Origin of the sequence: Micromonospora sp. NPDC006766 (assembly GCF_040636055.1) — a bacterium.
GTDB lineage: Bacteria > Actinomycetota > Actinomycetes > Mycobacteriales > Micromonosporaceae > Micromonospora.
Map to the genome: position 1 here is coordinate 1 of NZ_JBEYIX010000054.1, position 40,621 is coordinate 40,621.

The following is a 40,621-nucleotide window of genomic DNA, read 5'->3' on the forward strand; positions in this document are numbered from 1 at the left end:
GGCGGCCAAACGCCGCCACGACCCGGGGGAAGCCTTCCGCAACCACCTGTACAACTCGTACGCGCGCTGATGCGCTGAATCAGCCGCCGTTGGTCGGCCGGTAGCTGCGCGGCCGGTGAACCGGCGCGACGGGGCTGGTCACCCCACTCACCGCCGCCAGGAACTTCGGACCCATCGCTGCCCGGGCCTGTACCGCCGGGTGCGTGGCGCCGAAGTTGTCGGGGTCCGACTGCCCGTCGGCGAACATGACGTACGTCAGTACCGGGGCACCGGCTGGGTCGAAGATGATTCCGGCCTCGTGCCGGGCGTCGTCGAACCAGCCCGCCTTGGTGGCGACCCGGGCCCGCTCGTCAGAGGACATCGTGCGTCGGATCCCGTCGGTGAAGGCGATCGGGGAACGCAACAGGTTGAGCAGGAAGGTCGTGGAGGACGGCGAGAGCAGGGTGCCGGCGACCAGCGCCCGCAACAGGTTGTGGGTCTCCCGCGCGGTGCTGGTGCCAAGGTAGAAACGGTTCGGGTTGGCGACCGGTTCGACCTGAGTGTTGGGGAAGCCCTTGCCGACCAGGATCTGGTTGATCTCGGCGGCGGGGCAGACCAGGCCACAGAGTCGGACGGCGGTGTCGTCGGAGATGGTCAGCAGCGCGGCGAGCGCGTGCCCCAGCGTCACCGAACTCGGGTAGGCGCCGTCGAGACCGAAGATGCCGTCACCGCCCGGCACCACGATCGCCGCGGTGACCTCCACCCGCTGGTCCAGGGTCAGCAGCCCCCGGTCGACCTTGTCCAGCACCGCGACGGCCACGGCGATCTTGTTGACGCTGTACGCCTCGACGACCCGGTCGGCCCGCTCCTGCACCGCCGCCTGCGGCGCGCCGCCGACGCCCGCGACGCTGACGTACGAGTACCAGTTCCCGCCGGCCCGGATCTTCTCCCGCTGATACGCGTCGGCCACCCGGCTCGATGGGGAGCCGCCCTTCTCGCCCGACCCGCCACTCGCGCCGGCCGGTGCCCCCATGGCCGGATTCGTCAGCCCGAGTACGGCACCGGCGGTGGCCACCGTGCCGAGACCCAGCGCGGTCCTACGATTCAACCTGCTTGTCATGTCGTAAATCCCCGTTCCAACGGCCGATACGTCATCCGGCACCGGCGGGCGGACAGCCCACACGTCACGCGCCGAACCCTGCCCGTGCCGTCCGCCACAATAGGTGAAAGTGGATCACTCTGCTGTCCCTATAAGACGATCTAGCTGAGCTGGCGCGGCTCAGAACAGCGTCAACGGGCCAACCGGCGCCGGCTCGGGCAGCGGCTCGACGTCGGGCAGCCGCGTCCGGACCTCGTCGTGGAACCGGCGGGCCAACTCGGGGGCGTCCGCGTTGTCCGGGGTGTGCACGAACACCGTCGGCGAGCGACCGTCGCGCAGCCAGCCGGTCACCACGTCGAGCCACGGTCGCCAACCCTCGACCGTGTGGGCGGGGTCGTCCCGGCCGAGATACCGGACGATCGGCCGGTCGGTCAGCGCGTCGGTGCGCAACGGGATGCGCGGCTTCCTGGTCCACGCCTCCCGCTCCGCGTCGCTGGTCGGCGGGTTCCGGAAGAAGGCGGTGGTGTCGAACGGGATCCACTCCGCGTCGACCCGGCCGAGGGTCTCCTCCAACGCCCGCACCGCCCTCGGGTCGGCGAAGAACGCGGGATGGCGGACCTCGACGGCGTACCGGTGGGCGGCCGGCAGCCCGCGCAGGAAACGGGCGAGCGTGGGCACGTCGGCGGGGCCGAACGAGCCCGGCAGCTGGATCCAGAGGGCGTGGGCCCGTGACCCGAGGGGCTCGATCGCGTTCAGGAAGGGCCGGATCTCCTCGTCTGCGTCGGTGAGCCGGCGATCGTGCGTGACGACTTTCGGCAGCTTGAGCACGAACCGGAAGGTGGGGTCGGTCTGCCGGGCCCACGACGCCACGGTCTCGCGCGTTGGAGTCGCGTAGAAGGTGGTGTTTCCCTCGACCGCGGTGCACCAGCCGGCGTAGGCGCGCAGCCGCTCGTGCGCCGGCAGCGGATGGGCCAGGAAACGGCCCTGCCAGGACCGGTGCGTCCACATCGCGCACCCCACGTGCAGGCGCATCCGGCCCTCCCGTCGCTCGACCCTTCGGCGTGGAAGCTACGCCGCGCCCCTGGGAACGGTATCCGACCGGGGGATCGGATCCCGGACGCGCTCGGCGCCGGGCCCGTGCCGGGCGGGAGGCCCGCCCGGCACGGCTTCGGTCACTGGTAGACGTGGACGTAGTCGACGAGCATCTGGGCCGGGAGCGGCGTCGACGCGTCCGGCGGCCCCGGCCAGTCGCCGCCGACCGCCAGGTTGAGGATCAGGTAGAACGGGTGGTCGTAGACCCACGGCCCACGGGTCGCCTCCACGGTCTCCTTGCTCGCGTAGAAGACCTCCGTGCTGTCGACGAAGAAGCGCATCCCCTTGCTGTCCCACTCCACCGCGTACACGTGGTACCCGGCGGACAGGTCGACGGTCCAGACCTGTTCCTTGCCGTAGCCGCCGCCACCGTTGTATGCCGGCGCGTGCAGGGTGGTGTAACTGCGGTAGGTGTCGCGGCCGAGGATCTCCATGATGTCGATCTCGCCGTTGTACGGCCACGGGCGGCCCTGCAGGAAGTCGGCGCCCATCATCCAGAACGCCGGCCAGAACCCGTTGCCCTTGGGCACCTTGATCCGGGCCTCCACCCGGCCGTACTGGAAGTGGAACTTGTTGCTGGTGTTCATCCGGTGCGAGGTGTACGCCCGCCCGCCGGCCGTCTCCCGGCGGGCCTCCATGACGAGTTGACCGCTGCCGTTCATGGTGGCGTTGCCGTTGTCGGTGTAGTACTGCAGCTCGCCGTTCTGGCCGGTGCCCGGATCGACGGTCCACTTCGCCGGGTCAGGCTTGCTGCCGGCCGAGCCGTTGAACTCGTCGGCGAAGACGAGCCGGGTGGCGGGGAAGGTCGGGTCCGGTGGCACGGGCGGCGGCGCGGTCGGTGCGCCACCCGTGCCGTACACCTGGAACTCCCACAGCGAGTAGCCGTAGGCGCTGTTGCGGGCGGTGCCGTACATCCGCACGTAACGGCCGGTGCCGGTGACGTTCAAGGTCTGCTTGAACCCCTTGCTGGTGGTGGTGCTGTAGATGGTGGTCCAGGTGTTGGCGTCGTTCGACGTCTGGATCTGGTAGGCGGTCGCGTACGCCGGATCCCACTGCAGGACCACCCGGTGGATGGTCGCGGTGGCACCGAGATCGACGTAGATCCAACCCGGGTCGACCCAGCCGGTGGTGGCGCTGGTCGCCCATCGGGAGGCCGGGTCGAGGTCGAACGCCCGCGACGGGTAGCACTGCCAGCAGGCGCCGTCGTCCTGGTACGACGAGGCGAACGCCGGCTTGCCGTACGACAGCAGCCCGTCTCCGCCCGGCGGCGGGCTCGACGGCGGCGAGGTCGTGGGCGGCGAGCCGGCGGAGACGCGTACCGCGACCTCCCACAGCGACACCCCGTACTGCGTGGCGCGGGCGGTGGTGTAGACGCGCACGTAGCGGCCCGAGCCGGAGACGGTGAGCAACTGGGTGCCGCCGGTCGAGGTGGTGGTGCTGTAGACGGCCGTCCAGGTGGAGCCGTTGTCGGAGAGTTGGATCTGGTACGCCGTGGCGTACGCGGCCTCCCAGTTCAGGTCGACCCGGCAGACCGCGCGGGACGAGCCGAGGTCGACTTGGAGCCACTGCGGGTCGGCGGCGGCGCTGGACCAGCGGGTGCCGGTGTTGCCGTCAACGGCGGCCGACGCGGGGAAGCCGGCGTTCTGGATCGACGAGGCGGTGGCCGGGCGGTTCAACGCCGCGTTGCCGGTGGTGTCGCAGCCGGTGGCGTTGCTCGTGCCGTAGACGCGGAACTCCCACAGCGACACGCCGTACTGGGTGGCGCGGGCGGTGGTGTAAACACGGACGTATCGGCCCGAGCCGGACACGGTGAGCGTCTGGGTGCCGCCGGTCGAGGTGGTGGTGTTGTAAATGGTCGTCCAGGTGGAGCCGTTGGCGGAGACCTCGATCTGGTACGCCGTCGCGTAGGCGGCCTCCCAGCTCAGGGTGACCTGGGTGATGCTGGCGGTGGCCCCCAGGTCGACTTGGAGCCACTGCGGATCGGCGGCGGCACTGGACCAGCGGGTGCCGAGATCGCCGTCGACGGCGGCCGACGGTGAAAAGGCGGCACTCTCGACCGACGACGCGGTGGCCGGCCTGCCCTGCGACAGCAGCGGGTCGGCCGCGCCGGCGGCCGTGGTGACGGCCGCGACGAAGCCGGCGACCACGACGGCCACCAGGGCGAGGACGACGGCGAACCGCCGTCGGACGGACGCGGAGGGTGGAGGCTCGAGGGCCGGAACGGGCAGAGTAGTCATGGCGGTCACCAGCCCACGGCGACGAGCAGCCACTGCGGGTTGCCGGCCGAGACGAACGAGGACTGGTCGGCGTAGTCGTCGTACGGGAAGCCGTACGCCCGGCCGCTGATGGCGCGGTCGTGCCAGAACTTCGCGTAGTAGTTGGCCGGGGCCTGCTGGTAGAACAGGCTCGGGTCCGACCACTGGGCCCGGGGCAGGTGCGCGACGTGCCGGTTCAGGGCGGAACAGCCGGCCGGATCGCCGGCAAGCGGGCCCGCGCAGCCGAAAATGTCCGAGGTGGTTGCCGGCAGCCCGACCGAGGAGGCGTAGCCGCTCAGGTAGTTGGCGTACTGGCCGCCGGCGCGGAACTGCGGCGTGTTGCCCGGCGACGGGATGCGGTAGGGCGTCTGGATGGTGGCCAGGTGCTTGAATTCGGCCGGCATCGCGTCCGAGAACCGCTGGAACGTCACCGACCGGTCCTCGGCGAAGGTCGCCTCGTTCTCGCCGACGGAGACGTCGTACCCGGTGCGGGAGTGCAGCCGCATCGCCAGCTTCAACCCGAATGCGTCGACCCGGGTGGTGTTGCCGTTGAACTGGTTCGCCCCGACGGTGAACTCGATGAAGTCGCTGTACTGGCTGTTCGGCGAGCCGAGGTAGAAGTACATGCGGCCGGCCGTGTTCACGGGCATGTCGAAATACGGCTGCTCCGCGACCGAGTGTGACTGCCCGTTGTAGCTCCAGTAGACCTGGCTGTCGGGGTATTTGCCGTTGGTTCGGTTGAGGACCTTCACCATGAGCACGTTCTGGGCGGGGGGAATCGAGTTGGTGTCGCCCCAGAATCCGCCGGTGGGCGGCGGGGTCGTCGGGGGCGTTGTCGAGCCCGACGACGTGGTCCGCACCACGAACTCCCACAGGGAGTAGCCGTACGCCGTGGCTCGGGTCGTGCCGTACATCCGCACGTAGCGGCCGGTGCCGGTGACGGTGAGCGTCTGGGTGCCGCCGGTCCCGGTCGTGGTGCTGTAGATGGTGGTCCACGGTCCGTCGGCGGTGGCGGCGAGCTGGATCTGGAAGGCCCGTGCGTAGGCCGCCTCCCACTGCAGCACGACCTGGCAGAGCGTCTGCGTGCTACCCAGGTCGACGCGGAGCCACTGCGGGTCGGCGGCGGCGCTGGACCAGCGGGTGCCGGCGTTGCCGTCGACCGCGGCCGACGCGGGGAAGCCGGCGTTCTCGACCGACGAGGCGGCCGCCGGCCGGTTGAGCGCGGCGTTGCCCGTGCAGCCGGCGGAGACGGTCCCGTAGACCTTGAACTCCCACAGGGAGTAGCCGTACGCGGTGGCGCGGGTGGTGCCGTACATCCGCACGTAGCGGCCGGTGCCGGTGACGGTGAGCGTCTGGGTGCCGCCGGTCCCGGTCGTGGTGGTGTAGACGGTCGTCCAGGCGGAGCCGTCGGCGGAGACCTGGATCTGGAAGGCCCGCGCGTACGCGGCCTCCCAGACCAGTTGCACCTGGTCGATGGTGGCGGACGAGCCTAGGTCGATCTGTAGCCATTGGGGATCGCTGAAGGCGCTGGACCAGCGGGTGTCCGGGTTGCCGTCCACGGCGGCGGAGGCGGGTGTGTCGGCGTTCTCGGTGGACGAGGCGGTCGCGGGCCTGCCCTGGGAGAGCAGGGCGGACGCGGCCCCGGCGGGGGTGGACGCGGTCGCCGCCGCGTAGCCGGCGAGGAGCGCCAGGATGGCGGCGGCGGTGGTGAGGAGGCGGGCCGGCCGTTGCCGGCGATGGATCGGTGGAGCGGCGTTCATGGATGTCTCCTGCGGGGTGGTGTCCGGCGGAGAGCGCTCTGAGAGGAAGGGTCACCCTGGTCGCCGCTTCTGTCAAGGCGACCCGTCGCCGCTGCGGGAAGATCAGAACCGGACTTTCCCCGCTCCCTTGACTGATCGAAATAGCTCGATGACGCTGGTGATGAGCGCTCTCCGTCCACCGCCGCCACCAGCCGTTCGGGAGCCCCTCCATGCCGACGATCCCTCGGCCGTCATCACCCCGCCAGCGGCCCCGCCGCACCATCTCGATCGCGGCCCTCCTCGTGTTGCTCGCCGCCTGTCTGGCCGTACCCGCCCAGCCCGCCAGCGCCGCCGGGTCGCTGCTCTCGCAGGGGCGACCGACCACGGCGTCCTCCGTCGAACAGGCCGCCACCCCGGCCGCCGCCGCGACCGACGGCGACCTCGGCACCCGCTGGTCGAGTCAGTTCAGCGACCCCCAGTGGCTACAGATCGACCTGGGCTCGTCCGCCACCATCGACCAGGTGCAACTGGTCTGGGAGGCCGCGTATGCGCGGGCCTTCCAGATCCAGATCTCAGACAACGCGTCCGGCTCCTGGCAGACGATCTACAGCACCACCACCGGGACCGGTGGCACCCAGACGCTGGCCGTCGCCGGCACCGGCCGCTACGTGCGGATGTACGGCACCGCCCGCGCCACCGGCTACGGCTACTCGCTCTGGGAGTTCAAGGTCTACGGCACCACCGGCAGTTCGGGCCCGCCCCCCGGTGGCCAGCCGATCTCAGAGTTCAAGAAGGTCGCCGCGTCCTCCTGGGAGGGTGGCAACGCGCCCGCCGCCGCGGTCGACGGCCGGACGACCACCCGCTGGTCGAGCGAGTTCAGTGACCCGCAGTGGCTCAGCGTCGACTTCGGCGGTGTCGCCACGGTGAACCGGGTCGTCCTGAACTGGGAGGCCGCGTACGCCACCGGCTACCGGCTGGAGACATCCAACGACGGGAACACCTGGACGAGCATCTATTCCACCACCACCGGGCGCGGCGGCGTCGAGCAGCTCACCGTCGCCGGCACCGGCCGCTACCTGCGGTTCAACGGCACGGCTCGGGCCACCGGCTACGGCTACTCGCTCTGGGAGTTCCAGGTCTACGGCACCGTCGACAATGCGTCGGCCACGGCGCCCCTGCTCTCCGGCCCCACGAAGCCGCCCGGCACGCTCAACCAGTTCGCGCTGACCGCACCCACGGACGCCGCCATGATCACCACCACCCGCCGGCCTGCCCTCTCCTGGGCCGCCGTGGCCGGGGCCACCCGCTACCAGGTGTGGATCAACATCAGCCGCACCGACTACGACTTCACCGCGTCCGGCAACCTCATCGACCTCTACACCAAGGTCGCCGAGCCGACCGGTACCTCCTACACGCCGACCTGGGACCTGCCGGACCGCTGGACCTACAAGTGGTACGTCACCGCGATCGGCGCCACCACGACCACCTCGAACATCCGCCGGTTCAGCATCTATCTGCCCACCCTCGAAACCGTCGCCGACGGCGTCAACATCGTCGCCGGCAGCCGGGACCTCAACAAGAACGGCACCATCGAGCCGTACGAGGATTGGCGGCTGCCGGTCGAGACCCGGGTGAACGACCTCCTGAGCCGGATGACGGCCGAGGAGAAGGCGTACCAACTGTTCTACAACGCCCAGGCGTACCCGCGTTCGGGCTGGCACTTCGGCCCGGCGCAGGCGCAGGACCTGCACAGCCAGCTCCTCGCGGCGGCCGGCACCCGGCTGGGGATCCCGTTCGTCTCGGCGGGCGACACCATCCACGGCTACCAGACGACCTATCCCATGCAGAGCGCCCTGGCGGCCGCGAAGGACTATCCGCTGGACTACAAGCTCGGCGACCTGCAGCGGCGGGAACAGCTCGAGGTCGGCACGCGCGGGGTGCTCGGGCCGCTCGCCGAGGTCGGCACCAAGGTGATCTACCCGCGTATCCAGGAGGGCAACGGCGAGAACGCGCAGGTGGCCGCCGCCCAGGTGCGGGCGCTGGTCGCCGGGCTGCAGGGCGGCCCTGAGTTGAACCCCCAGTCGGTTCTCGCGACCGTGAAACACTGGCCCGGTGAAGGCGCCGGCGGCGAGGCGCTGATCGTTTACGACGCGGTCACCATCAAGTACCACCTGATCCCGTTCCGCGCGGCGATGGAGGCCGGTGCGGTCAACATCATGCCCGGGTACGCGGGCAGCTCCTACCTCGACCCGGGCGGACCGGGCGCCGGCGACAGCGCGCCGATCCTCGCGTACCTGCGCCAGAACCTCGGCTACCAGGGTCTGATCACCACCGACTGGCTGCCGTCCGGCTCGTGGGTCGGCGCGGCGAAGGCCGGATCCGACGTCATGGGCGGCGCGGACCCCGGGGCGGCCGGCTTCTCGATGGCCACCTTCACCGCGAACGTGCCGGCCGCGCGGATCGACGACGCGGTACGGCGGGTGCTGCGCATCAAGTTCCAGCTCGGCATCTTCGAGAGCCCGTACGGCGACCCGGTCAACGGCCCGTACCGGTTCCACCAGCCGGCCTACGCCGCGCTGGCCAACCAGGCGTCGCGCGAGGCGATGACGTTGCTGAAGAACGACGGTGGGGTGCTGCCGATCCGGCTGAGCCCCGGCGACAACATCGTGGTGGCCGGGCCACGGGCGGCCGACCCCGCCGGCTGCTGCGTCTGGACCAGCTTCTTCCATCAGGAGTACGGCTCGCAGACCATCCTGGACGCGATCCGGAGCCGGGCCACGAAGAACGGGGTGAACGTCTACCCGGGCGACGGGCCGAACCCGAAGCTGGCCGTCGTGGCGGTGGGGGAGTCCTCCTACACGCACGCCACCAACTGGCCCAAGGAACAGCCCTACCTGCCGCCGGACCAGCTCGCGCTGATCCAGAGCTTCCGGTCGCGGGGGATCCCGGTGGTCGTGGCGCTGGTCCTGCCCCGGCCGTACGTCATCACCGAATGGCGTGACCTGGCCAACGCCATCGTCGTCACCTACCGGGGTGGCGAGGAGATGGGCCCGGCGTTGGCGAGTCTGCTCTTCGGTGACTACACGCCGAGCGGCAAGCTGCCGTGGCAGCTGCCACGCAGCCCGGACCAGGTGCTCCGGCCCGGCGGCACCGACGTGCCGGCCGACGCCGTGGAGGCCTGGGACCTGCCGTACGACCTGGGGGCCACCGCGGCCGAACGCAACCAGATCAGGGCCAGCATCGACGCAGGCCAGCCACCGGCGACGACGTACGGTAACCCGCTCTATCCGTACGGTGCCGGACTGACGGGATTCTGAGCGATCGGTGTCAGCCCCCGGCGGCCGGGGCCGGTCCGCCTCTGGACCGGCCCCGGCCGCCCGACCGACTTCGAGCTCACTGGGCGGAGGTGATACCTCCGGTCACCACTTCTCCCACGGGATGGTCCAGTCACCCAGCCCGTCAGTGAGACTCAGCTGCTTAGGGGTGTTGCGCACGTCGACCACGTCACCGAGCCGGAACGTGTCGTAGAACCATCGGGCGTGGGCCGGCCCGACGTTGATGCAGCCGTGCGAGGTGTTCCGGTTACCGTGCGCGCCGATGTTCCAGTCCGCCATGTGCACGTACTCGCCGGAGTACGAGATCCGCAGACAGAGATTGATGACCTCGTCGTAGAAGTTGGGATCCTTGGGGTCCTTGATCCCGAAGCTCGCCGAGGTCATCCGGTGCGTCGGCTCGCGCGTCACCACCACATGCGGGCCGGAGCGGGTCCAGAAGTCGATGATTTCCCCGCTCGAGCCCGTGGTGGTGCCGCCCTTGCCCATGCTGATCGGGATGTCCCGCACCATCTTGCCGTCGATGTAGACCTTCATCCGCTTGGTGTTGGCGTCGGCGATGGCGATCCGGGACGGGCCGATGGTGAAGTTCGCGCTGGCGTTGGCGCCGCCATAGACACCCTTGCCGAGGTTCTGGCCGAAGAGGTTGACCTTCACCGAGATCTTCGTGCCCGGAGTCCAGTACTTCGCCGGCCGCCAGTGGGCGTTCTGGCCGTCGATCCAGCGCCAGCGCCCCTCGACGGCCGGCGTGGTCTCCACCACCATCGCCTTCTCGGCCGCGGCGCGGTTCTTGACCGGCTTGGCGAAGTTCACCATGACCGGCTGGCCGACCCCGTACGTGCCGCCGGACTGCAGGGCGGCCAGCGCGTTTGCCTGGAAGGTGACGGAAGCGACCCCGGACGGCTTGACCGTGCTGAAGCTGCTCTTGTGCTCGGTGAGCGCGCCGGCGGAGTCGGCTACCGACACGGTGACCGTGTAGGTCTTGCCGTAGGCCAGCTTGCCGGTCGACCGCCAGGTCTCGTCGTCGCCGAGCTTGCCGGCGACGGTCTTGCTCCCTGTGGCCACCGAGACGTCCTTCAGCGTGCCGCCCTCGGCCGCCACCACGATCTGGTCGAGCGGCGACACCTTCGTGGCATCGGCGGCCGGTGTGACGGTCACCCGCACCTCCTCCGCGGGCGGACTCGCCTCCTCCGCCGATCCGGGCTGCGACCACGCGGCATCGGATGAGGGCCCTTGCTTGCAACCTGCCGTCACCAGGCCGGCTGTGACGCCCAGGCTGGTGGCGATCAATTTTCGTCGACTGATCATGGCGTTCCTCTCCTCGGGGAGAGTACTTGCCCGCGGCGCGCGATGGGAGCCCGGTGCCGGATCGTTGTCAACGGCTGAGGTGAGACCCGGGCGCTGCGGGCTGCGCCCGACCTCGGCGCGATCCATTTCGGCGGTAACGTAGCCCTGTTTTGGATGGAGGCTGGATGTTCGCTCCGCTGCGATACGCCGCGTTCCGTTACCTGGCCGCCGGCCGGATGGTGAACACGCTGGGCAACGGGGTGGCTCCCATCGCGCTCGCCTTCGCCGTGCTCGACCTGACCGGCTCGGTAGGCGACCTGGGCCTGGTGGTGGGCGCGAGATCGCTGATGAATGTCCTGTTCGTGCTCTTCGGCGGGGTGGTGGCCGATCGGATCCCGCGCCGGGTGGTGCTCGTCGGCTCCAACCTGCTCGGTGCGCTGACCCAGGCGGCGGTGGCCGCCCTGGTGCTCACCGACACGGCGACGATCCCGCTGCTGCTGGCGCTGAGCGCGGCCAACGGCATCGTGAGCGCGCTGTCCCAGCCGGCTTCGGCCGCCGCGACGCCGCAGACCGTGCCGGCGGAGCTGATCCAGCCCGCGAGCGCGCTCATCCGGCTCGGCATGAACGCCAGCATGATCGGCGGCGCCGCCCTCGGTGGCCTCCTGGTGGCCGCCGTCGGACCCGGGTGGGGCCTCGGCATCGACGCGCTCACCTTCGCCGCCGCGGCCGTCGCGTTCACCGGCGTACGGGTCGCCGCCCCGCAGACAACGAGGACCGGCGCGAGCATCGTGGCCGACCTCCGGGAGGGCTGGACCGAGTTCACCGCGCGGGCCTGGGTCTGGGTGGTGGTGCTCGGCTTCATGATCCTCAACGCGGCGCTCGCCGGCGGCGTGAACGTGCTCGGCCCGGCGGTCGCGGACGAGACCATCGGCCGCAGCGCCTGGGGCGTGGTCCTGGCGGCGGAGACCGCCGGAATGGTCGTCGGCGGCCTGATCGCCCTGCGGATCCGGGTACGCCGGCTGCTGCTGCTCGGGGTGACCTGCATGTTCGCCGAGTCGTTCCTGCTGCTGGGGCTGGCCCTCGCGCCGACCATCGCCGTGCTGGTCACGGCGGGGGTCGCGGTCGGGCTGGCCGTCGAACAGTTCGCGGTGGCCTGGGAGACGTCGATCGCGCAGCACATCCCGGCCGACCGGCTGGCCCGCGTCTACTCGTACGACATGTTGGGGTCCTTCGTCGCCATCCCGCTCGGCCAGGTGGCGGTCGGGCCAGTCGCCGCGGCGATCGGCACCCGCGAGACCCTGCTCCTCCTCGCGGCGCTGGTGGTGCTCTCCGTCCTCGGCATGCTGGCCAGCCGAGACGTTCGGCGGCTCCGGGCCGGGAAGCCCGCCAGCGCCACCGGCCCGGCGCCGGTCGAATCGGCTGACCGCGAACCAGGTCATGCTGGTGCCACCGTGCCGGCCGAGCCAGCCGTCCGCGACTGATCCGTTCCGGCGGTGACCGTGAGCGCGGTGAACGCCGGGGCTCAGGATGGGGACGGCGGAGCCGGAACAGCCGCCGCCCCCGTCGACCGGTCAACCCTGGGCGGCTGCCAGCAACGCCACCAGGTCGTCGAGGGTGTCCAGCGGATGGCCGGGCCGATTCAGCTCGATCTCGACGCCGTACTCCAGTTCGATCGCGTCGACCAGGCGCAGCAGCCCGAGCGAGTCGACGCCGAGGGCGATCATGGAAGCACCGGCGAGCACGTCGACCGCCGACACCTCGCCTCCCGTGGCCTCGCTGACCAGCTCCGCGATCCGCTCGCGCAGTGCGGTGTCACCCATCAGAATTCCTTTCCGGACTGCCAGACGATCGCGGCGATCTCCGCGATGGTCGGGGTGTCGAAGAAGGCGTCGAGCGGCACCTCGACGCCGAGCCGCTGCTGGATCCGGCCGCTGATCCGGGTGATGGTCAGTGAGTGGCCGCCCAGGTCGAACAGGTCCTCGTGCACGCCGATGTCGGGGATCCGCAGCACCTCCTGCCAGATCAGCCGCAGCTGCGCCACCACCGGGTCGTCGTCGACGGGATCCGTGGCCGTTGCGCCCTCGACGGTGTCCCGGGACGCCGTCGAGGGCAGCGCGGCCCGGTCAACCTTGCCGTTCGGGCCCAGCGGCAGCCGGTCGAGCGCCACGAAGTCGGTCGGCAGCACGGCCTGGGGCAGGCTCAGCGCCAGGTGCCGGCGCAGCTCCGCCGGTTCCGGCGCGGTGCCCGTGGCGGCCACCACGTACGCGACGAGCCGGGGCTCGTCGGCGTCCGGGCGTAGCACCGTCGCCGCCGCGGCCACGCCGGGATGGTCGAGGAGTCGGGCGTCGATCTCACCCAGCTCGATCCGGTGGCCTCGGATCTTGACCTGGTCGTCGGTGCGGCCGAGGAAGTCGATCCGCCCGTCCGGCAGCCAACGGCAGCGGTCGCCGGTGCGGTAGAGCCGCTCACCGGGCCGCCCGAACGGGTCCGGCACGAACCGCTCGGCGGTGAGGTCGTCCCGCCCCAGGTAGCCGGCGGCCAGCCCGGCGCCGGCCAGGTACAGCTCGCCGGGCACCCCGACCGGCGCGGGCCGGCGCGCCTCGTCCAGCACGTACCCGCGCACGTTTGGCAGCGGCCGCCCGATCGTGACCTCGCCCGGGTCGGCGGAAAGGTCGGCCATCGTCGCGTACACGGTCGCCTCCGTCGGCCCGTACCCGTTGACCAGGCGGGCGGTGCGGGCGCGCAGGTCCCGGGCGAGGGCGACCGGCAGCGCCTCGCCGGCGGCGACCGCGACCAGCGGCTGCGGGGTGACCCCGGCGGTGCCCGGGGCGGGCGCGCCGAGGCCGGCCTCCAGCAGCACCCGCCAGCCCGACGGGGTGGCCTGGGCGTGGGTCACCCCGGCGTCGCGGATCAGCCGCAGCACGGCCGCGCCCTCCAAGGCGCTGACGGCCGACGCGACGACCACCCGACCGCCGGTGATCAGCGGCAGGAAGACCTCCACGGCGGAGATGTCGAACGACAGGGAGGTCAGCTGCAGCCAGCGGTGCCGGGGGTCGCTGTCCAACAGGTCCCGGACGCCCAGCAGCAGGTTGGCCAGCGCCCCGTGCCGCACCGCCACACCCTTGGGCCGGCCGGTCGAGCCGGAAGTGTAGAGCACGTATGCCAGGTCATCGGCCGCCGGCAAGCCGGCCGGCTCGCCCGGATCGGGGCCACCGAGAAGGTCGACCGAGTCGAGGGCCAGCGTGGGCCGGGCCGCCTGGGTCGCCGCGGACGTCACGATCAGCGCCGGGGCGGCGTCGGCGAGGACGAGTTCCTGCCGGGCCGGCGGGTGGCCGGGGTCGATCGGCAGGTACGCGGCGCGGCAGCGCAGCACCGCCAGCATGGCCACCACCGCCTGCCAGGACCGGTCGAGGGCGACCGCGACGAGCGTCCCGGGGCCGACGCCCCGCTGCCGTAGCAGCACGACGAGCCGCGCGGCGGCGGCGTCGAGCTGGGCGTAGCTCAGCGTCCGGTCGCCGTCGACCACGGCCGGCGCGTCCGGGTCGGCGGCGACGCGGGCGGCGAACAGGGCGGGCACGGTCGCCCCGGCGGGGTACGCCCGGGCGGTGTCGTTCCAGGCGCGGGTGACCCGGTCGAGCTCGTCGGCGGGCAGCACCGGCAGGTCCGCCACCGGCCGGTCGGGGTCGGCGACGGCGGCGGCCAGCATGGTGCGCAGGTGCCCGCCGATCCGGCGTACCGCGTCGGTGTCGATGGCCGCCGGGCTGTGCTGGAGGCTGACCGTGACGCCGGTGGGGGCGTCCACGATCTGCACGTGCAGGACGTTGCGGGCGGTACCGCTGAACAGCGTCCAGTCGACCGCGCTGTCCACCCCCGCAAAGACCGGCTCGGCCCCGCGCCGCCGGTAGCCGATGCTGATCGGGGTCAACGCCGGTGCGGGCCGCAGGCCGGACACCGCGTGGGCCAGCGGCACGGCCCGGTGTCGGTACGCCTCACGCAGCCGGGCCCGGACGGCGCGGGCATGCTCGCGGAACGTTCCGTCGGCCGGGTCGGCGGCGACGGGCAGCTCGTTGACGAACAGCCCGACCCGGTCGGCCTGGTCCGGGGTGCGGGTGGACAGGGCCACCCCGACGGGCGTGCCCCGGTTGCCGTACCGCGCGAGTACCGCGTGCAGCGCGGCGAACAGCAGCTCGAACCGGGTCACCCCGAGCGCCCGCGCGGCCCGCTCGACGCCGTCGACCAGGTCGGCGGGCAGGTCGACGGTCACGGCGACGCCCGGCTCCGCGCCGGTGGGCACCCGGCGCAGGCCGGGCAGCACGACGTCGCCGGCGCCGGACCAGTGTCGTGCCCAGTAGGCGCGGGCGGCGGGCAGGCCGACGGCGACACGCTGCTGTTCGGCCGCCGCGAGGCCCGCGTACCCGTCGGCGCGCGGCGCGGGGTCGATCTGGCCACCGCGCTCGGCGCTGTACGCGGCGGCCAGGTCCCGGACGAGCACGTCCTTGGACATCCCGTCGAAGGCCAGGTGGTGGGCGGTGACGAGCAGCAGGTACGCCCCGTCGGCGCCGGTCAGCAGGGTGAACCGGGCCAGCGGCCCGGCCCGCAGGTCGTGCGGACGGGCGATCTCCTCGGCGATCCGGGCATCGGTCAGCTCGCCGAAGGTGACCGCCGGACGGGTGTCGGCCGGCTCCAGCCGAGGGGTGCCCTCGTCGTCGGTGACGATCCGGGCGGCCAGGACCGGGTGCTGTTCGACCACCGCGGCGCACGCCGCGACGAGAGCCGGACGGTCGAGTTCGGCGGCGAACCGTACGCCCAGCGCCATGTGGTACGCCGTGCCGGCGACCCCGGCCTGCTCGGTGAACCAGACGGCGTGCTGCGCGTGTGTCGCCTCGGCGGTGCCCACATGTGCTCCCATGGTCGTGCTGATCGGTCAGTTGTCGAACAGGCTGGTGAGCTGCCGCTTGAGCACCTTGCCGCCCTCGTTGCGGGGCAGCTGGTCCAGCAGCAGGAGCCGGGCGGGCAGCTGGTAGTCGGCCAGCCGGTCGGCGAGGAAGCCGCGCAGCACCGGCAGGGTCAGCCCGTCCGGGCCGGCCGGCGGTCGGGGCACGACGGCGGCGGCCACCGCCGAGCCGAGCACCGGGTGCGGCACGCCGACGACGGCCGCCTCGGCGACCAAGGGGTGGTCGTGCAGCGCCGCCTCGACCTCGAGGGTGGACACCTTGAACGCGCCGGTCTTGATCACGTCCTGGTGCCGGTCGGTGAGGTACAGGTAGCCGTCGGCGTCGATGCGGCCCACGTCGCCCATCCGTACCCACCCGTCGCGGAAGGTGGCCCGGTTGGCCGCCTCGTCGCGGTAGTAGGCGCGGGGGTACGGGGCGCGCAGCCACACGTCGCCGGTCGTCCCGGCGGGCAGCGGGTTGCCGTCGGCGTCGGCGACCATCAGCCGGCCGCCGACCGGCCGGCCGACCGCGTCCCGCCGCGCCGGGTCGTAGATCATGGTGGTCTGCGCCGGGGCCGCCTCGGTGGAGGTGTAGTAGTTGACGATGGTGGCCTGCGGGAAGGCCGTGGCCAGCCGGGCCGCGACCGCCGGGGCCAGCGGCGCGGCGGTGGACCCGATCAGGTGTACGCCGGCGGTGTCCCGGCCGTGCAGCGCCCCGGAGTCGAGCAGCTCGACGGCGATGGACGGGACGACGAACACGGTCCCGGTGCCCGGCGCCTCGACCAGGCGGGCGAACCGGACCGGGGTGAAGCGGGGCAGGGTGAGCGCGGCGGCCTTCGCGGTGAGCGCGTTGAGCAGCATGGTCTGCCCGGCGTTGGTGCCGATGGCGAAGGCGTGCAGGAACCGTTCCGAGTGGGCCAGGGCCAGCCGGCGGGGGTGCTGGGGCGCGCCCGCGGTGAGGTTGGCGTGGCTGGCCGCCACGCCCTTGGGGCGGCCGGTCGTGCCGGAGGTGTAGAGGATCTGCGCCAGGTCGCCGGGGCGGGCGGCGGAGGCGTCGGCGGCGGCTTGGTCGGGCGGGGTGCCGGGTTTGGCGAGCAGGTCACCGTAGATCCACACCGGCAGGCCGGGCGGGACCGGCGGTACGGGGGTGTCGTCGCCGTGCACGACGGCGGCGGCCGCGCAGTGAGTCAGCGCGTGACCGAGCTGCCCGGCGGCGAGCCGGTCGGACAGCGGCACGGCGACGCCGCCGGCCCGCAGCACCCCGCAGTAGGCCACGGCGAACCGGGTCCAGTCGCGGGCGTTGAAGACCAGGCCGACGCGGTCGCCCCGACGCAGGCCTCTGCGCAGCAGCGCGTCGGCGACGGCGGCTGCGCCGGCGGACCACTCGGCGAAGGTCAGCGTCGCCACGCCGTGCACCTCGACCGCCACCCGCTCCGGATGCAGGGCGGTACGCCAGTCCAGCAGCTCGGGCACCGTCCGGGGGACTTCGATGGTCAACTCAACCCGCTTTCCGTCCGGCCGCGACGGTCCGCGCCCGGTGTTCCTCGGCGCCGGCCGTCCTGGCCCGGCGGTCCTCGATGCCGACCAGGTCGTCCGGCGGCGCGTCGGGCACCACGTCGTCGAACCGGGCGAGGACGGGCGTGGCCAGCGACACCAGCGCCGTCAGCGCGATCGACACCCCGAACAGCACGTACAGCAGCCCGTAGCCCCGACCGGGACCGACGCCGATCACCGCGCCCACGGTGTCGGCCAGCGCGCCGTCGGGCCGTAGCAGCGGCTCGACCATCCGGGCGGCGAACGGCGCGACCAGGCCCCAGCCCAACGGCAGGGTGGATTGGGCGACCATCTGGTTGAGCGCGAAGACCCGGCCGTGCAGCCGGGGCGGCACCTTGGTCTGGATGATCGTGTTGTAGACGCCGTTGACGATGCCCAGCGCCAGGTACATGCCGAACGCGCCGGCGCCGACGAGCAGCAGGTTCGGCCGCAGCCCGGTCAGCACGGCGGCCACGGCGATGCCGAGGGTGCCCAGCAGCACCGCCCGCATCCGGCGGTGCCGGGGACCGCCCCAGATCAGCATCACCAGGCCGCCGGTGGCCGCGCCGACCCCGCCGGTCAGCGCGACGTGCGCCACGTCGGCCAGGTCGGCGAAGCCGAGCACGAGCGGGGAGAGCAGGAACAGCGCGGGGAAGAGAAAGAAGTTCAGCGCGGCGAAGAACCCCAGCATGGCGCGGAACTCCCGGCGCCGCAGTGCGTAGCGCAGTCCGGCGACGATCTCCGCGCCGAGGCCCTCGCGGCGTTGCAGGGCCAGCGTGCGAGGGAATCGGACGAGCGCCAGCACCCCGATCGCGAACGCGTACGACGCCACGTCGAGGAGCAGGATGCCCCGCAGCCCGACGGCCTCCAGCAGCGCCACGGCGAGCAGCGGCACGGTGAACTGGGTGAGGCCCACGGCGGTCTGGGTGATCCCGTTGGCGTGGCCCAGGAAGCGTTTGGGCGCCAGTTGCGGCACCGCCGAGACGAACGCGAGGCGTTGGCAGGCCAGCGCCACGGACAGCCAGGCGACGAGCGGGTAGAAGTGCCACACCTGCGCCCGGTCGGCCAGCACCAGCCCGGCCATCACCAGGTTCGCGCCGCCGGCGGCACCGCCGGCGAGCAGCAGCACGCGCCGCCGGCTGGTACGGTCGATCAGCGCCCCGGCCAGCGGCGCGGCGAGCAGACCAGGCAGCAGGCCGAGCACGGCGAAGAGCGCGAACCGGGCGAGCGACCCGGTCTGGGTGTAAATCCACAATGGGATCGCGAAGGTGGTCAGCGCGGTACCCATGCCGGAGACGATCTGACCGGCCGCGACCAGGCCGAAGCGGCGCATGCTCGGCTCCGGCGCGGTGGCCGCCGGGGTCGGCGCGCCCGCCATCGGCTCGGCCGGCCGGTGGGAGACGCCGGCGAGCGCCGGGTCGACGGGCCGGTCGGAGACGCCGGCGAGCCGCCAGGCGGGCGCCACGGCGTCGGGCCCGGCCGGGACGGCCGGGGCGTCGAGCCGCCGGTGTACGCCGGTGACGATCTCGGCCAGCTCACCGGCCCGGTACTTGAGGAAGTAGTGGCCGCCCTCGTCGATCACGGCCAGCGCGGTGCGGTCGGTGAGGAAGTGCCACTCCCGGTAGCGTTCCTCGTGATAGTCGGTGCTGCGGTCGCGTTCGCCGACCACGGAGACGACCGGGGCGCGCAGCGGGTTGACCCGCTGGCGCATCAGCTCGGTGAAATAGTCCTCGGAGACCCGGGCGTCGTGCCGCATCGCGCGGATCAGGAAGCGGACCTCGTCGGGGGAGAGCGACCCGACGGCGGTGCCCTGCGCCTGCAGCCAGGTGCGGTAGATCCGGTCGCTGCGCAGGCGTTCGGCCAGCCGCAGCCGCAGCAGTGGGCCGAGCAGCCCGCTGGCGGGCCGGCCGAACGGGAAGACCGCGCCGAGGTACACCGCCAGCAGGTCCCGGCCGGCGGCCTCCAGTCGGCGAGCGACCTCCACCGCCAGCGCGCCGCCGGGGCCACAGTGTCCGTACAGGATCAGCGGGCCCGTCACCCGGGCCAGGATCTCTGCGGCGACGTCGGCGGCGACGTCCTCGATGGGCGCGGGTTCGTCGGCGATGCCGATGTCGTGCCCGGGCACGGCCACCGACAGCAGCCGGTAGCCGGGTGGCAGCGCATCGGCGAGGGGCTGGTACACCACCGCGCTGCCGCCGCCGTACGGGACGCAGACCAGGGTGGCGACCCGCTCGGCCTCGGGCACCGGCGGGGTCAGCTCGTACAGCAGCCCACCGGCCCCGGCATCGGCCCCCACGACGAGGCGGGCCAGCTCGCGTACGGTGCGGTGGCGGAACAGGTCCATCACGCTGACCGTCGTCGCGTCGTCGCCGGCGACGGTGGGCAGTTCCCGGCGCAGCCGGGCCACCACCTGGGTGGCCAGCAGGGAGTGCCCGCCCAGGTCGAAGAAGTCGTCGGTGGCGCCGACCTCGGTCACCCCGAGCACGGCCCGCCAGGTCTCGGCGATCAGGGTCTCCACCGGCCCGGCCGGCGCCACCCGCTCGCCGGTCGGCCCGTCGTCGGTCGGCTCGGGCAGGGCCCGCCGGTCCACCTTCCCGTGCTCCTGCAGCGGCAGCCGGTCCAGGCGTACCCAGCGGCTCGGAATCATGTGCTCGGGCAGCCGGTCGGCGAGGGCCCGGCGCAGCTCGGCTGGGTCGGGCACGACCGCGCCGGGCGTCGGCTCCAGGTAGGCCACCAGCCGGTCGCCGCGCAGCAGCACGGCGGCCTGCCGCACCCCGGGGCAGTCGCGCAGCGCGGCCTCGACCTCGCCCGGTTCGACCCGGTAGCCGCGGATCTTCACCTGGTGGTCGCGGCGGCCGAGGAACATCAGCTGTCCGTCGGAGCGCCAGCGGCCCAGGTCGCCGGTGCGGTAGAGCCGGGCCCCGGGTGGCCCGTACGGGTCGGGCACGAACCGCTCGGCGGTCAGGCCGGGCCGGTTCAGGTAGCCGCGGGCGAGCCGGTTCCCACCGAGGTACAGCTCCCCGGGCACCCCGACCGGCACCGGCCGCATCCGCTCGTCGAGCACGTACACCCGGGCGTGCGGCAGCGGCCGGCCGGTGGGCACCGGGCCGCTGCCCGGCCCGTCGGCCGTCACTTCGTACGTGGCGACGCCGACGGTGGCCTCGGTGGGGCCGTAGTGGTTGAACATCCGGGCCGGGCCGGTCGCCGCGAGCGGGGCGACCCGGGCCAGGTCGGACGCCTCGCCGCCGAGCACCAGCGCGCGGGCCGGCAGCAGGCCGTCGGGTTCGGTGTCGGCGGCTAGCGCCGTCAGGTGCGACGGCGTGATCTTCAGGTAGTCGATGCGATGGTCGCGTAGTCGCTGCGCGAGTTCGGCGCCGGTGCACCGGCGGGGCAGCAGGTGCACCGCGCCGCCGGTGGCCAGCGCCAGGTAGAAGACGGTGACGCTGAAGTCGAACGACATCGACTGCAGCAGCCCGTACCGGGCGGCCGGGGCGACCGCGAACCGGTCGGCCACCCCGTCCAGGTAGCGCAACACCTGCCGGTGCGCGACGGCCACCCCCTTCGGGGTGCCGGTGGAGCCGGAGGTGTAGATGACGTACGCGAGGTGCCCGCCGGTCGTCCCGGTCACGGGCGGGGTGTCGGGCCGGGCGGCGACCTCGGCGGCGATCTCGTCCAGGGCGGTCGCCGCCACCTCGGCGGGCAACCGGTCGCGCAGGTCGGAGCTGGTCAGCACCACGATCGGCAGGGCGTCGGCAAGCATCAGCCCCAGCCGGGCGGCGGGCTGTTCCGGGTCCAGCGGCAGGTACGCCCCGCCGGCCCGCAACACCCCGAGCAGCGTCACGGCCAGCTCGACCGACTGTTCCAGCAGCACCCCGACCAGCCGGTCCGGGCCGACGCCGCGGGCGCGCAGCCAGTGGGCGAGCCGGTTGGCCCGCCGGTCCAGCTCCCGGTAGCTGACCGTGTCCGGCCCACAGACCACGGCCGGGGCGTCGGGCGTGGCGGCGACGTGCGGACCGACGAGATCGGCCAGGGTGACCGCCGTGCCGGTGACTCCGGCGGCCGAGCCGTCGTGGTCGGGCCGGGCGAGGGCCAGCAGCCGGTCCCGTTCGCCCGCGTCGAGCAGGTCCAGGTCGGCGACGGGCAGGTCCGGCCGGGCGACCGCGGCGCGCAGCAGCGCCGTGAGGCTCTCCGCCAGCCGGCGTACGGTGGCCTCGTCGAACAGGTCGGTGTGGTAGACGAACATGCCGCGCAGGCCGTCGGCGGTCTCGCCGACGTACAGCGACAGGTCGAAACGGGCGGTAGCGGCATCTGTGCCGACGCCCTCGGCGCGCAGGTCCTCCGGCCACCGGCTGTCGCCGCGGGCGTAGTTCTGCAGCGCGAACAGCACCTGGAACACCGGGGCGCGGCTGACGTCCCGGGCGACGTTGAGCTCCTTGACCAGGCGTTCGAACGGGATCTCCTGGTAAGCCAGGGCGCGTACGACGGTGGTCCGGGTGCGCCGCAGCAGGTCCGCGAAGCTGGGCTCGGCACCCGCCGGCCCGACCGGGTGAATGTCGGCGCGCAGGGCCAGGGTGTTGACGAACAGGCCGATGAGGTTCTCCAGCTCCGGCACCATTCGCCCGGCGACGGGGGAGCCGATGGCGAAGTCCCGCTGGCCGCTGTGGCGGAACAGCACGGCCTGCAGACCGGTGAGAAGAGTCATGTAGAGGGTGGCCCGGTGGGCGCGGCTCAGCCGGCGCAGCCCGTCGGTGAGGTCGGCGTCGATGGTGAAGCGGTGGGTGTCGCCGGCGTACGTCTGCACGGCCGGGCGGGGCCGGTCGGTGGGCAGTTCCAGCGGGGGCACGCCGGCGAGCGCGGTGGCCCAGTAGGCGAAGCCGTCTCCGGTGGCCGGCCCGTCGAGCCGGTTCCGCTGCCAGGCGGCGTAGTCCGCGTAGGTGGTCGCCGGGGCCGGGGGCGGCAGACCCCCGTCGCGTAGGGCGGCGTACGTGGCGGCGACCTCACCGAGAAGCAGGTCCAGCGTCCAGCCGTCGCTGATGATGTGGTGCATCGCGAGGTGCAGGATGTGGTCCTCGTCGGACCGCCGGACGACCAGCACCCGCAACAGGGGAGCGACGCCGAGGCCGAACGGGGTGTGGACGCTGACCGCCACCAGCTCGTGGGCGTCGGGCTCGGCTGGCGCGGCGGTGACGGTGACCGGCACCCGCACCTCGGGCAGCACCTCCACCACGGGTTCGCCGTCGGCGTTCTCGGTGAACCGCATGCGCAGGCTGTCGTGCCGGGCGGCGGTGGCGTCGAGGGCGGCGCGCAGCAGGTCGACGTCCAGCGGCCCACGCAGCCGCACGGTGGCGTGGACGACGTACGCGGCGGTGCCGGGGGTGAGCTGCTCGGTGAACCAGATCCGTTCCTGCCCGAATGACAGCCGAGGATTTCCGGTGCTGCGGGAAATGGTCGAATTCGGCGGGATGGGGGCGGCCCGCGTCGGTACGTCAACGTTGGTCACGCGGTGCCTTCTCACTACGGTGGCGTACGGAAGCCAGTAGTGTGCACGCCGCGCACGAGGTGCTGGATCGGCTGAATGGTCCACTATGGAGAACACGATCGAGCGAACTGGCGCCGAACGGTTTCGTCGTACGGTCGGGAATGCGATTCGCTGACGTGGTGGTGCCCGCCGAATGGGCCTCGGAGACCCTTGTCCACGCCGAGTTCTCCGGTGCGGGGGCCGGGTCCGCGCCGCTGACCTGGGCCCAACAGGTGATGTGGCGATCTATCGCCCGGTACGGCTCGAACCACGTCTTCCTCAACCTGCGGCGTACGGTGCCGGTGTCCGCGCGGGCCGGCGCGGACGTGACCGCCGTGGCCCGGGCGGTGGGCGCGCTGATGAGCCGGCACGGGTCGTTGCGCACCCGCGTCCGGGAGGTCGACGGCGAGCCGCGCCAGGAAACGGCGACGGCCGGAGTGCTGCCGCTGCTGGTCCGCGCGGGCGCGGGCGACGGCGCCGAGGCCGCCCGGGCCGCCGCCGGCAACCTCGGCGACGTGGCGTTCGACCACGCCGAGGAGTGGCCGCTGCGCGTCGCGCTGGTGACGGTTGACGACCGGGTACGGCAGATCGTGGTGGTGTTCAGTCACTCCACCGTGGACGCGCACGCCGCCGAGGTGGTGTTGCGGGACCTGCGGCTGATCCTGCTGCGCGGTGGCCTGCCGGCACCGCCCGGCCCCCAGTCGGTGGACGTGGCCCGGTTGCAGCACGGGCCCGACGGGGGCCGTTCGGAGCGGGCGGTGGCGTACTGGCTGCGGGAGCTCGGCCGACTGCCGTCCGAGCCGTGGTCCCCGACCGGCCCGGGGCTGGAGCCGCCGCTGCGCCGTGGGGTGCTGGTCTCCTCGGCCGCCGACACGGCCGCCCGGCTGATCGCCGTCCGGCATCGGGTCAGCGTCTCCGCAGTGCTGCTGGCCGGCGTGACGGCGCTGGCCGCCGGCGGCACCGAGCGACGGATCTGCGGCCTATTTCCGATGGCGCACAACCGGTTCCGCGCCGGGTACGCGAATGCTGTCGCGAATCTCGGCCAGATCGGTTTCGGTGTGCTGGATTTGGCGGGACGCCCCGATTTCACCGAACTGCTGTCCCGTGTCTGGACGACCTCGCTGGACGGCCTGCGGCACGCCTATTACAATCCTTCGGCGCTGCGCCGCGCATTCGAGGAACTGGGCGTCGACCAGGCTTCGGCGTTTCTGCCGCACTACTATTTCAACGATGTCCGGCTGCCCGTCGGCGGGCCTGACCCGGTGCCGGCGGCGACCCGGGGCGAGCTGCGGGCCGCCATGGCGGGCAGCACCTTTTCCTGGACCGCCGGGCTGAACCAGGCGGCCTGGCACCTGCTGACCCATGTGGTCGACGAGCCGGCCGGGCTGGGTGTCACGCTCACTGTCGACACCCGGCACGTCGCGCTGGACACCGTCGAGCCGTTCCTGCGCGGGCTGGAGGAGTTGCTGGTGGAGGCGGCCTTCGCCGAGGTGCCCTGGCCGTGGTCGCCCGCCGGCGGGGCATCCGTGGCCGCTCCCGTCCCGGTGACGCCTGCGGGCGTCGAGGAGGTGGCGTACGCGCAGTTCCATGGTGGACGGGCCGCGAGCGGGCCGCTGACCTGGGGGCAGCGGGCGATGTGGCGGACCGGCGAGGAGTTCGAGTCCCCCGCCACGTACCGGGTGCTGAGCCTGCCCCGTACCTTGGCCGTCCCCGTACGGGCCGACGTGGCCGTGCCGAGGGCGCTGCGGGCGGTCGGCGCGCTGGTCGCCCGACACGAGTCGCTGCGCACCCGGATTCGTCAGCGGGACGGGGAGCTGCACCAGGAGGCGGCGGCAACGGGTCGGCTGCCCGTCCTCGTGCACGCGGTGCCGCGACCGCGGGACGACCCCGACGGCCGGTCCGCCGCGGCGGACCTGGCCGCGCGGCTCGACGAGAGGCGCTTCGACCTCGTCGCCGAGTGGCCGCTGCGGGTCGCGCTGGTGACCGTGGCCGACCGGGTACGGCAGGTCGTGGTGGTGTTCAGCCACTCCACCGTCGACTTCCACACCGCCGAGACCGTGCTGCGTGATCTGCGGATGCTGCTGCGCGGGTCACTGGACACCCCGCCCGGTCTTCAGTCGCTGGATCTCGCCGAGCGGGAGCGCCGCGCCGAGGTGCGACGCTCGGAGCGAGCGGTGGCGTACTGGGTCCGGCAGCTCGCCTGCCTCACGGCGAGCCTGGCCGACCCGGCCGGGCCCGGCGCGGCACCCCGTCACCGGCGCGGTGCGCTGGTCTCTCCGGCGGTCCACCACGCGGCGCGGTTGGTCGCGACCCGGCACGGAGTCACCACCGCCACCGTCCTGCTGGCGGCGACCGTCGCCGTCACGAGCGCGGCGCGCACCCGGGACAGCTGCGGGGTGATCGTCATGGCGAACAACCGTTTCCAGCCCGGGTACGACCTCGCGGTCGGCACGCTCAACCAGATCGGGCTCTGCCGGCTCGATTTGGCCGACCAGCCCGGCTTCGCCGAGTTGCTGTCCCGCGCCCGGCGTGCGGCGCTGGACGCCTATCGGCACGCCTACTACGACCCGACCGCGCTGGAGCGCGCCCTCACCGACCTGGGCCACGACCACCGGACCGCCCTGGCACCGTTCTGCTATCTCAACGACGTCCGGTCCTCGCCCGACGTTGGCATCGGCGCCGCGGGCCCGGACGAGGCCGCACTGCGGGCGATGGCGGCCCGCGGCGCGTTCCGCTGGCTGCCGGAGCTGGCGGGGTTTCCCTGGCGTTGCCGCCTCCAGGTGTTCGACGCCCCGGGTGCGGTCGAGCTGGTCGTCACCGCCGACACCCGTTACCTCCCAGCGGAGCGGGCCGAGCGGCTCCTACGGGATGTCGAGGCGTTACTGGTCGAAGCGGCCTTCCACGACGTGCCCTGGCCGTGGTCGCCCAATTCGTCAATCTCGATATAGGGCGGCATTCTCGCATCGGCGGCGCTTGTCGTGTTCGTCGCTCCTGACGCCATCTGGCGGTGACCGGTCCCGGTGCATCAAGCGCGTGGCAGCGCACTCCTGAACACCGTCATCGCCGTCGACCCGGTGCGACAAGGCCGGGCCGGTGGTCCCCGAACGATGGGAGAGCCTGTTATGGGCAAGGTAGGGAGACGCGTGCTGGCCGCGCTCACCGGCGCGGCGCTGGCCGCCCTGCTGACGGTCACCTCGGCCGGCGCGGCGCAGCCGCAGGAGAAGACCGCTGCGGCGGCCCGCACCGACGTCTACATCCGGGACGTCGCCGCCGACGTCGGCCTCCAGCCGCACTCGTACGACCCGCTGTGGCAGAGCCCCGACATCAAGGTCTGCCACACCGCCGTCGAGTGCGCCGTCAGCCAGAACCCGATCGTCGGCGTCACCAACTACATCTTCGTGAAGCTGCGTAACCCCGGCCCGTACGGCTCGGGCACCTCCACCGGCGTGCTGAAGGTCTACCGGACGACGCCGGGCGGCGGTGCGGTCTGGCCGACACACTGGACCCAGATCGGCGCGACGAGCGTGATCGCCCCCGCGGGCACCACGACGGTGACCATCCCGTGGACCGGGGTGCCCGGGCCCGGGCACTTCTGTCTGCTGGCCCGGTGGGAGTCCCCGACCGACCCGATGAACTTCGAAGGGCCGGACATCGGCATCAACACCCGCTACAACAACAACATCGCCTGGCGCAACGTCGACTCGGTGCGGTTCATCCTGGGCGGCCCGCCGATTATCCGGCCGTTCGCCATCGGCAACTCGCTCGCCGTGCCGACGAAGAACGACCTGGTCTTCACCCAGCCCAAGGAGGGCGGACTCCAGAGCATCGGCGGTCGGGTCGTGGTCGACCTCGGCCAGACCCTCTTCGAGCGCTGGCAGGCCGGCGGCAAGGTCGGCACGGGCGTGCGTGAGGTGGGCAAGACCCAACTGGAGATCGTGGACCTGAGCAAGGGTAGCCTCGGCAACCTGCTGCTGAATCCCGGTGAGCGGATCGAGTTCTCGCTGCTCTTCTCGGCCGCCGCCGCCACTGACCGGGAGTTCGCGCTCGACGTGACCCAGTTCGGCCCCGACACCAGCGGGGCCCAGCGGACCGATCTCGGTGGTGTGGAATATCTGATCAGCGCAGGGAAGGACTGATCCGCCATGCGGGGTCGCGGCCCTTTCGGCTCGCGACCCCGTCGCGGTCGCACCCGCCGGTCAGGTTCAGCCAGCGACGACGTCAGCGCAGCAACACCCACGTGGTGGCCACCTCGTAGTCGCCGGTGCGGGCGCGAAGCCGGACCGGGCCCGGCGGGGGAGCGCTCAGCGAGAAGAAGCCCACCGCGTCGACCGGCGCCTCGTCGTACGTGCCGGAGGCGGTCTGCGCGCTGACCCGTCCACCCGCGGCCGGGGAGAGCTGACCGACGATCCCGGCGTCGGTCACCTCGATGTCCAGCAAGATCGGGCCGGTACGGAACGACAGCGTCCGCGCCGAGCCGGCCGACCGGGTCAGTCCCGCCGGTTCCACGTCGCTGGCCGAGTCGAAGGTCAGCTCGGCCAGGGCCAGGTCGGTGTCCACGTTCCGCCAGGCGAACGCTGCCTGCGCCGCGGTGAGGAACTCCTCCGGGACCGGCCCGGCGTTCCACAGCGCCGCGCCCAGCTCGGCCGTCAGGGCATCGTCACCGGCCGGCGGCCACGGCTCCATCGCGGTCACCTCCGTTCGTGTGGGTCGTCGATGCCCCGAGGAACGCGGCGAGCGCCGGGCAGCCGCGCAGCCGGCGCAGACAGCGGGCCTGGGCCGGCCCGATGCTGCCGACCGGCATGCCCAACCGTTCGGCGATCTCCCGGTAGCTGGGTGGCGGATCGGCGGTCAGCAGCGACAGCAACTCCTGGCAGCGCGGCGGCAGCTGCGCGAAGCCCTCCCGCAGCGCCTGCCGCCGCTCCGCGTGCAGCAACTCCTCGTCGGGGGCTGCCGCCTCCGCGGTGCGGGCGAAGCCGTGGTACGCGTCGAGCGCCTCGTCGCACGGGTCGAAGGGCTGGGTGCGCCGGCCGAGGCGGGACAGCCGGTAACACTCGCGCCGGGTCGTGGTGGCCAGCCAGGCGGCGAGGGACTGCGGATCCCGCACCCGGCTCAGGTGTTCCACGAGGCGCAGCCAGACGGTCTGGTTGACGTCGGCGGCGTCGGCCCGGCTCAGGTCCTGTGCCCGGATCACCGAGTAGACGAGCGGAGTGTACTGACGGACCAGTTCCGTCCACGCGGACTCGTCCCCGCCCGCCGCGGCGGCCACCAGGCTGGTCGTGCTCCGGCCGGTCACGACGACACCGTGCGGCTGCGGTTCACGGGACGAGCACGCCGTAGTCGGGGTGCCAGCGCGGCGCCGCGAGCAGCGCCAGCCGCGCCGCGTCGGCACTCAGTCCGCCGGCGGTCATCAGGGCGGCGAGCCGGCCGGAGACGTACGCCGTGGCGAACGAGGTGCCCACCCAGGAGGCGAAGCCGTGGAACACCCGGGTCGGCCGGCCGGCCAGGGGCAGCCGGCCCTCGACGTACGTGCTGTCGCGCGCGCCGACCGCACAGGCGTCGACCCAGGGCCCGAACCCGCTGTAGGCGGCCGGCGTCACGCCACCGGAGCCCCGGCTCACCGCCGCCACCGCGACGACCCGGGCCAGCGCGGCCGGCCAGACCCGTCGACTGCTGCCGGCGTTGCCCGCCGCCGCGACCACGGCGCTGGTCTTGGGCAGCGCGGCCACGGCGTTGGCCAGAGGCAGCGACGGCTGGTCGTCCTGGGTGAACCCACCCAGGGACAGGTTGATCACGGACACCTCCGGCCCGAGCCGACTCATGGCGGCCACCACCGACGCCTCGTCGCCGACGCCGGTGGCGTTCAACGCCTGCTCCGGGTCGAGGCGTACGCCCGGCGCGGCCTGCCGTACCACCCCGGCGACGAAGGTGCCGTGCCCGCCCTGCGGGGCGAGCACGTCGGTGTGCACGTACAACGGGTCCTCGTCGTCGATCTCCGGCACGTACGCCCCGCCGAGCCACTGCGGGTGGTAGCTGCCGGCCTGCTGCCAGATGCCGGTGTCGCAGATGCCGACCGTCACCCCCGCGCCCTCACCGAGCCGGGCCGGGTCCGGCGGCGCCAGCCCGGCGACCGCGGCGGGTGGGCTGTTCGGGTTGCCCATAATGTTGCCCAGGCCCAGCAACACGTGGTGCGGCTGGACCGCCGGCACCGGCTGCCCGGGCCACTGTTCGGGGTCGCGCAGCTTCGTCACGACCGCGGGGACCTCGGTCTCCCGGTCGAACAGCAACGGGGTGACGCCGGCGAAGCGCTTCTCGGGGGCCACCGCGTAGCCCCGGGCACGCAGCCAGGCGGTGACGCGCTGGGCGTCGGCGTCAGCGGCCAGCAGTTGCCGGGGTCGGTAGAGGAACTCCCGGCCCGGGACGGTGTGCCGGCGGACGTTCTGGTCGGCGGCGAGCGCCTCGTCGAACGCCCGCTGGTAGGCGGCGTCGTCGGCATTGTCGGCGCGGGCCGGGCTCGGGCGGGCGCCGGAACCGAGCGACGCCGCTGCGGCGAGCGCGGACGCGGCCAGCAGCCGCCGTCGGGACAGTCGGCCGGCCGGGCGCGGCGCGGCGGGTTGGTCAGACGACACGGGTCCTCCACGCAGTCGACAGAAGCGCCCGCCAACGGGCCGGCGTGGACACAATCCCGGACGACCACGATTCTGCCAAAGCATCGCCGTATGTCAATGACATGCCTGATGCCCGACACGCACGTGGGAGGTGATTGACGGGAGTGAATAAGTTGGGGACTCTGTGAGACATGCCCGACAGCACCGGTTCCGGTGCCGGCACGGCCCAGGCAGCGCTCGACGCCGTCCAGCGCTATCCACACGAGGCGATCGCGATCGCCCAGCAGGTGCTGGCCGCCGGGTCGCTCGTCGCCGCCGACGAGCGGTCCACCGCCGAACGGGCCGTGGGGCTGGCTCTGCGGGAGCTCAACGACCTGCCCGGCGCGCTGCACCACCTGCGGCGGGCGGTACGGGTCGCCGCAACGCCCCGGACCCGGGCCCTGGCCCGGATGAGCCTCGGCTACGTGCTGGCCAACGCCGGCCGCACCGGCGCGGCCCTGCGCGCCGTGACCGCGGCGCTGCCCCGGCTCAACGGCGCCGACGCGGGCCGGGCCCGGATGCAGCGGGGCGTGGTGCTGCACTACCGCGGGCGCTACGACGAGGCGGTGCGCGACTACGGACTGGCCATCGAGATCGCGCAGCGCGAGGGCGACCTGCTGCTGGAGGCCCGGTCCCGCAACAACCGGGGGCTGCTCAACGCCCACCGGCGCGCGGCGGGCGGCACCGACGACCTGTCGCGTGCGGCGGCCGCCTTCCAGCGGCTCGGGCTGGACCTGGCGGCGGCGGACGCCCGCTGGAACGGCGGGATCGCGGCCGGCCGGCGGGGCGACATCGCCGCTGCGCTGCGCTGCTTCGCCGCCGTCGACGAGGAGTACCGGCGGCTCGGCGTTCCCCGGCCGGCGCTGCTGCTGGACCGGTTCGAGCTGCTGCTGTCGGTGCCGCTGGTCGACGAGGCGATCGAGGTCGCGAGCACGGCGGTGCGGGAGCTGAGCAGCCGGGGCATGGCCTCCGACCTCGCCGAGGCGCTGCTGGCGCGGGCCCGGGCCGCGCTGCTCGCCGGTGACCTGGACACCGCGACTGGAGCCGCCGCTGCGGCCCGGTCCCGATTCCAGCGCCAGGGACGCCGCACCTGGGCCGTCTTCGCCCGACACGTCGAGCTGCGCGCCGCGTACCGCCGGGGGAACCGGTCCGCTCCGCTGCTCAACGCGATGTCGCGTACCGCCGACCAGCTCGACACCACCGGGTGGCCCGGCCCGGCGCTGACCACCCGGATCGAGGCCGGCCTGCTGGCCGCCGCGCTCGGACGCGCCGACCAGGCCCGGGACCTGCTGGCGGTGGCCGCCCGGGCCCGCCGCCGGGGCACCGCCGACCGGCGCGCGCAGGGCTGGTACGCCCTTGCCCTGTCGCAGCGACTTGCCGGGAACGACCCCGGGGCGGCCCGGGCGCTGCGCCGAGGGTTGACCGTGCTCGACCGGCACCGCACGTCGCTCGGCGCCACCGAGCTGCGAGCCCACAGCGGCACGTACGGGCAGGAGTTGGCAGCCGAAGGCCTGGACATCGCGGTCCGGGCGGGTGCCCCGGCGCGGGTGCTCAGCTGGGCGGAGCGGTGGCGGGCCAACGGGCTGCGGACCCGGCCGGGGCGGCCACCCGACGATCCCGACCTGGTGGCGGCGCTCGCCGAACTTCGACTGGTCAGCGGCCTGATCGAGGACGAGGTGCTGGCCGGACGGCCGGCGCGCGCCCTGCGGGGCCGGCAGGCCCGCCTGGAGCAGCGCATCCGGGACCTGGCCCGGCGGGCGTCCGGGGGCGGTGCCGTGATCGCCCCGCCCGGCGTGGGCGCGCTGGCCGCGCGGCTCGGCTCCCGGGTGCTGGTGGAACTGGTGGCCCACGGCGACCGGCTCCGGGCGGTGCTGGTCCGCGAGGGGCGGGTCAGCCTGCACGACCTCGGTCCGCTCGCCGAGGCGGTGGAGCTGGCCCGGCGACACCGGTTCGCCCTGCGCCGGCTGGTCACCACCGGCGACGGGGCCGCCGCGCGGGCCGGGGCGGCACACGCCGCGGCGGCGCTGGACCGTCAACTGTTCGACCCGTTGCGGCGACGCCTGGCCGATCGGGCTCTGGTGATCGTCCCGGTCGGCGCGCTGCACGCCGTGCCCTGGTCGGGGCTGGCGACCTGCGCGGGGCGGGCCGTGACGGTTGCCCCGTCGGCCACCGTCTGGCTCGCGGCGGACCGGCGGGAGCCGCCGACCGGGCCGCCGGTCCTGGCCGCCGGACCGCGCCTGCCGGCCGCACACGCCGAGGTACGCCGGCTCGCGCAGGTACTGCCGGGCGCGCGGCTGCTCACCGGCTCCGCCGCCACCGCCACGGCGTTGACCGCCGCGCTGGACGGGGCCGGGCTGGTGCACATCGCCGCCCACGGCACCTTCCGCGCGGACAACCCGCAGTTCTCCAGCCTGGAGCTGGCCGACGGGCCGCTGTTCGCGTACGAGTGGGAGCGGGTTTCCCGCCCTCCCGGATGCGTGGTGCTCTCCGCCTGCGACTCGGGCCTGACCGGGGTGCGCCCGGGCGACGAGGTCCTGGGGTTCACCGCGGTGCTGCTGGCGCTCGGCACCCGGTGCCTGATCGCGACCGTGCTGCCGGTGCCGGCCGGGCCCACCACCGCGCTGGTGCTGGACCTGCACCGGCGGATGCGGGCGGGTGCCCGTCCCGCGCTGGCCCTTGCCGACGCTCAGCGGGCGTTCGGTGCGGCCGGCGACGGCCCGACCCGGGCCACCGCGGCGGCCTTCGTCTGCTTCGGCACGGGCTGACCGGCGGAGCCGTGGATCAGGTGCGCCACGCAGCTGCGGCTGAGTGGCTTGACCATCCCATTCACAATGATCGAGTGGACGCGAGTGACGCGCAGTGGTTGGCTGGTTCACGGCCGGCAACGATGAACGATGCGACGGAGGCGGACATCCCCGCTCTTCTTGCGCTGGACGGCATTTGCTTCCCGGCCGACGACGAGACCCGGAAGCCTGCTGCCCCGAACGAGATCGAGGACGCCGTACGCGAGGGCCGGGTCCGAGTCGCTCGCGTCGACGACGAGATCGTCGGCTTTCTGCAACAGGAGTTGCCGTCCGCCCATCATCTCTACATCGGTGCGCTGGCCGTGCATCCGCAGTTTCGTGGCCGCGGACTCGCGGCGGCCCTTCTCGAAGACCTGCTCAAGGCTGACCGAACCGAGCAGAGCCGAAGCGGGCGATCCGTGTCCACCGTCACCAGCCCGCAGAACCTGGAGATGCTCGGCCTGCTTCTGTCCCGAGGATTCGTGGTGCGAACCATGATGCGGGACTATTTCGGGCCGGGCCAGGACCGGTTCTATTGTCAGTTCAAGTCCCGGACCGAGTACGTCGACCCCGACGACCGCTTCATCGTTCCGGTCGGTGGTGGCGCACAGTGGTCGAGTCTGCTTGCGTCGGAGGCCTACCACATCACCGCCCTCGTGCAGCTGCCCAGTGGTCCTGCCTTCGAAATCTCTCGGTTCGAGAAGGACGACCTGGGGGCGTTGCAGGCGGAAGAGACATCCGCGAGTTTGGCGTTTTCCGGCGGGATCCTCGCCTCGATAACGTTCCTCCTTGGCCTATCCTTCACCTCGGCCAATTTTTCCGACGCGGTGCGCATCCTGCTGATGGGAGCCGCATTGGCGACCACAGCATCCTTGATCATCTACGCGAACACCTCTGGCGAGCTGGCGCGACTACGGACCAACAGCTTCGGGCGGTACGCCAAATGGGGCAACGTGTTGTCGGAGTTTGGTGGCGTCTTCCCGTTCCTGGTCTCACTGCCCGTCACCTTCGCGCAGGTCACCCCGTCGGTGTGGGCTGCGCTGTTGACCGCGCTGCTGTTCTCGGCCGCGCTCGCGTTGTATGACCGCTCGGTGTTCGCGATCTCCACGCGGTTTCGGCAGAGCAGGTGGACCCGACTACTGTCCATCGCCATCGCGGCCGCACCGGTATCCGGGGCGGTGGTGATACGGCTCCTGCCGGCCTGGTTCACCTGGGCCTGGACCGCCGCGGTCGCCCTTGCGCTCACCATGCAGTCCGTTATCTACCTCTTTCATCGAGGCGATGAGGCGTCCCTGACCACGGGCGATCGCCGCTGGCAGATTCGACGCTGAGCCGAGAGAACGACGTAACGGGGAGGACGCCATGCTCACGCTGGGTGAGGTGCACACGAGCCTGCTTCAGCACAGCACGGCGCTGACCCAGGAACAGAGCTCCGAGGCGCTCGACCTGGTGGAGGGCGAGGCCGTGTTGACCTCCCGGCGCCCGTCGCTGTACGCGGTCTCGCCCGACATCCGCACCGGCGTGGACTGCCGCCTCCTGGAATCTGACGTCCACGGTCATCACACGGTCTCCCATGCGGTGTCGTCGAAGACCTTCTCGGTGAGGTCCACGAAGGCGTCCACGGTACTGGCGTTGGCGATTCTGGCCTGCACATCGTGGTCCGAGATCAGCTGCTCGCGCCACTGCAGCAACGGGTCCAGCGGTACCGTGCCGAGCAGCATGGTGCGCCCGGCACCGCGTCGCCGGGCCAGCTCAGACAGCTCCGCGTCGCACTTGCGCAGGAAGGCCTGTTGCGCGAGGTCGAGATGACCGATCCCGGGGCCACGCGGATTGATCACCGCAGTGCGGACGAACCGGAGCGACTCCCGCAGCCGGTCCGGCTCGTGGCCGTACTCCTTGCCCATGGCCAGGATTCCGCCGGCCTCGAAGGCGAGGTCCGCGGCTGCGGTGACGTGCTGGGGGGTCCACCGGTGGAAGACCAGCCAGCGGGCGGCCACCTTGCGCATGGTCGGGGTGGCGGTGGCGGCCAGGACGATCTGACTGGCGTAGGACCGGCCGGCGCTGAGATCCACCAGGGTGAGGTCGAACTCCTCCTCCAACCGGAGGAACAACTCGGCGCAGCGCTTGGCGATGTCGTTGGTGAAGCCGAAATCGCTGCCGTTGCGTTGCCCGGGCAGCAGCACCAGCGGGCCGGACCCGGCCGGGCGCTGGCGCAGACTGGCCCGCTCCGAGGTGTGCCACACGTCCAGCCGCTCCGGGGACGGGATCTCCCCGCGCAGATAGCGGTGCAGGCCGCCGCCGTTCGGCCCGGCGCCCTCCACCTCGTTGGTCGCCTGTGGGATCTGAAACGTGATGCCGGCCGTCGGCGAGCCGAAGTCGTAGTCCAGATAGCAGGTGGGGCGGCCGGACAGCGCGCTGCGGTAGGCGATGTTCGCCGCGGTCACCGAGCGCCCGGTGCCGCCCTTGTGAGACGTGATCAAAACCAGCATTCACATCCCCTCGCTGGCCTTCAGTTGCACGGTGGCGACGTCGTTGAGCAGCAGCAACACAGAATTCGCCAGGGCGGCCGCCGTGCCGGGGCGATCGTCCACCAGCAGTTGCGCCTGGCGCAGGCTGGACCGGATGCTGCGCATGCTGCGTTGCATCGTCGTACCGGCGAACGTGCCGCGCATCAGCTCCCGGTCGAACAGGTACTCGGCCTCGTCGATGAGGTCCTGAGCGTACGCGGCGAGCCGGCCGGCTCGGGGGAACGGCCGGTCCCAGAGCAACTGGCCGGCGCTGACCAGCGCCTGAACCACCCGCTCGGTCAGATACCAGGAGGGTGCCTCCGGCACCGTCGCCAGCCCGGGGAAGGCGCCGCCGACGTGATCCCACAGCCCTGCGTGCTGGCCATCGGGGATGCGCCGTAGGAGCAGGTGATCCCACACCTCGTCGGCCAGTTCGAGTAACTCGCTGCGCTGCCGGGCGTTGCTGAGCAGACCCGCGACGGTGGTTGCCCGCTGCAGCAGCACGGTGGAAAACTCGCTGACGTTCCAGGTCATGATCGGCTTCGACGTCTGGTCGGTCAGGGTGACCCGCTTACCCGGCGCGTGCACGAGCAACCCCGGCTCGCCGGGCGAGGCCCGCCGGGTGATCCGCGCCCGCTGTGCCAACTCCACCAGTACGGCGGCGATACGCCCGAGCTCCTCGTCGGCGCCGCGCCCGCTGGCGAGCAGACCCTTCACCGCCAGCGAGGTGACCTGCAGCGTGTGGTAATCGGTCCGGTCGCCGTCGGTGGTGCGCCACGGCACGTCCTCGATGGGCCATCGCCGCCGGTTGTCGAAGGTTGCCACCATCGCCCAGTAGGTGCGGGTCAGCTCCCAGCGCACCTGCAGTGCCCGGGACAGCCGCTGCTGCTCCTCGTTGAGCAGCCCGAGCAGCCGGGTGCGCTCGGAGTTCAGGTCTTCGATGGAGTCCATCGCGATGACCGTGAAGTAGAGGGAGGGGGCGTTCTCCGCCGAGCCCTCGCGCTGGCGGCCGATCGGCTCGGTGGTCGGCACCTCCTCGGCCCCGGCGATGATCCCCCAGGACCAGCCGCACTCGAACAGCATTTCGCTGTTGTCCAGGTCCTCGGTCACGCGGCCGGAACCGATCAGCACGCTGCGCAGGCTGGCCATGGTGTCCTGCAGTCGCTCGCGCAGCGCCGCCACGAGTTCGCGGCGCGGCACCGCATCCTGGTTGACCATGTCGCACAGCCGGACGCCGTACTCGCCCGTCGCTGTGAAGACCGAGGTGCTGAAGCTGCGCAGCAGTCCCACCATGGCCGCACTGAGCCGTGTGCTGGCCATCGCCTCCAGCGCGTCCAGCCGGGCCAGCAGATCGCGCCGCTGGGTCGAGCCGCGATAGACCTTGACGAAACCGATTGTCGCCAGGGTGAGCGTCACGGACACCGCGAACGAGTCGACGATGTCGAGGGACCGTTGCTCCTCGGTGAGGTCCGGGCCGCCGTCTACCGTGTTGAGATAACCGCCCCCGCTGAAGACCGGGGTGCCGGTGTCGTCGGTGTATCGGACGAAATAGTCGGTCATCACATCGACCAGCCGACGGGGAATCTCGATCGCTCCACCGACCGAGCTGAGCGCATCGAGGACCTCCTCGTCGGTGCGGTCCGGGTCGTCGACCGTCAGCACCGGGACCTTGGTCGCCGGCAGCAGCAGGGTCAGCAGTTGTTCGGCGTCGCTGATGGAGTTGCTGCCGCTTCGGCCGCCCCAGCGCCATTCACCGTTCTGCCAGCAACTGCGCACCGTGGCCCGCCAGATGTCGAGGATCTCCTGACGTGGCTGTATCCGCATGGTTCACCGCCGTCCGCGCTGTGGTCGCCGACTCGGAATTGGTGTTGCCACGATGACTGACGGGGAGGCCCTTCATCGTATCCGGCGCAGGCGAGCGGTGCGGTTGGCGATGCGAGTCGAAGACGGCTATGGCCTTCGGGCAGCGGGCGGCCCGTCGGTGGGTGGCGTGGTCTGCGCCGAAGTAAAGAATGCTTGACATGGTGTCGGCCGTGCTTGACACTCGATGGTGTCAAGAATTCTTTACTTGGGGAGGGTCCGATGGCATTCGAGGAGAAGCGCGCCTGGATCATGGGGCTGGTGGCGGTCGCCGCCTATGCCGCGTACGTGGTGATCGTGCTCGGGCGCGCGGACGGCGGCCCGCTCGCGGACGTCTCCTACGCGGGCCCGCTGCTGGCGACGATAGGCGGGTCGATCGTGGCGTCGATCACGCTGAACATCGTCGTCTCGATCGTCTCGCCCGAGGGCGCCAACGAGAAGGACCAGCGGGACCGGGAGATCCACCGGCTCGGCGACCACATCGGCCAGTCGTTCCTGGTGATCGGCGGCGTCGCGGCGCTGGCCATGGCGCTCGCCGACTGGGACCAGTTCTGGATCGCCAACGTCATCTACCTGGGCTTCGTGCTCTCCGCGGTGGTCGGCTCGGCCGCGAAGATCGTCGCCTACCGGCGGGGGTTCCAGTCGTGGTGAAGCCGACCCGGATCACCAACTCCATCCGCGCGCTGCGGTTCGCGCACGACGAGATGACCCAGGCCGAGCTGGCCCGGCGGGTCGGTGTCACCCGGCAGACCGTCATCGCCATCGAGCAGGGCCGCTACTCGCCGTCGCTGGAGATGGCCTTCCAGATCGCCGCCGTGTTCGGCGTGCCTCTCACCGACGTGTTCGAGTACCCGCAGGAGGAATCGTGAAAGCGATCGTGCAGGACCGGTACGGCTCGGCCGACGTTCTTCGCCTCGCCGACATCGACGTGCCGTCGCCGGGCGCCGGCCAGGTGCTGGTCCAGGTCCGCGCCGCCGGCGTCGACCCGGGCGTCTGGCACCTGATGACCGGCTTGCCCTATGTCGTACGCCTCGGCTACGGGTTGCGCCGGCCCCGCGACCGCGTCCGCGGCATGGACCTGGCCGGCGTGGTCACCGCCGTCGGGCCCGGAGTCACCGGGCTCATCCCCGGCGACGAGGTGTACGGCACCGGCGTCGGCTCCTTCGCCGAGTACACCGTCGCGTCCGCCGGCCGGCTCGCCCCGAAACCCGCCACCCTCAGCTTCGAACAGGCCGCCGCCGTCCCGATCTCCGGGCAGACCGCGCTCGCCGCCGTCCGCGACGCCGCCCGGGTACGCCCCGGGCACCGCGTCCTGGTCATCGGCGCCGGCGGCGGCGTCGGCTCGTACACCGTCCAGCTCGCCCGGGCCGCCGGTGCGCACGTCACCGGCCTCTGCGGGCCGACCAAGCTCGACCTGGTACGCCGCCTCGGCGCCGACGAGGTGGTCGACTACACCCACGTCGACCTGCCCGAGCACCGCTACGACGCCGTCATCGACACCGCCGGCAACCGGTCGCTGTCCCGGCTGCGTCGGGCCCTGACCCCGGCGGGCGTCCTCGTCCTCGTCGGGGGCGAAGCGCACGGCGGGAGGTGGTTGCAGGGTTTTGACCGGCAGTTGCGGGCACTGGCCCTGTCACCGGTGGTCGGGCAACGCCTGGTGCCGCTGATGAACAAGGAGAGCACCGAAAACCTGATGGCGCTGACCGCGCTCATCGAGACCGGCCAGATCACCCCCGTGGTCGACCGTACCTGGCCGCTGGCCGGCGTACCCGACGCCATCCGTCAGCTCAAGGGCGGCCACGCGACCGGAAAGTCCGTCATCACCGTGCCCCTACCGCGGTGAGCGCGGCCGGGGCGCCCCTTTCCGGTGCGACCGCCGCGATCGGGCCGCGCCCGGCCCGCAGTCCTGGACGGGAATGCGGTGCGAGGGCAGTTCTCCTGGAAACTGCGGGAACTCAGCAGCCCCCGGGTACGACCAACACGAGTGGTGGCCGTGCGGCGACCGCGTGCGGGCGGCGTAGCCGCTCGGACGGACATGTTGATCGAGGAGCTTTGTTGATGCGTGCACGATCGGTGGCCAGGCTGCTGGCCGCAACCGTGGCCGGAACGCTCGCCGCGACGACCGTCGGAGTCGGAGTGGCGTCTGCGCACGTCACGGTCAACCCGCGGGAGGCGACCCAGGGCGGCTACGCGAAGCTCGCTTTCCGGGTGCCGAACGAGCGGGACAATGCCGGCACGACCAAGGTGGAAGTGACCCTGCCGGCCGACACGCCGGTGGCGTCGGTGTCGGTGCGGCCGATGACGGGGTGGTCCGTGCAGGTCGAGAAGACCACGCTCGCGAAGCCGCTCGAGATGCACGGCAGCAAGGTGACCGAGGCGCCGTCGAAGATCACGTGGACGGCCGAGGGCGACGGCAACATGGTCAAGCCGGGCCAGTTCCAGGAGTTCGAGATCTCTGCCGGCCCACTGCCCGAGGTCGACACGATGATCTTCAAGGCGCTGCAGACCTACTCCAGCGGCGAGGTCGTCCGGTGGATCGAGGAGCCCAGCACCGACGGCTCCGAGGTTGAGCACCCGGCCCCGGTCCTGAAGCTCGCCAAGGCCGCGGGTTCGGCCCACGGGGCTGCCGCCACCCCGGCAGCTGGCGCGAACAATGTCGCCACGGTCGAGGCCAGCGACGCCACCGACACCGACGACGCCCGCACCGGCTGGGCCCTCACCTTCGGCATCGCCGGCCTGGTCGCCGGCCTGGCCGGCCTGGCCTTCGGCCTCCTGGCCTGGCGACGTCGACCCGCCGCCACCATCGCGGCGGACTGACGTACGGGATGCCGGCCGTCGGCGAACGGCGGCCGGCATCCTCAGATCCCTCGCGGGGCCCCGGGGCGGGGCCTCAGGGCTTGCGGGCGACGCCGGCCCAGTAGTAGGCAGCGTGCGGGTCGCTCGGCCCTCCGCCGTCGGGCTGCCAGGCCATTACGGGCACGATCCCGGGCTCGATCAGCTCCCAGCCCTCGAAGAAGCGAGCCACCTCGGCCTCGCTCCGGGGCACCAGGGTCATGCCGCCTTGAGTTGCCGAGGAAACCGCTGCGGCCATCGCTTCCGGGTCGAAGTCTGCCGTCGGGTGAGTGATCGCCACGTAGCTGCCCGAGGGCAGAGCATCCATCAGCACCCGCACCTTGCCCCAGGGGTCATCGGCGTCCTTCAGCAGCATCAGGATCGCGATCAAGCTCAGGGCGACCGGCTGATCGAGGTCGAGTGTGCCGGTCAGCGCGGGATCCTGGAGGATCTTCTCCGGCTCACGCAGGTCGGCGTGGAGGTATTCACTGCGGCCCTGCTCGGTGCTGATCATCAGAGCACGCGCGTGGACCAGCACGATCGGGTCGTTGTCGACGTAGACCACCCGCGTCTCGGGCGCGATCTGCTGGGCGACCTCGTGCAGGTTCGGCCGGGTCGGGATGCCCGTGCCGATGTCGAGAAACTGCCGCACGCCCGCCTTCACGACGAGGTGGCGTGCCATCCGGTGCACGAAGTGACGGTTCTCCGCGGCCATGGCCCGGATCGTGGGGATCGCTGCGGCCAGCGCCTCCGCCACCGCTCGGTCGGCCGCGAAGTTGTCCTTGCCGCCGAGCCAGTAGTCGTAGATCCTCGCCGAGTGCGGCAAGCTGGCATCAATCTCGGGCGATGCCGACTGGTGCTGCTCTGCCACAATCTCGTCACCTTGCCGCACGAGCACCTCCTACTGAGGACGACCCTGACATTGGCGACGCCCGGCCTGGCCCGGCATCGATCCGGCATCATATCGTCGCATCACGACGTTCAATATGGTCCGGGTGCCCGAACCGCGACAGGCGTAGGAGTTCCTGCTCGGAATATTCCGCCACTCGTCGGATGATCGGCCCGTAGAGCACACCGTAGCGTCGATGCAATTCACCCCGCACCGGTCTGGCTACTGAGCGTGAATGCCGGGCGGGCGCCCGCGGAGCAGCATGGCGGGCCGCTGCGGCGGTCGTGGATCGGCGCTTCGTGCTGTCCTGTCCAACCCCCGAAGGGAGCAGCGGTGCCT

General features: G+C 72.3%; 25 protein-coding genes. 10 read left to right on the forward strand and 15 right to left on the reverse strand.

Annotation, left to right across the window (positions count from 1 at the left end):
• Positions 1-79: 79 nt before the first annotated feature.
• The 4 genes from ABZ671_RS27685 to ABZ671_RS27700 form a co-directional block, all read right to left on the reverse strand.
• On the reverse strand, positions 80-1,087 hold the full coding sequence (locus ABZ671_RS27685; RefSeq protein WP_357863621.1) for a serine hydrolase: 1,008 nt from the start codon (positions 1,085-1,087) through the stop codon (positions 80-82).
• Between the two features lie 171 nt (positions 1,088-1,258).
• Positions 1,259-2,086 carry a DUF72 domain-containing protein gene (locus ABZ671_RS27690; RefSeq protein WP_357863675.1) on the reverse strand — a complete coding sequence of 276 codons (828 nt, stop codon included), beginning with the start codon at positions 2,084-2,086 and terminating at the stop codon, positions 1,259-1,261.
• 164 nt (positions 2,087-2,250) lie between these two features.
• Positions 2,251-4,407: a discoidin domain-containing protein gene (locus tag ABZ671_RS27695; RefSeq protein ID WP_357863624.1), complete on the reverse strand. Its 2,157-nt coding sequence runs from the start codon at positions 4,405-4,407 to the stop codon at positions 2,251-2,253.
• A gap of 5 nt (positions 4,408-4,412) precedes the next feature.
• Complete coding sequence (locus ABZ671_RS27700; protein WP_357863627.1) at positions 4,413-6,185, reverse strand: discoidin domain-containing protein; 1,773 nt, start codon at positions 6,183-6,185, stop codon at positions 4,413-4,415.
• 209 nt (positions 6,186-6,394) lie between these two features.
• On the opposite strand from ABZ671_RS27700, the gene ABZ671_RS27705 reads away from it, so the two are divergent.
• Complete coding sequence (locus ABZ671_RS27705) at positions 6,395-9,481, forward strand: discoidin domain-containing protein (protein WP_357863630.1); 3,087 nt, start codon at positions 6,395-6,397, stop codon at positions 9,479-9,481.
• Between the two features lie 102 nt (positions 9,482-9,583).
• On the opposite strand, the gene ABZ671_RS27710 is transcribed toward ABZ671_RS27705, so the two are convergent.
• The gene (locus tag ABZ671_RS27710) at positions 9,584-10,654 is read right to left on the reverse strand and encodes an Ig-like domain-containing protein (RefSeq protein ID WP_357863632.1); all 1,071 of its coding nucleotides are present in this window, start codon (positions 10,652-10,654) and stop codon (positions 9,584-9,586) included.
• A gap of 314 nt (positions 10,655-10,968) precedes the next feature.
• Here ABZ671_RS27710 and ABZ671_RS27715 point away from each other — a divergent pair, with 314 nt between their 5' ends.
• Positions 10,969-12,264 (forward strand): MFS transporter, encoded by a 1,296-nt coding sequence (locus tag ABZ671_RS27715; protein WP_357863634.1) that lies wholly within the window; start codon positions 10,969-10,971, stop codon positions 12,262-12,264.
• A 90-nt stretch (positions 12,265-12,354) separates the two neighbouring features.
• Here ABZ671_RS27715 and ABZ671_RS27720 read toward each other — a convergent pair whose 3' ends face one another.
• From ABZ671_RS27720 to ABZ671_RS27735, 4 genes are read right to left on the reverse strand one after another with little or no spacing between them, the layout of a single operon-like run.
• On the reverse strand, positions 12,355-12,603 hold the full coding sequence (locus ABZ671_RS27720) for an acyl carrier protein (protein ID WP_357863638.1): 249 nt from the start codon (positions 12,601-12,603) through the stop codon (positions 12,355-12,357).
• Complete coding sequence (locus ABZ671_RS27725; RefSeq protein ID WP_357863641.1) at positions 12,603-15,692, reverse strand: amino acid adenylation domain-containing protein; 3,090 nt, start codon at positions 15,690-15,692, stop codon at positions 12,603-12,605. Before ABZ671_RS27725 ends, ABZ671_RS27720 begins: the two co-directional genes overlap by 1 nt.
• A gap of 15 nt (positions 15,693-15,707) precedes the next feature.
• Complete coding sequence (locus tag ABZ671_RS27730) at positions 15,708-17,213, reverse strand: long-chain fatty acid--CoA ligase (RefSeq protein ID WP_357863644.1); 1,506 nt, start codon at positions 17,211-17,213, stop codon at positions 15,708-15,710.
• A 1-nt stretch (position 17,214) separates the two neighbouring features.
• The gene (locus ABZ671_RS27735) at positions 17,215-22,749 is read right to left on the reverse strand and encodes an amino acid adenylation domain-containing protein (protein WP_357863647.1); all 5,535 of its coding nucleotides are present in this window, start codon (positions 22,747-22,749) and stop codon (positions 17,215-17,217) included.
• A gap of 140 nt (positions 22,750-22,889) precedes the next feature.
• Here ABZ671_RS27735 and ABZ671_RS27740 point away from each other — a divergent pair, with 140 nt between their 5' ends.
• Together ABZ671_RS27740 and ABZ671_RS27745 are read left to right on the forward strand one after the other, a co-directional pair.
• Complete coding sequence (locus ABZ671_RS27740) at positions 22,890-25,715, forward strand: condensation domain-containing protein (RefSeq protein WP_357863650.1); 2,826 nt, start codon at positions 22,890-22,892, stop codon at positions 25,713-25,715.
• A 195-nt stretch (positions 25,716-25,910) separates the two neighbouring features.
• On the forward strand, positions 25,911-26,903 hold the full coding sequence (locus ABZ671_RS27745; protein ID WP_357863654.1) for a hypothetical protein: 993 nt from the start codon (positions 25,911-25,913) through the stop codon (positions 26,901-26,903).
• An 82-nt stretch (positions 26,904-26,985) separates the two neighbouring features.
• Here ABZ671_RS27745 and ABZ671_RS27750 read toward each other — a convergent pair whose 3' ends face one another.
• From ABZ671_RS27750 to ABZ671_RS27760, 3 genes are read right to left on the reverse strand one after another with little or no spacing between them, the layout of a single operon-like run.
• Positions 26,986-27,450, reverse strand: a complete 465-nt coding sequence (locus ABZ671_RS27750; protein WP_357863656.1) for a hypothetical protein — start codon at positions 27,448-27,450, stop codon at positions 26,986-26,988.
• On the reverse strand, positions 27,425-28,060 hold the full coding sequence (locus ABZ671_RS27755) for a sigma-70 family RNA polymerase sigma factor (protein ID WP_357863658.1): 636 nt from the start codon (positions 28,058-28,060) through the stop codon (positions 27,425-27,427). Before ABZ671_RS27755 ends, ABZ671_RS27750 begins: the two co-directional genes overlap by 26 nt.
• A 22-nt stretch (positions 28,061-28,082) precedes the next feature.
• A complete protein-coding gene (locus ABZ671_RS27760) occupies positions 28,083-29,393 on the reverse strand; it encodes a S8/S53 family peptidase (RefSeq protein WP_357863660.1) in 1,311 nt (436 codons plus the stop codon).
• 170 nt (positions 29,394-29,563) lie between these two features.
• On the opposite strand from ABZ671_RS27760, the gene ABZ671_RS27765 reads away from it, so the two are divergent.
• Together ABZ671_RS27765 and ABZ671_RS27770 are read left to right on the forward strand one after the other, a co-directional pair.
• Entirely contained in the window at positions 29,564-32,176 is a 2,613-nt protein-coding gene (locus ABZ671_RS27765) for a CHAT domain-containing protein (protein WP_357863662.1), read from the forward strand.
• Positions 32,177-32,250: 74 nt separating this feature from the next.
• Positions 32,251-33,525, forward strand: a complete 1,275-nt coding sequence (locus ABZ671_RS27770; RefSeq protein WP_357863664.1) for a GNAT family N-acetyltransferase — start codon at positions 32,251-32,253, stop codon at positions 33,523-33,525.
• Between the two features lie 228 nt (positions 33,526-33,753).
• Here the strand turns inward: ABZ671_RS27770 and ABZ671_RS27775 are convergent, their stop codons facing one another.
• Together ABZ671_RS27775 and ABZ671_RS27780 are read right to left on the reverse strand one after the other, a co-directional pair.
• Entirely contained in the window at positions 33,754-34,683 is a 930-nt protein-coding gene (locus tag ABZ671_RS27775; protein ID WP_357863666.1) for an SCO2523 family variant P-loop protein, read from the reverse strand.
• Positions 34,684-36,525, reverse strand: coding sequence for an SCO2524 family protein (locus ABZ671_RS27780; RefSeq protein WP_357863668.1), 1,842 nt, complete (start codon positions 36,523-36,525; stop codon positions 34,684-34,686). It lies immediately after the preceding gene.
• 258 nt (positions 36,526-36,783) lie between these two features.
• Here ABZ671_RS27780 and ABZ671_RS27785 point away from each other — a divergent pair, with 258 nt between their 5' ends.
• The 4 genes from ABZ671_RS27785 (at position 36,784) to ABZ671_RS27800 (ending at position 39,378) form a co-directional block, all read left to right on the forward strand.
• Positions 36,784-37,212, forward strand: a complete 429-nt coding sequence (locus ABZ671_RS27785) for a hypothetical protein (protein ID WP_357863670.1) — start codon at positions 36,784-36,786, stop codon at positions 37,210-37,212.
• 11 nt (positions 37,213-37,223) lie between these two features.
• Complete coding sequence (locus ABZ671_RS27790; protein ID WP_357548630.1) at positions 37,224-37,430, forward strand: helix-turn-helix transcriptional regulator; 207 nt, start codon at positions 37,224-37,226, stop codon at positions 37,428-37,430.
• Positions 37,427-38,404, forward strand: a complete 978-nt coding sequence (locus ABZ671_RS27795) for an NAD(P)-dependent alcohol dehydrogenase (RefSeq protein ID WP_357863671.1) — start codon at positions 37,427-37,429, stop codon at positions 38,402-38,404. The genes ABZ671_RS27790 and ABZ671_RS27795 overlap by 4 nt, the downstream gene beginning before the upstream one ends.
• Positions 38,405-38,619: 215 nt before the next feature.
• On the forward strand, positions 38,620-39,378 hold the full coding sequence (locus tag ABZ671_RS27800; RefSeq protein ID WP_357863673.1) for a YcnI family protein: 759 nt from the start codon (positions 38,620-38,622) through the stop codon (positions 39,376-39,378).
• 73 nt (positions 39,379-39,451) lie between these two features.
• Here ABZ671_RS27800 and ABZ671_RS27805 read toward each other — a convergent pair whose 3' ends face one another.
• Complete coding sequence (locus tag ABZ671_RS27805) at positions 39,452-40,264, reverse strand: SAM-dependent methyltransferase (protein ID WP_357863678.1); 813 nt, start codon at positions 40,262-40,264, stop codon at positions 39,452-39,454.
• Between the last annotated feature and the right edge of the window lie 357 nt (positions 40,265-40,621).

Bases quoted from the DNA above. Each gene is read 5' to 3' on its own strand.
- ABZ671_RS27700 (WP_357863627.1), bottom strand. From the start codon at position 6,185: ATGAACGCCGCTCCACCGATCCATCGCCGGCAACGGCCGGCCCGCCTC.
- ABZ671_RS27740 (WP_357863650.1), top strand. From the start codon at position 22,890: ATGCGATTCGCTGACGTGGTGGTGCCCGCCGAATGGGCCTCGGAGACC.
- ABZ671_RS27725 (WP_357863641.1), bottom strand. From the start codon at position 15,692: ATGGGAGCACATGTGGGCACCGCCGAGGCGACACACGCGCAGCACGCC.
- ABZ671_RS27785 (WP_357863670.1), top strand. From the start codon at position 36,784: ATGGCATTCGAGGAGAAGCGCGCCTGGATCATGGGGCTGGTGGCGGTC.
- ABZ671_RS27775 (WP_357863666.1), bottom strand. From the start codon at position 34,683: ATGCTGGTTTTGATCACGTCTCACAAGGGCGGCACCGGGCGCTCGGTG.
- ABZ671_RS27765 (WP_357863662.1), top strand. From the start codon at position 29,564: ATGCCCGACAGCACCGGTTCCGGTGCCGGCACGGCCCAGGCAGCGCTC.
- ABZ671_RS27780 (WP_357863668.1), bottom strand. From the start codon at position 36,525: ATGCGGATACAGCCACGTCAGGAGATCCTCGACATCTGGCGGGCCACG.
- ABZ671_RS27715 (WP_357863634.1), top strand. From the start codon at position 10,969: ATGTTCGCTCCGCTGCGATACGCCGCGTTCCGTTACCTGGCCGCCGGC.
- ABZ671_RS27750 (WP_357863656.1), bottom strand. From the start codon at position 27,450: ATGGAGCCGTGGCCGCCGGCCGGTGACGATGCCCTGACGGCCGAGCTG.
- ABZ671_RS27695 (WP_357863624.1), bottom strand. From the start codon at position 4,407: ATGACTACTCTGCCCGTTCCGGCCCTCGAGCCTCCACCCTCCGCGTCC.
- ABZ671_RS27720 (WP_357863638.1), bottom strand. From the start codon at position 12,603: ATGGGTGACACCGCACTGCGCGAGCGGATCGCGGAGCTGGTCAGCGAG.
- ABZ671_RS27800 (WP_357863673.1), top strand. From the start codon at position 38,620: ATGCGTGCACGATCGGTGGCCAGGCTGCTGGCCGCAACCGTGGCCGGA.
- ABZ671_RS27690 (WP_357863675.1), bottom strand. From the start codon at position 2,086: ATGTGGACGCACCGGTCCTGGCAGGGCCGTTTCCTGGCCCATCCGCTG.
- ABZ671_RS27705 (WP_357863630.1), top strand. From the start codon at position 6,395: ATGCCGACGATCCCTCGGCCGTCATCACCCCGCCAGCGGCCCCGCCGC.